This window comes from Serratia sp. 14-2641, from assembly GCF_001692375.1.
Classification (GTDB): Bacteria; Pseudomonadota; Gammaproteobacteria; order Enterobacterales; family Enterobacteriaceae; genus Chania; species Chania fonticola_C.
Map to the genome: position 1 here is coordinate 1 of NZ_LXKR01000022.1, position 57,671 is coordinate 57,671.

General features: G+C 54.7%; 50 protein-coding genes and 1 pseudogene (1 of these 51 running past the window's edge). 20 read left to right on the forward strand and 31 right to left on the reverse strand.

Going from position 1 to position 57,671, the window contains the following annotated elements:
- Positions 1-274: 274 nt before the first annotated feature.
- Positions 275-1,300 (reverse strand): LLM class flavin-dependent oxidoreductase, encoded by a 1,026-nt coding sequence (locus tag A6U95_RS09370; protein WP_024529065.1) that lies wholly within the window; start codon positions 1,298-1,300, stop codon positions 275-277.
- Between the two features lie 226 nt (positions 1,301-1,526).
- Here A6U95_RS09370 and A6U95_RS09375 point away from each other — a divergent pair, with 226 nt between their 5' ends.
- From A6U95_RS09375 to A6U95_RS09385, 3 genes are read left to right on the forward strand one after another with little or no spacing between them, the layout of a single operon-like run.
- On the forward strand, positions 1,527-2,498 hold the full coding sequence (locus tag A6U95_RS09375) for an efflux RND transporter periplasmic adaptor subunit (RefSeq protein ID WP_065684270.1): 972 nt from the start codon (positions 1,527-1,529) through the stop codon (positions 2,496-2,498).
- Entirely contained in the window at positions 2,480-3,634 is a 1,155-nt protein-coding gene (locus tag A6U95_RS09380; protein ID WP_065684271.1) for an ABC transporter permease, read from the forward strand. Before A6U95_RS09375 ends, A6U95_RS09380 begins: the two co-directional genes overlap by 19 nt.
- On the forward strand, positions 3,631-4,773 hold the full coding sequence (locus tag A6U95_RS09385) for an ABC transporter permease (RefSeq protein ID WP_065684272.1): 1,143 nt from the start codon (positions 3,631-3,633) through the stop codon (positions 4,771-4,773). The genes A6U95_RS09380 and A6U95_RS09385 overlap by 4 nt, the downstream gene beginning before the upstream one ends.
- 35 nt (positions 4,774-4,808) lie before the next feature.
- Here the strand turns inward: A6U95_RS09385 and A6U95_RS09390 are convergent, their stop codons facing one another.
- Positions 4,809-5,687, reverse strand: coding sequence for a U32 family peptidase (locus A6U95_RS09390; RefSeq protein WP_065684273.1), 879 nt, complete (start codon positions 5,685-5,687; stop codon positions 4,809-4,811).
- A gap of 8 nt (positions 5,688-5,695) precedes the next feature.
- On the reverse strand, positions 5,696-6,691 hold the full coding sequence (locus A6U95_RS09395; RefSeq protein WP_065684274.1) for a peptidase U32 family protein: 996 nt from the start codon (positions 6,689-6,691) through the stop codon (positions 5,696-5,698).
- 288 nt (positions 6,692-6,979) lie between these two features.
- Here A6U95_RS09395 and A6U95_RS09400 point away from each other — a divergent pair, with 288 nt between their 5' ends.
- Complete coding sequence (locus A6U95_RS09400; protein ID WP_065684275.1) at positions 6,980-7,501, forward strand: SCP2 domain-containing protein; 522 nt, start codon at positions 6,980-6,982, stop codon at positions 7,499-7,501.
- Positions 7,495-7,998 (forward strand): N-acetyltransferase, encoded by a 504-nt coding sequence (locus A6U95_RS09405; protein WP_024483382.1) that lies wholly within the window; start codon positions 7,495-7,497, stop codon positions 7,996-7,998. Before A6U95_RS09400 ends, A6U95_RS09405 begins: the two co-directional genes overlap by 7 nt.
- Here the strand turns inward: A6U95_RS09405 and A6U95_RS09410 are convergent.
- The gene (locus tag A6U95_RS09410) at positions 7,985-8,281 is read right to left on the reverse strand and encodes a GIY-YIG nuclease family protein (protein WP_024529059.1); all 297 of its coding nucleotides are present in this window, start codon (positions 8,279-8,281) and stop codon (positions 7,985-7,987) included. The two genes, A6U95_RS09405 and A6U95_RS09410, sit on opposite strands and share 14 nt — an antisense overlap.
- A 26-nt stretch (positions 8,282-8,307) precedes the next feature.
- A complete protein-coding gene (locus A6U95_RS09415) occupies positions 8,308-9,327 on the reverse strand; it encodes a LacI family DNA-binding transcriptional regulator (RefSeq protein WP_065684276.1) in 1,020 nt (339 codons plus the stop codon).
- 198 nt (positions 9,328-9,525) lie between these two features.
- On the opposite strand from A6U95_RS09415, the gene ascF reads away from it, so the two are divergent.
- Both ascF and A6U95_RS09425 read left to right on the forward strand, forming a co-directional pair.
- Positions 9,526-10,965 carry a PTS cellobiose/arbutin/salicin transporter subunit IIBC gene (gene ascF, locus A6U95_RS09420; protein WP_065684277.1) on the forward strand — a complete coding sequence of 480 codons (1,440 nt, stop codon included), beginning with the start codon at positions 9,526-9,528 and terminating at the stop codon, positions 10,963-10,965.
- Positions 10,966-11,002: 37 nt separating this feature from the next.
- The gene (locus A6U95_RS09425; protein WP_065684278.1) at positions 11,003-12,433 is read left to right on the forward strand and encodes a 6-phospho-beta-glucosidase; all 1,431 of its coding nucleotides are present in this window, start codon (positions 11,003-11,005) and stop codon (positions 12,431-12,433) included.
- A 75-nt stretch (positions 12,434-12,508) separates the two neighbouring features.
- Here A6U95_RS09425 and potE read toward each other — a convergent pair whose 3' ends face one another.
- The 3 genes from potE to speFL all read right to left on the reverse strand — a co-directional run bounded on the left by potE (position 12,509) and on the right by speFL (position 16,613).
- A complete protein-coding gene (gene potE, locus A6U95_RS09430; protein WP_021807501.1) occupies positions 12,509-13,825 on the reverse strand; it encodes a putrescine-ornithine antiporter in 1,317 nt (438 codons plus the stop codon).
- Positions 13,826-14,057: 232 nt separating this feature from the next.
- Entirely contained in the window at positions 14,058-16,220 is a 2,163-nt protein-coding gene (gene speF / locus A6U95_RS09435) for an ornithine decarboxylase SpeF (protein ID WP_065684353.1), read from the reverse strand.
- Positions 16,221-16,508: 288 nt separating this feature from the next.
- Entirely contained in the window at positions 16,509-16,613 is a 105-nt protein-coding gene (speFL, locus tag A6U95_RS30635) for a leader peptide SpeFL (protein ID WP_112363015.1), read from the reverse strand.
- Positions 16,614-17,042: 429 nt separating this feature from the next.
- Here speFL and A6U95_RS09440 point away from each other — a divergent pair, with 429 nt between their 5' ends.
- The 3 genes from A6U95_RS09440 to A6U95_RS09450 all read left to right on the forward strand — a co-directional run bounded on the left by A6U95_RS09440 (position 17,043) and on the right by A6U95_RS09450 (position 19,261).
- Positions 17,043-17,474, forward strand: coding sequence for a YhbP family protein (locus tag A6U95_RS09440; RefSeq protein WP_024529039.1), 432 nt, complete (start codon positions 17,043-17,045; stop codon positions 17,472-17,474).
- Between the two features lie 30 nt (positions 17,475-17,504).
- On the forward strand, positions 17,505-18,560 hold the full coding sequence (locus tag A6U95_RS09445; RefSeq protein ID WP_065684279.1) for a DUF1176 domain-containing protein: 1,056 nt from the start codon (positions 17,505-17,507) through the stop codon (positions 18,558-18,560).
- A 65-nt stretch (positions 18,561-18,625) separates the two neighbouring features.
- Positions 18,626-19,261 (forward strand): NAD(P)H-binding protein, encoded by a 636-nt coding sequence (locus A6U95_RS09450; RefSeq protein WP_065684280.1) that lies wholly within the window; start codon positions 18,626-18,628, stop codon positions 19,259-19,261.
- On the opposite strand, the gene phnP is transcribed toward A6U95_RS09450, so the two are convergent.
- From phnP to phnF, 10 genes are read right to left on the reverse strand one after another with little or no spacing between them, the layout of a single operon-like run.
- The gene (gene phnP / locus A6U95_RS09455; RefSeq protein ID WP_065684281.1) at positions 19,256-20,005 is read right to left on the reverse strand and encodes a phosphonate metabolism protein PhnP; all 750 of its coding nucleotides are present in this window, start codon (positions 20,003-20,005) and stop codon (positions 19,256-19,258) included. The two genes, A6U95_RS09450 and phnP, sit on opposite strands and share 6 nt — an antisense overlap.
- Positions 20,006-20,048: 43 nt before the next feature.
- Positions 20,049-20,609, reverse strand: a complete 561-nt coding sequence (phnN, locus tag A6U95_RS09460) for a ribose 1,5-bisphosphokinase (protein WP_024529446.1) — start codon at positions 20,607-20,609, stop codon at positions 20,049-20,051.
- The gene (gene phnM / locus A6U95_RS09465) at positions 20,609-21,745 is read right to left on the reverse strand and encodes an alpha-D-ribose 1-methylphosphonate 5-triphosphate diphosphatase (protein ID WP_065684282.1); all 1,137 of its coding nucleotides are present in this window, start codon (positions 21,743-21,745) and stop codon (positions 20,609-20,611) included. Before phnM ends, phnN begins: the two co-directional genes overlap by 1 nt.
- Positions 21,742-22,446, reverse strand: a complete 705-nt coding sequence (gene phnL, locus A6U95_RS09470; protein ID WP_065684283.1) for a phosphonate C-P lyase system protein PhnL — start codon at positions 22,444-22,446, stop codon at positions 21,742-21,744. Before phnL ends, phnM begins: the two co-directional genes overlap by 4 nt.
- Positions 22,447-22,459: 13 nt before the next feature.
- Positions 22,460-23,248 carry a phosphonate C-P lyase system protein PhnK gene (gene phnK / locus A6U95_RS09475; RefSeq protein WP_065684284.1) on the reverse strand — a complete coding sequence of 263 codons (789 nt, stop codon included), beginning with the start codon at positions 23,246-23,248 and terminating at the stop codon, positions 22,460-22,462.
- A complete protein-coding gene (locus tag A6U95_RS09480) occupies positions 23,248-24,099 on the reverse strand; it encodes an alpha-D-ribose 1-methylphosphonate 5-phosphate C-P-lyase PhnJ (RefSeq protein ID WP_065684285.1) in 852 nt (283 codons plus the stop codon). The genes phnK and A6U95_RS09480 overlap by 1 nt, the downstream gene beginning before the upstream one ends.
- Positions 24,092-25,177, reverse strand: a complete 1,086-nt coding sequence (locus A6U95_RS09485; protein WP_065684286.1) for a carbon-phosphorus lyase complex subunit PhnI — start codon at positions 25,175-25,177, stop codon at positions 24,092-24,094. Before A6U95_RS09485 ends, A6U95_RS09480 begins: the two co-directional genes overlap by 8 nt.
- Positions 25,177-25,758, reverse strand: a complete 582-nt coding sequence (gene phnH, locus A6U95_RS09490) for a phosphonate C-P lyase system protein PhnH (protein ID WP_065684287.1) — start codon at positions 25,756-25,758, stop codon at positions 25,177-25,179. Before phnH ends, A6U95_RS09485 begins: the two co-directional genes overlap by 1 nt.
- A gap of 3 nt (positions 25,759-25,761) precedes the next feature.
- A complete protein-coding gene (gene phnG, locus A6U95_RS09495; protein ID WP_065684288.1) occupies positions 25,762-26,205 on the reverse strand; it encodes a phosphonate C-P lyase system protein PhnG in 444 nt (147 codons plus the stop codon).
- Positions 26,206-26,934 (reverse strand): phosphonate metabolism transcriptional regulator PhnF, encoded by a 729-nt coding sequence (gene phnF, locus A6U95_RS09500; protein WP_059199562.1) that lies wholly within the window; start codon positions 26,932-26,934, stop codon positions 26,206-26,208.
- A gap of 565 nt (positions 26,935-27,499) precedes the next feature.
- Between phnF and A6U95_RS29680 the strand changes: the two genes are divergently transcribed.
- Entirely contained in the window at positions 27,500-27,976 is a 477-nt protein-coding gene (locus A6U95_RS29680) for an Hcp family type VI secretion system effector (RefSeq protein WP_074423331.1), read from the forward strand.
- A 255-nt stretch (positions 27,977-28,231) separates the two neighbouring features.
- Here the strand turns inward: A6U95_RS29680 and A6U95_RS09510 are convergent, their stop codons facing one another.
- Positions 28,232-28,939, reverse strand: coding sequence for a hypothetical protein (locus A6U95_RS09510; RefSeq protein ID WP_065684290.1), 708 nt, complete (start codon positions 28,937-28,939; stop codon positions 28,232-28,234).
- Positions 28,940-29,277: 338 nt separating this feature from the next.
- Here A6U95_RS09510 and A6U95_RS31440 point away from each other — a divergent pair.
- Positions 29,278-29,586 (forward strand): annotated as a pseudogene (locus A6U95_RS31440) (hypothetical protein); the annotation flags it as partial.
- On the opposite strand, the gene nrdG reads toward A6U95_RS31440, so the two are convergent.
- From nrdG to A6U95_RS09525, 3 genes are all read right to left on the reverse strand, one after another.
- Positions 29,587-30,051 (reverse strand): anaerobic ribonucleoside-triphosphate reductase-activating protein, encoded by a 465-nt coding sequence (gene nrdG, locus A6U95_RS09515; protein ID WP_065684291.1) that lies wholly within the window; start codon positions 30,049-30,051, stop codon positions 29,587-29,589.
- Positions 30,052-30,379: 328 nt separating this feature from the next.
- Positions 30,380-32,518 (reverse strand): anaerobic ribonucleoside-triphosphate reductase, encoded by a 2,139-nt coding sequence (gene nrdD, locus A6U95_RS09520; RefSeq protein WP_065684292.1) that lies wholly within the window; start codon positions 32,516-32,518, stop codon positions 30,380-30,382.
- 302 nt (positions 32,519-32,820) lie between these two features.
- Positions 32,821-33,717, reverse strand: a complete 897-nt coding sequence (locus tag A6U95_RS09525; protein WP_065684293.1) for a LysR family transcriptional regulator — start codon at positions 33,715-33,717, stop codon at positions 32,821-32,823.
- Positions 33,718-33,821: 104 nt separating this feature from the next.
- On the opposite strand from A6U95_RS09525, the gene A6U95_RS09530 reads away from it, so the two are divergent.
- Positions 33,822-34,346 carry an NAD(P)H-dependent oxidoreductase gene (locus A6U95_RS09530; protein WP_065684294.1) on the forward strand — a complete coding sequence of 175 codons (525 nt, stop codon included), beginning with the start codon at positions 33,822-33,824 and terminating at the stop codon, positions 34,344-34,346.
- A 126-nt stretch (positions 34,347-34,472) separates the two neighbouring features.
- On the opposite strand, the gene A6U95_RS09535 is transcribed toward A6U95_RS09530, so the two are convergent.
- From A6U95_RS09535 to treR, 4 genes are all read right to left on the reverse strand, one after another.
- Positions 34,473-36,506: a glycoside hydrolase family 3 N-terminal domain-containing protein gene (locus A6U95_RS09535; RefSeq protein ID WP_065684295.1), complete on the reverse strand. Its 2,034-nt coding sequence runs from the start codon at positions 36,504-36,506 to the stop codon at positions 34,473-34,475.
- A gap of 499 nt (positions 36,507-37,005) precedes the next feature.
- Complete coding sequence (treC, locus tag A6U95_RS09540) at positions 37,006-38,670, reverse strand: alpha,alpha-phosphotrehalase (RefSeq protein WP_065684296.1); 1,665 nt, start codon at positions 38,668-38,670, stop codon at positions 37,006-37,008.
- Between the two features lie 18 nt (positions 38,671-38,688).
- Complete coding sequence (gene treB / locus A6U95_RS09545) at positions 38,689-40,104, reverse strand: PTS trehalose transporter subunit IIBC (RefSeq protein ID WP_059199570.1); 1,416 nt, start codon at positions 40,102-40,104, stop codon at positions 38,689-38,691.
- A gap of 190 nt (positions 40,105-40,294) precedes the next feature.
- A complete protein-coding gene (gene treR, locus A6U95_RS09550; RefSeq protein ID WP_065684297.1) occupies positions 40,295-41,242 on the reverse strand; it encodes a trehalose operon repressor TreR in 948 nt (315 codons plus the stop codon).
- Between the two features lie 411 nt (positions 41,243-41,653).
- On the opposite strand from treR, the gene mgtA reads away from it, so the two are divergent.
- Both mgtA and A6U95_RS09560 read left to right on the forward strand, forming a co-directional pair.
- Entirely contained in the window at positions 41,654-44,362 is a 2,709-nt protein-coding gene (gene mgtA, locus A6U95_RS09555; protein WP_065684298.1) for a magnesium-translocating P-type ATPase, read from the forward strand.
- Between the two features lie 156 nt (positions 44,363-44,518).
- On the forward strand, positions 44,519-46,912 hold the full coding sequence (locus A6U95_RS09560) for a family 20 glycosylhydrolase (protein ID WP_065684299.1): 2,394 nt from the start codon (positions 44,519-44,521) through the stop codon (positions 46,910-46,912).
- Positions 46,913-46,931: 19 nt separating this feature from the next.
- Here A6U95_RS09560 and A6U95_RS09565 read toward each other — a convergent pair whose 3' ends face one another.
- A complete protein-coding gene (locus A6U95_RS09565) occupies positions 46,932-47,861 on the reverse strand; it encodes a LysR family transcriptional regulator (protein ID WP_065684300.1) in 930 nt (309 codons plus the stop codon).
- A 215-nt stretch (positions 47,862-48,076) separates the two neighbouring features.
- Here A6U95_RS09565 and A6U95_RS09570 point away from each other — a divergent pair, with 215 nt between their 5' ends.
- The 3 genes from A6U95_RS09570 (at position 48,077) to A6U95_RS09580 (ending at position 52,209) form a co-directional block, all read left to right on the forward strand.
- Positions 48,077-49,324 carry a dicarboxylate/amino acid:cation symporter gene (locus tag A6U95_RS09570; protein ID WP_065684301.1) on the forward strand — a complete coding sequence of 416 codons (1,248 nt, stop codon included), beginning with the start codon at positions 48,077-48,079 and terminating at the stop codon, positions 49,322-49,324.
- A gap of 54 nt (positions 49,325-49,378) precedes the next feature.
- Positions 49,379-50,566 carry a cystathionine beta-lyase gene (gene metC / locus A6U95_RS09575; protein ID WP_065684302.1) on the forward strand — a complete coding sequence of 396 codons (1,188 nt, stop codon included), beginning with the start codon at positions 49,379-49,381 and terminating at the stop codon, positions 50,564-50,566.
- Positions 50,567-51,000: 434 nt separating this feature from the next.
- Positions 51,001-52,209, forward strand: a complete 1,209-nt coding sequence (locus A6U95_RS09580; protein ID WP_065684303.1) for a hypothetical protein — start codon at positions 51,001-51,003, stop codon at positions 52,207-52,209.
- A gap of 57 nt (positions 52,210-52,266) precedes the next feature.
- On the opposite strand, the gene ridA is transcribed toward A6U95_RS09580, so the two are convergent.
- The 4 genes from ridA to A6U95_RS09600 all read right to left on the reverse strand — a co-directional run bounded on the left by ridA (position 52,267) and on the right by A6U95_RS09600 (position 55,759).
- Positions 52,267-52,653: a 2-iminobutanoate/2-iminopropanoate deaminase gene (gene ridA, locus A6U95_RS09585; protein WP_021179099.1), complete on the reverse strand. Its 387-nt coding sequence runs from the start codon at positions 52,651-52,653 to the stop codon at positions 52,267-52,269.
- Positions 52,654-52,800: 147 nt separating this feature from the next.
- Positions 52,801-53,265, reverse strand: coding sequence for an aspartate carbamoyltransferase regulatory subunit (pyrI, locus tag A6U95_RS09590; protein ID WP_021807800.1), 465 nt, complete (start codon positions 53,263-53,265; stop codon positions 52,801-52,803).
- 12 nt (positions 53,266-53,277) lie between these two features.
- Positions 53,278-54,213, reverse strand: a complete 936-nt coding sequence (gene pyrB / locus A6U95_RS09595) for an aspartate carbamoyltransferase (RefSeq protein ID WP_024483414.1) — start codon at positions 54,211-54,213, stop codon at positions 53,278-53,280.
- A gap of 304 nt (positions 54,214-54,517) precedes the next feature.
- On the reverse strand, positions 54,518-55,759 hold the full coding sequence (locus A6U95_RS09600; protein WP_065684304.1) for an amino acid deaminase: 1,242 nt from the start codon (positions 55,757-55,759) through the stop codon (positions 54,518-54,520).
- Between the two features lie 193 nt (positions 55,760-55,952).
- Between A6U95_RS09600 and A6U95_RS09605 the strand changes: the two genes are divergently transcribed.
- Both A6U95_RS09605 and A6U95_RS09610 read left to right on the forward strand, forming a co-directional pair.
- The gene (locus tag A6U95_RS09605; RefSeq protein ID WP_065684305.1) at positions 55,953-56,816 is read left to right on the forward strand and encodes a MurR/RpiR family transcriptional regulator; all 864 of its coding nucleotides are present in this window, start codon (positions 55,953-55,955) and stop codon (positions 56,814-56,816) included.
- Positions 56,817-56,855: 39 nt separating this feature from the next.
- Positions 56,856-57,671, forward strand: the 5' portion of a protein-coding gene (locus A6U95_RS09610; protein WP_065684306.1) for a D-aminoacylase. 624 nt of this gene lie beyond the right edge of the window; the window shows 816 of its 1,440 coding nt (coding positions 1-816); it begins with the start codon at positions 56,856-56,858; its stop codon lies off the right edge, out of view.

Below are 57,671 nucleotides of genomic sequence, written 5' to 3' on the forward strand. Positions count from 1 at the left end.
GATCGACCTGAGAAATAGGTCGATCATCATGGGTAAAGGATGTTAAAAAGTGTTCACCATGTCCTTGAACACCTGTCTACCATGTCCCCGGTCTGTACATCCCGAAGGGAGAGGGAGCTGATAGCCCCTGCTCGTTTGGCAGTAAAGAGATAATCCCAGCAAACCCGATCGCTTTCTCATCCAAGGTGAATCACACTAATTTCAAACATACTCGATCGGTTCCCTCTCCCTGTGGGAGAGGGTTAGGGTGAGGGGCGTCACCAATATGTAACCCCTATCCCTTCACTAAATCGCCTTTCACCCCGGCAACAATCTCAAACGACCGTAAACGCGCCTGATGATCGAAAATCTGGCCGTTAACCATGATCTCATCCGCAGCCGTCTCGCGCAGCAGGCTTTGCAGGCCATGGCGGATGGTGCTTTCGCTACCGACGATCGACATGCGCAGAGCCTGATCCACGCCATACTGCTCGCCTGCGGTCCACAGCGCGTGGATATTATCGACCGGCGGCGGCAGTGGGCCAGGCGAGCCACGGCGCAGGTTGATAAACTGCTGCTGCATGGAGGTAAACAGGAAGCGGGCGTTTTGGTCGCTGTCTGCGGCGACCACGTTGACACACACCATCGCGTGTGGCTGCTGGCACTGCTCAGACGGCGTAAAGTTCTCACGGTACACATTCAGTGCCTGGAACAGCATATCTGGCGCAAAGTGCGAGGCGAAGGCAAACGGCAGGCCGAGCTGTGCCGCCAATTGTGCGCTGTACAGGCTGGAGCCCAACAGCCAGATTGGCACATGTAGCCCTTGGCCCGGTACGGCCTGCACTGCTTGCCCCGGTTGTACCTCGCCAAAGTAATGTTGCAGTTCCTGTACGTCACGCGGGAAGTTGTCTACCTCGCCAGAGAGGTGGCGACGCAGCGCCATCATGGTACGTTGGTCGGTACCCGGTGCTCGGCCAAGCCCCAGATCGATACGCCCAGGATAGAGTGACTCCAAAGTGCCGAACTGTTCGGCGATCACCAGCGGCGCATGGTTTGGCAGCATCACGCCGCCTGAACCGAGGCGAATGCTCTGGGTGCCGGAGGCTAAATAACCGAGTAATACCGACGTCGCCGCACTGCCGATGCCGGTCATATTGTGGTGTTCCGCTAGCCAGTAGCGCTGATAGCCCCACTTTTCGGCATGTTGCGCCAAATCCAGCGAGCAGTGAAACGCATCGCGCGCCTTGGCTCCCTGAGGGATCGGGGATAAATCCAGTACCGAAAGCGGCACCCGTGTGTGTTCAGTCATTTCATCGTCCATTGTGCTGATATCCGTGTTTTTTAACCGGATATCGGGTTGATCGCTTAAAGGGCGATTGCAGGGATCTGCAACTAAAAAAGCAATTATGCTTTTTGTGTTAAAAGCATAATCGAAAATACGGTTATAAAAGGGGATATATGTGCTCGCAATATCCTTATGAGAATAATGGTTTTTTTAGGGCTATGATGGCTTTTGTTTGCACGCTGATGTTCAAGGGGCTGTAGTAATGAAGAAAAAGACGTTGTTTACCCTGCTGCTGATGGGGATAGCTATCGCCATGGCGGTGCTATTCCGCGCGCATAATCAGGATTTGTTGTTGCAGGGTGAAGTGGATGCCCCCGAAGTGATCGTCGCTTCCAAAGCCAAGGGCCGGGTGATTGAGCGCCTGGTAGAGCGTGGAGACGATGTGAAAACTGGGCAACTGCTGCTGCGGCTGGAGAGTCCGGAACTGATGGCCCAGCTACGTTCGGCACAGGCTTCGCGGGATGAAGCCCAAGCGCAGTTGGACGAATCGCTGCATGGCACCCGTGAAGAAAGTATCCGTAACCTGCGCGCCAACCTGGCGCAGGCCGAGGCACAATACCAGAATGCCCAACACGATTACGACCGTAACCTGAGCGTCGCCAGCAAAGGCTACGTATCCAAATCTGAGTTGGACAGTTCACGCCGTGCGCGTGATACCGCCTATCAACAGGTGCAGGCTGCCAAAGCCAATTTGGATGAAGGCATCAATGGCGATCGCATCGAACTGCGGCAGAAATATGAAGCTGCCCTGCGGGCGACCGAACAAAATCTGCTAGAAATTCAGGCCCAGACCGACGATCTCCTGGTTAAAGCTCCGGTTGATGGCGAAGTGGGGCCGATCCCGGCTGAAGTCGGTGAGCTGCTCAACGCCTCTAGCCCGTTGATGACGCTGATCCGCGTACCGGATGCCTATTTCGTGTTTAACCTGCGGGAAGATATTCTGGCTCACGTCCGCAAGGGGGATAAGGTCCAACTGCGGGTCCCCGCGTTGAAAGACCAAACGATCGAGGCCGAAGTGCGCTATATCGCCCCGTTGGGGGATTACGCCACCAAGCGTGCCACGCGCGCCACCGGTGACTTTGATCTGAAAACCTTTGAAGTTCGTTTGTATCCGTCGCAGCCGATAGATGGCCTGCGCCCAGGGATGAGCACCTTATGGCAATGGAAAGAGTAAGGGCAGGTTGGCGCTGCTTCAGCCACGCGTTCAGCAACGAGTGCCGCATCGCTTTTCGCCGGCCGGTGGTCCACTGGCTGGGGTGGATCTTCCCGTTGATCCTGTTTGGCCTGATCAGCAGTAACTTCTCGGAAGGGACCTTGCTCGATCTGCCGGTTTCGGTGGTGGATAACGATCACAGCCCGCTATCCAAAAACCTGATCCGCAAGCTGGATGCGGGTTCTCATGCCCATGTGCAAGCCTATGACGGGGGGCTTGATGAGTCGTTGCGCCGTCTGCGTAGCGCACAGGATTATGCTTTGCTGTCTATCCCGGCCGATTTTGAGGCGGACGCGCTGGCGGGCAATCAGCCGAGCGTGGTGCTGTATTACAACGCGCTGTTTTACGGTGCTGGGCTGTATTCTACTCAGGATTTCAGCGGCCTGATGGCCGAGGCCAACGGCAATTACCGCTCGATCATTGCCGGGGCCATGGGCAAGTCGCTGCCGCCGCTGGCGGATGTCACCCTCAATTACGGCAGCCTGTTCAATGCTAGCGGCAGCTATATCTATTATCAGCAGTTTGCCGCCACCATTCATATGCTGCAGCTGTTTGTAGTTACCTGCATGATTTACGTGATGGCACGCAGTAAATCTTTGCTGAAAGCCAAACCCTTTAGTCTGGCACTGTTGGGGAAACTGGCTCCCTATACTCTGTGCTTTACTACCTTGCTGATGGTAGAGATTGCCGCGCTGGTGGGCATTTTTGACGCTCGCGTCAGCGGCAACCCGCTGTTTATGCTGATGATTGGCTTCTTCTACGTGATGGCGGCACAAAGCATCGGCCTGTTGCTGTATACCTTTACCGGCAGTGCCATTACCGCCTATACCCTGATTGGCATGTTGGTGAGCATTGCACTGACTTTCTCTGGCATGGCAGTGCCCGAACTTTCCATGCCGCTACCGGCGCGCATTATTTCCAATATCGAGCCTCTTACCCACGCGCTGTACGCCATGTTCGACGTCTTCCTGCGGCAGGTGCCCGCCAGTGCCATCCTCAGCGTATGTGCGCTGTTAGTGGTCTACCCGTTGGTGACCGCACTGTTGGTGCGTAATCGGCTGCTGAAGCGGCTGGCAAAAGAGGAGACGGTGGGATGAAAAGCTATTGGCTCACTTTCCGCAAAGTATTGACGAGCATGTTGGAACGGCCGATGTGGCTGATGCTGATCCTGTCGCTGTGCATCATGAGTATGGTTTATGCCAATCGCACCGTGTGGGATCTCCCTGTAGGGGTGATCGATCAGGATCACAGCGCCGCCAGCCGCCAGCTTATCCGCCAGTTGGATGCGACCCCGAAGATCGCCATCCAAACCTACGACAGCCTGGATGAGGCGAAACGCGATCTGGGTTGGCGCAAACTGTTTGCGGTGATCATCATGCCGGTGGATCTGGAGAAGAAGATCCTCAACGGCAAAAACATTGAGATCCCGGTGTTCGGTGATGCCACCAACCGGCTGGCAAACGGCCAGATCCAGCAGGACGTGGTGGCGGCCTACCAGCAGTTGCTCGGCCAGTACAACACCTCACTGTTGATGCGCAGTGGTTTCAGTGAACGGCAGGCTCAGGTGATCATGATGCCTATCCAGAGCCAAACGCTGGACGTATTCAACCCCGGCATCAGCTTTGCGGCGATTATCTTCCCGGGTTTGTTGGTGATGTTATTGCAGCACTCGCTGCTGATTGCCTGCGTGCGCGTCAGCATTGTGTTGAAAGGAACGCCAGGCGGCAAGCCGTCGCTTCCTGTTTATCTGGGGGGGCTATCGGCCCTGTTGCCGATCTGGCTGTTCTTGTCGATTGTGTTATTTGTGCTGTGGCCCTGGGTCTTGGGCTATCGACAGACTGCGACGATCCCGGAGATCTTGCTGCTGACTTTCCCGTTCCTGCTTGCGGTGCTTGGGCTAGGCAAGCTGGTGACCGAATGCTTGCGCAGCGTGGAGATGATCTACCTGACGCTGTCGTTTATCACCACCCCGGTGTTTTATCTTTCTGGCACCATCTGGCCGCTGCAAGCGATGCCGCAGTGGGTCAGGGCGATTTCCTCGATGATCCCCTCAACCTGGGCGACCAAAGCCATTGCTGGCGTGAATCAGATGGGGCTATCGTTGCGTGATGTCGGCGGGGACGTTGCCATGCTGCTGTTATTGGGGGCGATTTATACGCTGATTGGTATTGGCGTTGGAGCCGTGCGTAACCGCGTGGGGCTGCGTAATCTATTTCGTAAACGTCGGACTTCCTGATAATCATGGGGCCAGAATGCTGGCCCCCATAGTGATTACTGCACCAGTTCCAACCCGGCTACGCGCCGCCAGTAGCCGTTGCATTCGGCATGGTCGGTTAACGTCAGTGGCTGCTTTCCTTGCTCATTAGCCCGGAAGCTGTCGAGCACCGCCAGTGTTTCGATGCCCTGTGGCGACAGACGTACAATATCCACCACCCCCTGCATACTGGTCAGTTCATTGCCTAGGTTGTAGCAGTAGCCACTCATGGTCTGGATACCGTTGAGCACAAACACCTGTTGGTTCTCTTGAGAATTGACGATGCGCCCCTGCGGATATTTGATGCAGCAGGTTTCGCATTCATCCTTGCCCCGGTTTTCTGAGCGGGCAGTAAAACAGCGCGCCGAATAGGCCAGTGGTAAATGGCCGTAACTCAACACTTCCACTTCAAATCCTTGGCGGAACCCCAGTTCATCACATTGCTGCAGTAAATTGACCAGCCAGTCCCGTGAAAGCTCTACCGGCATGCACCAGCGCATCATGCCCTGCTTGTGTAGCAGGCGCAGAGTGTAGGCGTTGTAGCAGTTGAGGGCATGCCCGGCGACAAACGGCAAACCGCGATCGGCAGCCATATTCACCGTACCAAGGTCGTTGGCTTCGATCAGGAATTCGCCGTTCTCCACATAACGCTTCAGCTCATTCAGCTCTGAAGGTGCCTGTAGCAAAGCCAAAGTGGAAATTACCACCTGCTTGCCAGATTTGGCGATCTCCTGTGCCAGCGCCAGCCAGTCACCTACTTTCATCTCACGCCGTTTGGTGCAGACGCTTTCGCCAAGATAGATGATATCGGCACTGCTGCTCATCGCCTGCTGATAAAAGGACTCTATCTCGCTGTTTGGCCAGTAGTAGAGCACCGGGCCTAATGCATATTTCATGGTTTCTCCTACTGCCATTTGCGGTGGTACGCGCCAAGCGTGGTCTGGGTACCTTCGGACATTGCGCCGAGCGTTTCCATCCAGGCGGCGTCGGCTTGATAGCCAGCCGGGTTGGCCATACAGCGATCTATGGCCTGGCGCCAGACACGCGCAACCTGGCTGACATAGGCAGGGCTGCGTTGGCGGCCTTCAATCTTCACCGAGGCAATATTGGCAGCCAGTAGCTCTGGCAGCAGCTCCAGCGTATTCAGGCTGGTGGGTTCTTCCAGCGGGTGATAGAGCACGTTATCCACCAGATAGCGGCCTTTGCACAGCGTTGGGTAACCGGCGTTTTCGCCGTCCTGATAGCGATCGATCAGCACATCATTCAGGCGAGATTCCATCCCCTGTGGCGTTTGTTGCCAGCGTACAAAGCGGGCAGGTGAGCAGGCGCCCACGGTGTTAGGCGATTCCCCGGTCAGATAAGAGGAGAGATAACACCGCCCTTCGGCCATGATGCACAGGCTGCCAAAGGCGAACACTTCCAGCGGTACCGGGCTAGTGCGTGACAATTGCTTCACTTGATGCATCGACAGTACGCGCGGCAGCACTACTCGCGCAACGTCGAAGTGGCGTTGATAAAAACGGATGGCTTCTTCATTGGTCGCAGAGGCTTGCACCGAAACATGGCGCTCCACCTGTGGATAACGTTCCGCTGCGTACTCCAGCATTGCCAAATCTGCCAGGATCAGCGCGTCGGCACCCAACTGGGCGGCCATATCTACGGCACGCTGCCAGCGGGCGTAGCCATTGGGGTGAGCAAAGGTGTTGATGGCGATATGCAGCTTGCGGCCATGCCGGTGCACATAGTCGGCCGCTTCCTGCAGCTTCTTCTCGGTAAAGTTCAGCCCGGCAAAGTGGCGCGCATTGGTATCGTCTTTCAGGCCGATGTAAACGGCATCTGCGCCATTATCTACCGCGGCTTTCAAGGCCGGCAGGTTGCCAGCGGGGCAAAGCAGCTCCATAGATCTATCCTGATTACAGCCATACACCTGGCCAGGTATATGCTGTGATAAACGTTGCCGGGCCATTGATTCGCCTGGCAATGATGTAAATGGGGAGACAATTTTAGTGAACCCGAGGTTAACAAGCTTTGATTTGAGGCAGCTTCTGGCGTATTGATATTCAAGCGGTAACTTGAAATCTGTAGGGCAAGATGAGCGTTAATTGCACCATTTGTTGATATAGACCGGTTACGCGTAGCCGCAATGTGGCAAAATAACCTCAGACTGAGTAGAAAGGAGTGAATAACAGTGTTGGAAAAACTACGAGCACGTATTGTGCGTCAAGGGCCGTCGCTGTTGCGCGTACCGTTAAAATTCACGCCGTTTGTTCTGCAGCGTCAGGTTTTGCAACAGGTGCTGAGCTGGCAGTTCCGTCAGGCGCTGGCTGAGGGAGATTTAGAATTTCTCGAATCGCGCTGGCTGAAGATTGAAGTGCGCGATCTGGCACTGCAATGGTTTATGACGGTAGAAAACGATAGGCTGGTGGTGAGCCAACAGGCTGAGGCGGACGTCAGCTTCAGCGGCGAAGCCAACGATCTGATCTTGATTGCGGCACGTAAGCAAGATCCCGACACGCTGTTTTTCCAGCGTCGGTTGCAGATTGAAGGAGATACCGAATTGGGCCTGTATGTAAAAAATCTGATGGACGCTATCGATCTGGATGCGATGCCTACGCCGTTACGCGTCGGGCTGCTGCGGTTAGCGGACTTTGTGGAAGCAGGTTTGCAGGAGGACACGGCGCAAACTTCCCGTGTGCCGCAGCCATGCTGATCCGCGTTGAAATTCCGGTGGATGCCGCAGGTATTGATGCGCTGCTGCGTAACGCCTTTGGCCGTGATGACGAAGCCGAACTGGTGCAACAACTGCGTGAAGACGGGTTGTTGACACTGGGCATTGTTGCTACCGACGAAGAGGGTGGCGTGGTCGGTTATGCCGCTTTCAGCCCGGTTGACGTTGCGGGCGAAGATCGCCAATGGGTTGGTCTCGCGCCGTTGGCAGTAGAGGAAAGCCTGCGTCGCCAAGGGCTGGCCGAAAAGCTGGTTTACGAAGGGCTGGATGCGCTGAATGAGTTTGGCTATGCCGCCGTGGTGGTGCTGGGCGAACCGGCTTACTACGGGCGTTTCGGCTTTAAAACGGCTGCCCAGTTCGATCTGCATTGCCGCTGGCCAGGAACGGAAGCCGCATTCCAGGTTTATCCGTTGGCGGAAGATGCACTGAGCGGTGTGAATGGGCTGGTGGAGTATTCCGCGCCCTTTAGTCGCTTTTAACTACCGGCAGTAGGTATTCCAATGAGAGGGGCGGATTAACTATCAGCTCCTCTTTTTGCTTTTTGCTCAACTGCTTCACCCGATACTCCAGACGCAACGCCATTGAGCGATCCCCCACCTGACAGTGAAAAACCAGTTCCAGCTCCCCTTTGCCACGTAGGGCTTTGGCCCCTTTACCGGCCTGATGCTGCGCCGCTCGCCGGGCGACGTCTGTCGTGATCCCGGTGTACAACATCCCGCTTGGCATTCGCAGCATATAGAGATGCCAGGTTGTTTCAGTCATAACGGCCTGCGTAATAGTTCAAATAGTTACCTATGCCAAAAAGGACCTGGACCCACCGAATCCCTAACCAGCAGCTCCGAAGTAAAAACGTTGTCCTTCGACAGATAGCCGCCGTCGAGCATAGCGATGAGCCGGTCGATCACTTCGCTCATCATATCGCTCACCGGGTCTTTAACGCTGGATAACGCCGGGGAGAGATACGGAGCCGTTGGGATATTATCGAAGCCGATAACCGAGACCTCATTGGGGACGGCAATACCCGCCTCGTTCAATTTCTTGATGGCACCAATGGCCATATCATCATTGCTGGCCAGTACTGCACTAAACGTGATTTTATCCTTGAGCAAGGACTCCATCGCTGCCGCACCGCTGACTGGCGTCCACTTTCCCTTGATAATGAGGTTATCATTCAGCTCAATATCGTGTTGATTTAACGCTTCTTTATAGCCAGATAGTCGCTCAATCGCCGTTGGCGAATCCAGTGAGCCGGTAATAAAGGCGATATTCCGGTGGCCCTGCTCAATCAGGTATTTTGTTGCCTTAAAGCTGGCCCCTTTGTGGTCGCAGCAGATGCAGTGGCTGTGATGTTTTCTCAGCCTACGGTTAACCACCATGATGGGTTGTTTGTGCTGCTCAATGATGTCGTCCATCGCTTCGATGGTTAAGAAACGCGGGTAGATGATGATGGCGTCGCAGCGTAAATCGAGCAGGAATTGGATCGCCTCTTGCTCTTCTGCGGCACTGTGTTTGCCGTCCACCAGGATCAACTGGCGACCGTTGTCCTCCAGCTTTTGCGCCGCCTGGGAAAGTATCTCGCTGAAATAACTGCCGTTATAGAGGGTGTTGGTGACCACCAGGCCAATGCACTGGGATTTATTGGTGGCCAGATTTCTCGCCAGTAGATTGGGACGATAACCCGCCTCTTCGATGGCCTTAAACACCTGATCTTTGGTGGCTTCGCTGACGTACCCTTTGCCGGAAAGAACGCGTGAAACAGTGGCTTTTGAGACGCCTGCTTTTGTTGCCACTTCCTGCATGGTAGACATAGGGTTTTCCCGGCTTTTAACTATTATCCCCATTCTACACATTCCACTGCGTTAGAGCAGGCCATTCGCAGCACCGCAAACCCACTCATGTCGATCTCTGTCACAGAACAGACAATAAATAAATATATCGATTGATCTGCAATCTTAATATCAACACTCTTATGTGAAACCGGTTACCTATCTATGAGAGTTGTCCTCATGTCTAAGAATTATGCGGCGGTATCAAGATCGATAGTGGATGCAGTTGGGGGAGCGAGTAACGTCGCGGCGGTGACTCATTGCATGACGCGTTTACGCTTTGTGCTCAACGACGACACCCTCGTCGATGCCGCCAGGCTGAAGGCAATTGGTGGCGTACTGGGTGTGGTAAGAAGCGAAAATCAGTGTCAGGTGATCATTGGCAACACCGTTTCACAGGCCTATGCCGAAGTATTGAAACTGTTGCCCGAAGGGGCGGTAGCCCAGCCACCGGCGCCGAAAAAGAGCAAAATCACTCTCAAACGTATCGGTGCGGGGATCCTGGACGCGCTGATTGGCACCATGTCACCGCTGATCCCGGCCATTATCGGCGGCTCGATGGTGAAACTGCTCGCCATGATCCTCGATATGACCGGCGTGTTCGGCAAAGGCTCCTCGACGCTGATTATCCTCAACGTTATTGGCGACGGGGCGTTCTTCTTCCTGCCGGTGATGGTTGCCGCTTCCGCAGCGGTAAAATTCAAAACCAATATGTCGCTGGCGATCGCAATTGCCGGGGTATTGGTTCATCCCGCATTTATCGATCTGATGGCGAAAGCCGCGCAGGGCCAACAGGTTGAATTTATGGGCATACCGGTCACGGCGGTGAAATACACCTACACGGTGATCCCGGCGTTGTTCATGACCTGGTTGCTCTCCTACATTGAAAGGTGGGTTGATCGCATCACGCCAGCCGTGACGAAAAACTTCCTCAAACCGATGCTGATCGTGCTGATCTCTGCGCCGATTGCCATCTTGTTGATTGGCCCGCTGGGCATCTGGATTGGTAGCGGCATTTCCGCGCTGGTGTACACCATTCACAGCTACTTGGGGTGGCTATCTGTAGCGATTATGGGTGGGCTTTGGCCGCTGCTGGTCATGACCGGGATGCACCGCGTATTTACGCCAACCATCATTCAGACCATCGCGGAAACCGGCAAAGAAGGCATGGTGATGCCCTCTGAAATCGGTGCCAACCTCTCGCTGGGCGGTTCATCGCTGGCGGTTGCCTGGCGGACCAAAAACCCGGAGCTGCGTCAGACGGCGCTGGCCGCTGCGGCATCGGCAATTGTTGCCGGGATTTCAGAACCCGCGCTTTACGGGGTGGCAATACGCTTGAAGCGTCCGCTTATCGCAGCGCTGATCAGTGGCTTTGTCTGCGGCGGCGTGGCCGGAATTGCCGGATTGGCGAGCCACTCGATGGCCTCTCCGGGCCTGTTTACCAGCGTGCAGTTCTTTGATCCGGCCAACCCAATGACCATTGTCTGGGTGTTTGGCGTGATGATTTTGGCGGTGGTGCTTTCCTTCATCCTTACGCTGTTGCTGGGCTTTGAAGATATCCCGGTTACCGAAGATGCGGAAAGTGAAAAAGCTAAATCAGCGCCCGCGTTATCCGTATAACCTGTTGTAAAAATGCATATTTGAGAAGAGGTATCTTATGCCAGCATCTGTTTTCCCCGCAGACTTTTTATGGGGTGGTGCACTAGCGGCTAACCAGGCCGAAGGCGCTTATCTTGTGGGCGGCAAAGGGCTGACCACGGTTGATATGATCCCTCATGGCAAAGATCGGCTGGCGGTAAAACTGGGCCAGGAAAAGCGCTTTGAGCTGCGGGAAGACGAGTTCTACCCTAGTCATGTCGGCATTGATTTTTATCATCGCTATAAAGATGACATTGCCCTGATGGCAGAGATGGGGTTCAGCGTATTCCGTACTTCGATCGCCTGGAGCCGTCTTTTCCCTAACGGGGACGAAACGGTGCCGAATGAGGAAGGGATTGCTTTCTACCGCGACGTTTTCACCGAGTGCAAAAAGCACGGCATCGAACCGCTGGTCACGCTGTGCCACTTTGATGTGCCGATGCATCTGGTGCGGGAATACGGTTCGTGGCGCAACAGGAAAATGGTGGAGTTCTTCACGCACTACGCCCGTACCTGTTTTGAGGCCTTTGATGGGCTGGTGAAATACTGGCTGACATTTAATGAAATCAATATTCTGCTACACAGCCCGTTCTCCGGCGCGGGTCTGGTGTTCGAGCCAGGCGATAATCAGGAACAGGTGAAATATCAGGCTGCGCATCATGAACTGTTGGCCAGTGCGTTAGCGACCAAAATCGCCCATGAGGTTAACCCGCACAATCAGGTTGGCTGCATGCTGGCGGGGGGCAATTTCTACCCTTGGTCCTGTAAACCCGAAGACGTCTGGGCTGCGCTGGAGAAAGATCGCGAGAACCTGTTCTTCATCGACGTTCAGGCTCGCGGCGCTTACCCGTCATACACCAAGCGCCTGTTTAAGGAAAAGGGTATCACTATAGCAATGGAGCCAGGCGACAGTGAGATCCTCAAAAACAGCGTTGATTTTGTCTCCTTCAGCTATTACGCCTCCCGCTGTGCCTCGGCTGAGATGAACGAGCACAACAGCAGCGCGGCCAATATCGTCAAATCGCTGAAAAACCCGCATATCCAGGCCAGTGAATGGGGCTGGGGTATCGATCCGCTGGGCCTGCGCATCACCATGAATATGATGTATGACCGTTACCAGAAACCGCTGTTCCTGGTGGAGAACGGCCTGGGAGCGAAGGACGAAATCAACCCGCAGGGCGAGATCGACGACGAATACCGCATCAGCTATTTGCGTGAGCATATCAAAGCCATGGCGGACGCTATCGAGGATGGTATTCCGGTGATGGGTTACACCTCCTGGGGCTGCATCGATCTGGTTTCTGCCTCTACCGGGGAAATGAGTAAGCGCTATGGCTTTGTCTATGTGGACCGCGATGACCAAGGCAATGGCACCTTGGCCAGAACCAGAAAGAAATCGTTTTACTGGTATAAGAAGGTGATCGCCAGCAATGGGGCGGATTTGAGTTAGCAAAATGGGCATCGAAGTGCCCATTTAGACATAAACTTTATGGGCGCTGCATGCAGCGCCCTCTGTTATCAACTCTCACACCTTCTTCTCAGTCATCTCAAAGCGAGGTGAAACCAACCCGTACAAAGTCCAACCGAAGAATGTAGCAATTGCGCCCCACATCATTGCCTCTTCACCGGAACTGTAAAGCGCATAGAAGCTATACAGCGCCCCAATCACGGCAATCACGTTGGCAATACGCGCCTTGTTCTCCGGCACTTTGGCTACTTTCTGGATAATAATCAGCGCGGCCATCGACAGGATATACGGAATAATATTGGTCACTACGGCCAGGTTAACCAGCACGTTAAACTGCTTATTCAGTGACGGGCTGATGGTCATCAGCGACATCACGCTCTGAATAATCACGATGGTCAGCATGCCTTTCACTGGCGCATCTGATTTACTGACTTTAGAGAAGATTTTCGGGAAGAAGCCGCTGTCGGCAGAGGATTTGAATACCTGGGCGATAGTGAACTGCCAGCCCAGCAGCGAGCCCACGCAGGACATGATCATCAACGCCATGATGATTTTACCGACCGTTGGGTTGAACATATGTGAGAACGCCAGGCCAAACGGCGCGGTGGAGTTAGCCAGTTCCATATTTGGCACGATACCGGCGATCACGTTGGTGGAAACAATGTAGATCACTGCGGCACCCAGTGTGCCACCGAGTACGGCGATAGGTACGTTGCGTTCCGGGTTTTCTACCACGTCGGTATTGGCACAGGCAGATTCAAGACCGAGGAAAGCCCACAGAGTCATCGAGATAGAAGACCCGATGGCTTCAAAGGTTGGCACCGCATGCGGGTTCCAGGCGGCGAGATAAGCGGTGCCACTGAACCAATACCAACCGATAATCGAGATACCGACCACCGGAATAATTACCCCCCAGACGGTGATCCCGCTGATCTGCCCGGTGATGCGTGCGCCACCGAAGTTGGCAACCGTAGCCAGCCACAGCACTGCGATAGTGGCAATACAGATGCCCAAGGGTGTCAGGGCAACCCCAAACAGCTCGGTGCCATAACCCACGGCAGAAATGGCGATGGCGATATTGGCGATCAGCAGCGAAACGCCATAGGTGTAGTTGGCCATAAAGTTGCCAGATTTACCGAAAGCGTACTCGGCATAGCCGCCCATCCCGCCGGATTTACGGCTGAACATGCCGCATTTGGCAAACGCATAGGCCAAGGCCATCGAGCCTACGGCGGTCACCAACCAGGAAACGATGGAGATTGTCCCCACTTCGGCCAGCTTGGTTGGCAGCATAATTATGCCGGACCCCATCATATTGACCGCTGTCAGGATCGTTAATTGCACAACCCCCATCTTATTATTGGATTTGCTCATGATTATTCTCGCTCTTATATCCCTCAAATTATACCCGTCGTCTTTCAAGCTGCAGCGTTGTTACCTGCGCTATCTCACCCCAGTCACTTACAAAAACGTAAGCTCCTGGGGATGAGATAGCTTGTTGCCTAGCTGCAACTTGAAATCCATAGGGTATGGATTATTTTTGAAATTCGAGGAATAGCTAAATATGTCTGGCGGCATGGAAATATGCCGCCTCTGGTAAAGTTAATTACGCTTTCATGACATAACCGTAAGCCCGGTTCCAGCCATCTTCATCCTGCTGGATATACACGCCTTGTAATTCAGGGGCGAATCCAGGTAATAAATTAATCCCTTCTTCCAGTGCCAGGAAATAGCGTTGAGCAGAGCCTCCCCAGATTTCGCCCGGGACTACGCACAGCACGCCCGGTGGGTAAGGTAATGCCCCTTCAGCGGCAATGCGGCCTTCGGCTTTAGCGAGAGAAACCAGTTCTACCTTGCCACGTACGAATTCGGTATTGGCGGTTTGTGGATCCATGGCGACGCGTGGGAAATGGCTCTTACGGAACATTTCCTTCTGCAATTCTTTCACATTGTAGCTGACGTAGAGATCGTGCATCTCTTGGCACAGCTGGCGCAGGGTGTAGTTCTGGTAACGTTTTTCGTTGTTCTTGTACACGGTTGGCAGGACTTCACTCAGCAAGGAGTCTTGTTCAACGTGTTTTTCGAAGCGGGCAATCAGCGCCACCAGATGCTGCATTTTGGCGATATCTTCCGCCGGGGTGAGCAGGAACAGAATGGAGTTCAGGTCGCATTTTTCCGGCACAATACCGTTTTCGCGCAGGTAGTTAGCCAGAATGGTGGCTGGGATACCAAAGCTGCTGTACTCGCCGCTGGCGGTATCGATGCCCGGCGTGGTCAACAGCAGTTTGCAGGGATCCACAAAGTATTGTGATTCTTCATAACCTTCGAAGGCATGCCATTTTTCGCCAGGGACAAAGTTGAAGAAGCGCAGATCGTTGGCCATGGCTTCAGTGCTGTAGGATTGCCAAGGTTTACCGTCGATTTGCTCCGGTACGAAAGGTTTGATCATGGTGCAAGTGTCCAACAGCATTTTGCGCGACTCAATGCCGATGCGCACACACTCTTTCCATAGGCGTTGGCCACTCTTGCCTTCGTGCATTTTGGCGTTCACATCCAGTGCGGCAAACAGTGGGTAGAACGGGCTGGTGGACGCGTGCAGCATAAAGGCGTTATTGAAACGCTTATGGTTGCAATAACGTTCTTGCCCTTTGATGTGCTTGTCTTTTTTATGGATCTGCGAAGTTTGTGAGAAACCGGCCTGCTGTTTGTGTACCGATTGAGTAACGATGATCCCCGGATCGTTTTCGTTCAGCTCTAGCAGCAGTGGCGAGCAGTCTTTCATCATTGGGATGAACTGCTCATAGCCGACCCAGGCAGAGTCAAACAGGATGTAATCACACAGGTGGCCAATCTTGTCGACGACCTGGCGGGCGTTATAGATTGTGCCGTCGTAGGTGCCCAGTTGGATAATCGCGAGGCGGAATGGGCGAGCGTCGTTAGCGCGTTCCGGTGCAGTTTCACGGATTTGCTGGCGCAGATAGTCTTCTTCAAAGCAGTGAGCATCGATGCCGCCGATAAAGCCGAACGGGTTACGTGCCGTTTCCAGATATACCGGCGTTGCCCCGGCCTGGATCAGCGCGCCATGGTGGTTGGACTTATGGTTGTTACGGTCGAACAGCACCAGATCGCCACGGCTCAGTAGAGCGTTGGTCACTACTTTGTTGGAAGCTGAAGTCCCGTTCAGCACGAAATAGGTTTTATCGGCGTTGAACACCTTGGCGGCGTGTTTTTGCGCATCGCAAGGCGCGCCTTCGTGGATTAGCAGATCGCCCAGCTTAACGTCGGCGTTGCACATATCGGAGCGGAACAGCGTTTCGCCATAGAAATCAAAGAACTGGCGGCCAGCGGGGTGCTTGCGGAAGAACTCACCGCCCTGATGGCCTGGGCAGGCGAAGGTGGCGTTACCCATTTCTACATATTGGGTCAGGGTATTAAAGAACGGTGGTAGCAGCTCGCTTTCATATTTTACCGCTGCGGCTTCCAGCTGCTTGCCGTAGAACTGGGTGTTCTTACCACAGAGTTCAAAAACGCCGTTCAGCGCCGGTAATACGGCGTTATCCAGCTCTTCTTCACAGCAGACGGCAACAAAGATCGGAATGTTTAAACCGGTTTCTTCCAGCTGTGCCACCAAGCCTTGCTGTACGTCTTCCACGGAAAGCACGATGGCGGCTACGTCATTAAAGTCGCTGTGGTGCACATCGCTAATTTCACGTGTGGTTTCAAAACAAGAGAGAGTTTTTTGGTTCGCTGCAATTTTTAGTTTGTTCATTTTCATCATTCTTCAGGCGAAAATATCCCGCTGGCAAATAAGGTCTTTGCCAGGAAGTATTTTCGTTAAAATAAAGGTATGCGTGAGCGTAATCATGTTCATCGAACATAATTAGGTTACGAGTTTATTTTGACGAAATATTTTTTGGGTTCTTAAATGAGGTTGCAATTATGCCGGATCCACTCTGTTTTGAACAAAAACATAGCGATACCGTCGCCGTCAGGCGCAGGGAATGATCGTTGGCATAGGTCTGGCTGCAAGACGCAATAAGAACGCAGAGGAGGGAGTTTATCTGAAGTTAAAAAAGGCAAAGCTAAAGCAGCTGCGGTGAGCCATCATCATAATATGTGTAGTTCGTCGGATGTGAGCCATCTTTCTGTTGTTGTTTTCCATTTTCCATCTACCTATGGGTTTCGGACTTGGCGCTATTTTATCCCCTAAATGCGGAAATAAAGTGATGCAGATCACGTTAATCATGCGATTTATACTTAACTATTCAATTTCTATGCATCGAAGTGAATAGCTATGAATTCTGTAGCGAAGGAATATGTGAAGCAATTGCTACAAATGGAGCCAGCGGACTGGATAAATTTGGCTTAGGCTAACTCAACCCCTGAAAACCGCCTTTAATATAAACAGGTAATAGCAGGAATAGGGCTAGGATGTTTTTTATTTGTTATTACTGCGTTCAGGTTTATCTTGCATAAAGATGCATGGATTGCTAATGAATATGCTAGTTTTATGTTGGGCATAATTTGTCGCTAATTGTGACTGCCTTCAAATCTGCGGGTAAGATGGCGGAGTTGAAAAGGAGAACTTACGTTGAATCAGAGCGAAGATCGGCTGCACATTATCCGTTTTCTCAGTAAGCAGCATGTGCTCACGCTGTGTGCCGGTGATGGCACGGCGATGTGGTGCGCCAACTGCTTTTACGTATTCGATGCCGAGCGCATGGCGCTATGGCTGATGACCGAGCCGCATACCCGCCACGGCGAACTGATGCAAAGGAACAACCGGGTGGTTGGCACTATTGCCCCCCAGCCCAAGACCATTGCGTTGATCAAAGGGGTACAATATGCGGGGGAAATCACTCTGTTGGCGGGGGACGAGGCTGAACTTGCCCGAACGCGCTACTGCAAACGCTTCCCGGTGGCCAAGGTGATGAAAGCGCCTATTTGGCAGATCGCGTTGCAGGAAGTGAAGATGACCGATAACACCCTGGGCTTTGGCAAAAAACTGCACTGGGCGCGTTGACAAACCAGCTGAATATTAAGGATCGATAGCATGAAAAACACCGAGATAGCCGCATTAGCGCTACTGGCGGCATTGGTTTCCCCGGCGATGGCGCAAGACAGCGGCGTTTCCTTTGGCCATAAGAACTGGGAACTTGCCTGTGACAACACCAATACCTGTCGAGCTGCGGGCTACGCTAATGAAGATGAGCCAAGCGATTCGAACGGTTCGGTACTGCTCACGCGCATTGCAGGCCCTGGCACCGTCCCAACGGGGGAAGTGACCTTGGCGGATTACGAAGGGGGTGACTCAGCCCCGGTGGCAAAGCTGACGTTGTGGATCAACGGCAAGGCGGCGGGTGCGCTCAAACCGACCAAGGATGGAAACTGGAACCTGTCAGCAAGCCAGACTCTGGCACTGATCGGCGCAATCAAAGGCAGCGGCTCGGTTGAATTTAAAGGCGGCCCCGCACCTTTCGTGCTGTCAGGCGATGGGGCTTCGGCCACCTTATTGAAGATGGATGATGTGCAGGGGCGTATCGGCACGCCCGGTGCCCTGACTAAAAAAGGCGATAAGCCGGAAAGCAGCGTGCCAGCCGCTATTCCTGCCCCGGTGATCCAGGCAGTGAAGGTGCCCAAGGCGGAAGAACGCCCGCTTACGGCACCCGAGATCGCCGCGCTGACCCCCAAACTGCTGGCGACGCTGAAACCGGATGATTGCGACCGCATGCAGTCCCCACAGGATAATGATGGCGCAAGCGAGGATGTCATCACGCTGACCCCGCTCGGCAATGGTCATGCCCTGATAACCGCCGTGTGTTGGCGGGCGGCCTATAACGAAGGTTACGGCTATTGGGTGATCGACAGTGCCCTGAAGCAGGCCCCGGTATTGGTGACCAATTCCGGCTCTGGCTATGATGAAGGGATAATCTCAATGGGGCAAAAGGGGCGTGGATTGGGCGATTGCTGGGCCACCGCCCGTTGGGTATGGGATGGCACGGCGTTTCGTCAAAGCAACGAGGCCACAACCGGCCTGTGTCGTTTAATCCATGCGGGCGGAACCTGGGATTTACCGACGTACGTCGCCGAAGTGAAAGCGGCGCAGTAAAGGAACTAGAGAGTCTCCACGGGCAGTTCTGTGCCTTGGGCATACAGAGGTGAGGGGGAAAATATATGGCACGGGTACTGATCACAGGCGCCAGCGGGCTGGTGGGGAGTGAACTGCTGCGTCTGCTGTTGGCAGATAGGCAGGTCACTTCGGTAATTGCTCCTACGCGTAAGGCGCTGCCGCCACACGCCAAATTACATAACCCGGTCGGCAGCGATCTGCATGAGTTGTTGACGCAACTGACACAGCCGGTGGATGCGGTATTCTGCTGCCTGGGTACCACGCGCAGTCAGGCTGGTAGCGCAGAGGCATTCCGCCACGTCGACTATCAGTTAGTGGTTGAAACGGCCCTTACCGGGCAGCGCCTTGGTGCGCAGCATTGCCTGGTGGTGAGCGCTATTGGGGCTAATCCAGGCTCTGTATTCTTGTATAACCGCACCAAAGGGCAGATGGAGCAGGCGTTGCGTGAGCAGAACTGGCCACGCCTGACGTTGGTACGCCCTTCAATGTTGTTCGGTTCTCGTGCTGAGCCGCGTTTGCTGGAGCGACTCAGTCAACCGTTGTTTGGTCTATTGCCTGGTAAATGGAAGGGCGTTGCCGCCAAAGACGTGGCGCAAACGTTGCTGACACAGGCCTTCAGCCCAGGCAGCGGGGTCAAGATTTTAGAATCCGACCAGTTGCACTGCTCGCACCGTTTATAGCTCAACGCAGAGATTATCGAATGCCAGCTCCATGCCGGGCGGCAGTTCGTTGGCCATCAACCATAAATCGAGGTGATGGCTGATGTGCGTCAGCAGCGTACGCCGTGGTTGCAAGCGTTGCTGGATCTCCTGCGCGCGGGGCAGATCGTTGTGATTACGCGGTGTCTGTGGCTGCGGCGGCAGGCTGCAATCCAACACCAGTAAATCGAGAGTGACCTGTTGCAGGTAGCGTGTGGTTTCTGGCGGCAGGCCGACGGTGTCGGTCAGATAGGCCAGGGCTTTGTCAGCGGCCTGGATCAGATAACCATGGGTGAGTTTGGAATGGATCAACGGCAGCGGCGTGACGTGCAGCCCGCCTAGTTCCACCGTTTCAAAGGGGCATAGTGGGGGTTGGAACGCCAGAATACCGGGGTGTTTGAACAGGTCGTCACAGCCTTGTTCATCGGCTGGGCCGTAGACCGGGATCGCATTTCCGCACCCCCAGCGCAAAGGAAATAACCCCTGAACGTGATCCATGTGGTAATGTGTCAGTAAAAAACGTTGAATTTCCCCCGCCGCAAAACGCCTTTCCAACGAGCTCAATCCCGCGTCCAACAACGTCGTTTCCCCTTGAAATTTGATCATCGCACTGCACGGTCGCCGCCGAAATGCCGGTTCACGCCGCGCCCGTTGGCACACCAGGCATTCGCAGCCAAAGGCTGGCACCTGTTGTGCCCCGCCGGTACCAAGAAAGGTCAGTTGCATGTTGGTTTCCTCTTGTTGGTGTGCTCAAACTTGACTGCTCACCTCATGACAGCGTGTCCTGTGGTTGTTTTTCGGTTAAGGCCAGCAGGGCGTCGAGGGTATGTCCGAGATCGCCATTGTTATCCAGCAGGTGGCAGCCAATCGGTAGGGTCTGCTGATAGTCAGCCGCCCGCGCCAGCCGTTGCTCGATCTGTATCGCGTTTTCCCGCCCGCGCTGTTCCAGCCTTTTACGCAACACCGGTGGGGATACCTGTAAGCAGACCGGCAGCAGTTGGGCACCGTAGCGTTGTAGCGCCTGTGGCAGATGAGCGCGGGATCCGTTGACCACCACGTCGATCCCTTGCAATAACCACAGATCGACCTCGATACCAAAGGCGTAATGATGTTCGTGCGCCTGCCAGTCCAGGGCGAATAATCCTTTGGCGCGGCGGCGCAGAAACTCCTGTTCGCTCAGGGCGATATGGTTCTCGCAGCCAGCATTGGCCGGGCGGGTGATGTAACGGTGCGCCACCAGCGGCCCGGCACCGGTGGCTGCCCGTAACCGTTCGAGCAGGCTGTCCTTGCCTGCTCCGGACGGGCCCATCAGGTAGATGAGATAGGCCATCAGAACACCTGCTTGCCCTGGCGCCAGACGTTTTGCACGTAGATATGCTCGCCGTGCGGCCTGGCTAATACCAGATCGGCGCGCAACCCCTCGGCGATCAGGCCACGATCCTTCAAGCCCAACGCCCGTGCAGGGTTGCGGGTGATCAGTTGTACCGCCTGCGGCAGGCTGAACGCGTTGCGATCGTCGTTTGCCAGACGAAACGCCGCATCCAACAGGCTGGCAGGGTAATAATCGGAAGAGAGGATATCCAGCACGCCAAGGGCCGCTAGATGATGTGCCGCAACGTTGCCGGAGTGTGAGCCCCCGCGCACGATATTCGGCGCGCCCATCAGCACCTGCAAACCTTGCTGATGTGAGGCCCGGGCTGCCGCTTCGGTGGTCGGGAATTCGGCAATCACACTGCCCAGCGCACTGGATTCGCTGACGTGTTCGGCGGTGGCGTCGTCGTGGCTGGCCAGGGCGATATTGCGTGCCCGGCAGTGGGCGGCGATCGCCTCGCGGTTCGGTGTTGCCCAGCGTTCGGACAGACCCATCTGCTCCACCTCAAACTCGCTCATCTGCTGGTCATTGAGGTGATATTTTCCCTGGTAGTATTCACGGTATTTCTCACGGGAAGCGAACTGTCGCTGGCCTGGTGAATGGTCCATCAGCGACACCAAGGACACGCCCGGTTTATCCATCAGCTGTTCGAACAGCGGCAGGGTGCTGCTATGGGGCAGCTCGCAGCGCAGGTGGAGCCGGTGTTCGGCCCGGTTCACTCCGGCTCGCTGGCTGTAGATCACCGCGTCGATCATTTTTTGCAGGTTTTCCAGCCGGTGCCCACCGTCGCGCACGTCACCGATCGCCACCGCATCCAGCACCGTGGTGATGCCGTTGGCGACCATCAGCGCGTCGTGGCTGCTCATGGCCGAATGCGCTGGCCAGTCCACGTTGGGGCGCGGAGTGAAAAACTTGTCCAGATTGTCGGTATGCAGTTCAATCAACCCAGGCAGCAACCAGCCGCCTTCGCCATCCAGCGCCTGCGGTAGCTGGCTTGGGGTATCGGCAAAGCTGCGGATCACGCCATCGGTCATTTCCAGTGAACCTGCAACGATCTGGTGTTCCAGCACCAGCTTGACGTTATTGATAATCATGGCGTCTCCAGAACCTGTGGGGCCTGCATGGTATGTAAACGGTCTGCCACCTGCTGACGGGTGCCTTCGTCGTGGAAAATACCGACGATGGCTGCGCCACGCTGTTTGGCCTGTTCGATCAGGTTCACCACCGCCGCGCTGTTGCGACTGTCGAGGGAGGCGGTAGGCTCGTCAAGCAGCAGGATGGGGTAATCCTTGATAAAGCCACGGGCGATATTCACCCGCTGTTGCTCACCACCGGAGAAGGTCGAAGGGGCCAATTGCCAGAGGCGCTGTGGCACGTTGAGCTGGCTGAGTAGGGCTTCGGCGCGTTCACGGCATTCGCTACGCTCAACGCCGGATTCCAGCAGCGGCTGCATCACCACTTCCAGCGCGCTGATGCGGGGTATCACCCGTAGAAACTGGCTGACCCATCCTATGGTGTGGCGGCGCACCGCCAGGATCTGACGAGCCTCGGCCTGAACCAGCTCCAGCCAGTCGTTTTGGTGATGGATCCAGATTTTGCCGCTGTCTGGCAGATAGTTGGCATACAGCGAGCGCAGCAGGGTGGATTTCCCGCTGCCGGAGTGGCCATGCAGCACCACGCATTCGCCGCTGCTGACGGTCAGGTTGGCATCCTGCAAAACCGGCAGGCGGGTGCCGTGCTGTTGGTGCAGGACAAAGGTTTTACTCAGGTGTTCAACCCGGATTTTAATTGTCATTATCTCACCTACGTTACGACAGAACCGAAGAGACTAGCAGTTGGGTGTACGGATGGTGCGGGTCGTCCAGTACCCGATCGGTCAGACCGCTTTCCACCACTTCACCTTCCTTCATCACCAGCAAACGGTGGGCCAGCAGACGTGCAACCCCCAGATCGTGAGTGACGATCACCGCCGCCAGCTGCATTTCCACCACCAGATTGCGCAGCAGATCCAACAGGCGCGCCTGCACGGAAACGTCCAGCCCGCCGGTCGGCTCATCCATAAACACCAGCTTGGGATGGGTCACCAGATTGCGGGCGATCTGCAAGCGCTGCTGCATACCGCCGGAGAAGGTGGTGGGCAGATCATCCAGACGAGAAACCGGGATCTCCACGTCTTCCAGCCATTGTCTGGCCTGCTGGCGAATATCACCGTAATGGCGCTGGCCGATCGCCATCAGGCGCTCACCGATGTTGCCACCAGCAGACACCTGTGGCCGCAGACCATCGAGCGGATGCTGATGGACCACTCCCCAGTCGGTGCGCAGCAGGCGGCGGCGATCGCTTTCTGCCATCGCGTACAGATCCTGCTGTTGTCCCGGTTGTGGGCGGTAAAGGATCTGCCCCTGTTGCGGGGCCAGCCGGGCGGAGATCGACTTGAGCAGCGTGGTTTTACCCGAGCCGGATTCGCCGACGATGCCCAGCACTTCACCGGGATAAATATCGAATGACACGTTGCTGAAACCCTTGCCCGGCGCGTAAAGGTGGGTGAGGTTGTCGACCGTCAGCAACGGCGTGGCACTCAATGGAGCGGAAGTCATCAGTGCGATACCTCTTGGTTGAGTTGTTGCTGGCAGAAATCGGTGTCTGAGCAGACGAACATTCGGCTGCCCTGGTCGTCGAGTACCACCTCATCCAGATAGCTGTGGCGTGAACCGCATAGAGCGCAAGGTTCTACCCACTGCTGCACGCTGAACGGATGGTCGTCAAAGTCCAGGCTTTCCACCTTGGTAAACGGCGGCAGGGCGTAAATGCGTTTTTCACGCCCGGCCCCGAACAACTGCAATGCGGGCATCATGTGCATCTTCGGGTTATCGAATTTTGGGATCGGCGAAGGGTCCATCACATAGCGATCGTTAACCTTCACCGGATAGGCATAGGTGGTGGCAATATGGCCGTAGCGGGCGATATCTTCATACAGCTTCACCTGCATCACGCCGTACTCTTCCAGCGCGTGCATCTTGCGCGTCTCGGTCTCACGCGGTTCGATAAAGCGCAGTGGCTCGGGGATGGGCACCTGATAAATCAGGATTTGATCCGCCTGTAAGGGTGTTTCCGGAATACGGTGGCGGGTCTGGATCAGCGTGGCTTCTGGCGTGCGCTCGGTGGTAGCAACCCCGGCTACGCGCTGGAAGAAACGGCGGATAGAGACCGCGTTGGTGGTGTCGTCGGCACCCTGGTCGATAACCTTCAGCACGTCGGCACGGCCAATGATGCTGGCGGTGATCTGGATGCCACCGGTGCCCCAACCATAAGGCATCGGCATCTCACGGCCACCAAACGGCACCTGATAACCGGGGATCGCCACTGCCTTGAGGATGGCGCGGCGGATCATGCGCTTGGTTTGTTCATCCAGATAACCGAGGTTATAGCCGGTCAATACTTCACTCATGGCGGTTCTCCTGAAGAGCGGCAAATTCCTGCTGCAGGCGTTTGAGCAGCTCCAGTTCAGCCTGGAAATCGACGTAGTGCGGCAGCTTGAGGTGGGAGACAAAACCGGCGGCCTCCACGTTATCGGCATGCGCCAGCACAAACTCTTCGTCCTGCGCCGGGCCTGCCACGGCTTCGCCGTACTCGGCGGTTTGCAGGGCGCGATCCACCAGCGCCATCGCCATGGCTTTACGTTCCGAGCGGCCAAACACCAGCCCATAGCCACGGGTGAAGTGCGGTGGGCGGTCCTGCGGGTCGACAAAACCGTTCACCATCTCGCACTCAGTCAGCAGGATCTCGCCGATATCGACGGCGAAACCCAACTCTTCCGGCACGATCTCCACGGTAACGTAACCGCTGCGGATCTCTCCAGCAAACGGATGGTTACGGCCATAGCCGCGCTGGGTGGAGTAGCTCAATGCCAACAGAAAGCCCTCATCGCCACGCACCAGTTGCTGTAAGCGCGCCGAGCGGGAGCAGGGATAGACCGGCGGGTTGCGGGTAATATCGTCCGGGGTGCTGCCGTCATCTTCTTCTGCCCGCGCCAACCGTTGCTGATTAAGCAGGTCGAACACGTGGGCACAGCGCTCTGGTAGCGGCTCATCGGCCTGTGATGCCGGAGGTGTTTTACCGTTGGCCAACAGCGCAAAATCCAGCAGGCGGTGGGTATAGTCGTAGGTCGGGCCGAGCACCTGGCCGCCAGGCAAGTCTTTGTAAACCGCTGATATGCGCCGCTCAAGCCGCATGTTCTCGCTAGCCAGCGGTTCGCTGACGGCCAGGCGCGGCAGGGTGGTACGATAGGCGCGCAGTAGGAAAATAGCCTCTACCAGATCGCCGCTGGCCTGTTTGATGGCCAGTGCAGCCAGTTGGCGATCGTAAATACCGCCCTCCGTCATTACCCGGTCAACCGCCAGGCCAAGCTGTTCACCGATTTGCTCTACACTGAGCGCTGGGACAGTTTCGTCACCCCGGCGCAGATTTTCCTGTAATTGATGGGCAGCCTCGATGGCCTTTTCGCCCCCTTTCACCGCAACGTACATCAGCACTCCTCCACGCGGGTGGTTCTTGGCAGCGCCATCAGGCGCTCACCGCAGGTCAAGATAATGTCCAGGCTCAGCGGGAAGCGCTGAGGCCGTTCGAGTAGATAAGCCCGTAGTGCAGCTGGCAACGGCGGGGAAATTTCCCGTTGTTTTTCAATGCCGGGGCCGGAAAGGCGCAGTGTGTGGCTGCCTGCCAATGCGTCAATTTGCACTACCAACGTGGCACCGAACTCCGGTGAGACTTCACTGCCGTGGGGTAAAGCGCTCAGCTCGGCAGGCCGTAACTGGTCATCCCATACCGCCAGATGGATATCTTCCTGCCGGGTAGCCAGCGGAGCACCGGTATGAAAACGGATGTTAGTTAGCACTTGCTCACTTTTAAGCTCGGCACAGAGCTGAAGTGGGGTTTCCTGATCCGCCAGCGTCAGTATCACGGCGGTGCTGGCGGCGTTCAGCGCACCCCATGTCGGGCAGCCAGGCAGTTCAACAATCACGCCAGGTTCACTCAACGCCTTTAAAATCAAACGGAAAGCAGACTGGGATTGCTCAATCGGCTGGTCAAAGCCGGCTAATAACGTCATGGTTTAATCCCCTCGCACCAGCGTAAAGAAGTCTACCCGGCTGGCAGCTACGGCACGGGCGCGCAGTTGGCGCTGCTCCTGTTGCAGTGCGGCCAGGGGCTCGATCAGTTGAAGCTGTAGCAATTCATGGTTGGCGGGTTGTTGTAGCAAGGCGTCGATCAGCGCACAGAGTTCGGCATGTTCTTTGTCACGCCCGGTTACGTAGCTGTAGCCTTGGGCACCGTTTTCCAACTGCACCACGGCGCGGGTTATGGTCATATCGCCCAACACAAAGCGGCGGCCGGTCGCTCCCATCCGTCCTAGCAGCTGTGTCAGGCCAATCTCAGGGGCGCGCAGGCGCTGGTAGCTTGGGTTGAGGTTCAGCGCCTGCCAGTGGCTGCGCAACTGGGCGGGTTGGCTATGTGCCAGGACCGACATCCAGCGTTGTCTCTGCTGTAAGGATTGCATTCAGTGCTCCATCGTCAGTTCGATCATGTCGGCGCGCGCTAGGCTGACGGAGTATTCCGCCACCAAATCGCTGCCGATACAGGTATTTAGGGTGCGTACGCATAGCAAGGGGGCATGGGTGGCGATCTCCAGCAGGCGGCTCTCTTTGGCCTGGGCACGTCGTGCGCTGATGCGGGTTTGGCGGCGGGTCAGCGGCTGGTGGATCTGCTGTTGGATAAACTCATGCAGCGAGCCGCTGTGGAACTGTTGCAGTGCGGGCCACCAGTCCAGATCGGGCAGATAGTGGTCGATCACGCTGAGAGGAACGCCGTTCACCCGGCGCAGGGTGCGTAAGTGGATAATAGTTTCCCCCTCTTCACGGTTGAGCGCGCTGGCGATATGCCCATTGCACGGGCGTAAAACAGCAAGTAAGCGCTCACTGGTGGGATGGCTGCCCTGCTCGAACAGGTTCTGGCTGAAGCGGGTGTTGGCGTGCAGCGGATAGTTATACGGGCGTAGCAGCACCAGAATGCCGATGCCGTGGCGGCGCTGCAGCCAACCGCGTTCTACCAGCTCGTCTACGGCGCGGCGCAGCGTGTGGCGATTGACCTCAAAACGCTCGGCAAGCTGTTGTTCTGATGGCAGATAATCTCCACAGCGATATTGGCTGCACAGTTCCTGCTCCAACTGGGCGGCGATCTGTTGATATCGGGTGGGATAACTGGTCGGATGTCTAGATAAGTGCGTCATAGCTAATACCTCGGCACTTCGGTTGGGGGAGAAAGCGAAAAAGCGGCGATAGCATTCATGATCGGCACTCGGTAACAAAGTTGGGCTAATGTTGCCGGGGGCAGATGACAATCAGGTGACGTGCAGGTGGCGAACTGATGAACTATTTGGGACAGGGAGATGATGTCTTAGATTGATGTAAAGAGTGGGGGTTGGCTCGCTGGGTTGAGTGAAAAAACACCAAGAAGGCTTATTTTGTTGTCACAAACGTGCTAACTCGGGAACGCATTTTTTGAATTTCTTTATTCACTCAATCTATTGGCCGCGGAACAAGTTGATGGTGAGATTGAACTTGCCGTTGAGTTGCTGCTAGAAAACCCAGAAATGGGGAGGGCCACAAGCTTAGCAAGCTTTGTTAGCGACCAATTATTCAATAATAAAAATATATGATTAAAAAAAATTCATTCATGGAATCCATTTGTAAATCTATAAGTATACTGTTGGGCTTTCTAGTATTATACACGGAGTGGATTATTACTATGGAACTTCGATTTTTTAAAGTCGCTTAATTTAAATGGAGATTTAAATGGCCACAACTATTTATGCAGATATTCAAGGTGAAAAGCAAGGGCATATTTCCGCAGGCTGTTCATCAGTACCCTCCATTGGAAATAGAAGTCAAAAAGGGCATGAAGACCAAGCTTTTATCTATTCTTTTGATCATGACCTTACAAGAGAGCAAAACGTCTGTCATCATCCAATTGTAATAAACAAGCCTATTGACAAGTCATCGCCTCTTTTGGGAGTTGCATTAGATGGAAATGAAAGGCTTCAAATTATAATTTATATGCACCGAATAGATTCAACTGGAAGGATTGAAAAATTTTATACTATAAAGCTTAAGGATGCATATATTGTTAGCATTAGTCAGCACTGTCCAAACTCACTATTACAGAGTGATGTTCAGCCTTATGAAATCATATCCATAGCATATAAAAGTATTGACTGGACTCATGTAGCGGGCACGTCAGGATACAGCATATGGGATGAGCGCGTATTCTAGTTATTGAAGGCCGTTTAAAACGGCCTTTTTATGTATACTTATCTGGAATATACTTCCAAGATAAATAGAAGACCACAATAATTGATATTATTAATAATCTCCCACTATATTCTGGTATAAATGCCAAATACAGCAAATACAATAAAACAACGACAGCAGTTGGAAGGAAATTAAAAAATACAGTAAATATAATTAGTTTGACGTATTTTAAAACGAAATTAATCATGATTTTTATTATTTCTAATATTTCGATGATCATAAGTCAATTACCCCTTCTAAAATTTCAATTTTTTCTTCAAGCGTGGCGTTATGTTTACCTTTAAGCTTCATTATTAACGCTGTTATAATTGGATCTACATATATATATAGCATCTCAATTCTATTATTATATAGTATATTATAATAGCGAGGTTCAAGCGTTCTTAGTTTTCTTGCGGCCATAGCAGCTCTTTGAACTTGCCCATAAAATGCAACACCCGTTAAAGCCCATGGCCCTTTCTTATATGTTTGTTTCCTGATTGAGGCTAAAATCTCAGGCGATCCAGATAAAGATTTACCTATTGTATAAGCAATGGCTTTCTTAGTTAGCACTCCAGAAGTAAACGCAGCAAATAATCTACTTGTTCCTCTTGTTCTTGATTTAGCTTCTCTTTGGGTTCTATCCTCATCATCTAAAACAAATTCAATATATAAAATCAGCATATGCAGAAGAATATCTCTCTTTCCAAATAACTCCAAAATACCATAAAAATAACGTTCGTCTTCTATTTTAATTTCTTGACAAACATCTTCATATTTATCAATGAAACATGATGTTCGCCAGGAAAGCCTTTCAAATCCATCATATATTGCCTCGGTTGTATCAATTGCTTTCTCATAGACACCCTCAACACCTTTATCAAGGGATAATGCCATTTTTCTTTCAGCCTGCATGTGTTGTCTAAGAAAATAACTATAGTCCATTAAATAAGCTCCTTTTATTTATACGACATTTGGTACTAAAGAACATTATATCTCTAATGCATTCGTCAAAGCTAGCCCTATGAAAAAATGAGCTTATAGTTTGATATGCATGCGTAATATCTAAGTTTCATTCACATGATGTATTTTTTAGTTTGAATTTATTAATTATTTATATGTCATTGGCAAACCAAAATTTCAGTCCTCTAAATTGAGGCTCTTTGTCTGCCTAAAATGTCGCCTTGTATGGTTTACTTGCTCACATCCTTTGTTGATCATTTTGTTCCAGGCCATCCCCCAAAAATTAACATCTGGTTTCGCTCGCAACTGACCAGCGCACAATATGTCGTGTATCGGGCTGGCCGTCTTCCTCTTCCCTTCCCCGTTCTGTGCAGCTGGGCGCAGGATTACCGAAATATCTACTAACTCCAGAGGTAGCCGTATTGCTGAGCTACTTTGACGATCTAACTCGGCGCATGTACTTTGATACTCTATGGAACACCGGCGCAAGATTGAATGCAGCACTTGCACTAAGACCAAGGGGTTTTGAGCTGGAGCCATCGCGAAAATACCCGCAGCCGGTTGTGGCTATTAGGACACTGAAACAGCATCACATCGAAGCCAGTCGTAAATCCGGACGGACATCAACATTAACGCAGCTTATGCACCACTTGATTAGCGCTACCGCGCCAGATCAGCGCCGGGTCTTTTAAATCCTGCACAAACTTGCCGTCTATCAACACGTTAATCCGATCGACGATCTGCATCTGCTCGCTATTCAGTTCATCCAGCTTATAGCCTGTCCACAGCCAGATATCTTTGCCGGGGCATTCGGCGTGTACTCGCTTGACCAACTGCAATACGGCGGCGACGTTGGCCGGGTGCAGCGGATCGCCACCGGACAGCGACAACCCTTGGCGTGGAATACGCGTGTCGTTGAGATCGGAAATGATTTGGTCTTCCATCTGCTGGGTAAACGGCAGGCCGGAGTTCAACCGCCAGGTGCTTTTGTTATAACAACCGGGGCATTGGTGCACGCAGCCTGCGACAAACAGCGTGCAGCGGGTGCCGGGGCCGTTGACCACGTCGATAGGATAATACTGGTGAAAATTCATAGTATTGCGTTCTTTTATATTGCCCCTCACCCCAACCCTCTCCCACGGGGAGAGGGCGCTGGCCCGGTATTCTGCTCAGGTGCAGAAGTTACTCTGCAACATTGTTACCAAGGGCGAGTGCAGTAATTAAGTTGTGGCACATTCAGTCCCCTCTCCCTGTGGGAGAAGGAGCAGGTACGGTGCGGCAGTCAGGTATGGAAGTCACCTGTGACGTATTTGGCCCCATCCTCTCACTTGTTACCAATGGCGAGTGCAGTAATCAAGTTGTGGCACATTCGGTCCCCTCTCCCTGTGGGAGAGGGTTAGGGTGAGGGGTCATTCGCTATAGTTAGCCGATCTGCCCATTGCCCAGGTGTTTCACCCGGCGTTTCACCTCTTCCTGCTTACCGGCGTTGAATGGCCGGGCATCCGGGCTGCCCAGATAACCACACACGCGGCGGGTCACCGACACTTTTGCCGAATCATGGTTGCCACATTTCGGGCAGGTGAAGCCCTTGCTGGTGCAGGAGAACTCACCGGTGTAGCCACACTCGTAGCATTCATCGATCGGCGTGTTGGTGCCGTAATAAGGCACGCGGGTGTAGCTGTAATCCCACACGTCTTCCAGCGCCTTCAGGTTGTGCTGCAGGTTTGGGTATTCGCCGTAACAGATGAAACCGCCGTTGGCCAAAGGTGGATACGGTGCCTCGAAGTCCAGCTTGTCGTACGGGTTAACCTTTTTCTCCACGTCGAGGTGGAAACTGTTGGTGTAATAACCCTTGTCTGTCACCCCAGCGACGACGCCAAACTCGCTGGTATCCAGGCGGCAGAAGCGATCGCACAGGTTCTCACTTGGTGTGCTGTATAGGCTGAAGCCGTAGCCGGTTTCTTCTTTCCAGCTTTCGGTGGCGTTTTTCAGGCGCTCAACGATGGCGATAGCTTTGGCGCGCAGTTTCTCGTCGTCGTACACGTGTTTTTCTGCGCCAAACAGTGCGTTGATGGTTTCATGCACGCCGATGTAGCCCAGCGAAATCGAGGCGCGGCCGTTCTTGAAGATCTCCGCGATATTGTCGTCGGCCTTCAACCTTACGCCGCAGGCTCCTTCCATATACAGGATCGGTGCCACGCGGGCCTTGATGCCTTCCAGGCGGGCAATGCGGGTCATCAGGGCTTTCTTGGCCAGCAGTAGACGCTCATCCAGCAACTGCCAGAAGCGCTCTTCGTTACCCTGAGCTTCCAGAGCAATACGCGGCAGGTTCAGGCTGATCACGCCGATATTGTTGCGGCCATCGTGGATCTGCTCGCCGTTCTCTTCATAGGTGCCAAGGAAGCTGCGGCAACCCATCGGCGTTTTAAACGAACCGGTGACCTTGACCACCTGATCGTAATTGAGAATGTCCGGATACATGCGTTTGCTGGCACATTCCAACGCCAGCTGTTTGATGTCGTAGTTGGCGTCACCAAATTTGTGATTCAGGCCGTCGCGGATAGCGAAGACCAGTTTCGGGAACACGGCGGTTTTACGGTTTTTACCCAGCCCGGCGATACGATTTTTCAGGATCGACTGCTGGATCATGCGCGATTCCCAACTGGTGCCCAGGCCGAAACCGAAGGTGACAAACGGCGTCTGGCCGTTGGCGGTGTGCAGGGTATTGACTTCGTATTCCAGAGACTGGAAGGCGTCGTAGCACTCTTTCTCGGTGCGGGTCATCGCATAGCCAGCCACGTCCGGGATCTGCCACTGCTGCGCTACCTGCTGATGCTTGCGGAAGCTCTCGGTAACGAAGGGGGCCAGGATCTCATCGATGCGGTTGATGGTGGTGCCGCCATAAATATGGCTGGCGACCTGGGCGATGATCTGCGCGGTCACGGCGGTGGCGGTGGAAATTGACTTCGGCGGCTCGATCTCGGCGTTACCCATCTTGAAGCCGTTGGTCAGCATGCCTTTCAGATCGATCAGCATACAGTTGAACATCGGGAAGAACGGTGAGTAGTCGAGATCGTGATAGTGGATTTCGCCGCGCTCATGCGCCAACACCACGTCGCGCGGCAGGATATGCTGTTTGGCGTAGTGCTTGGCAACGATACCGGCCAGCAGATCGCGCTGGGTAGGGATCACCTTGCTGTCTTTATTGGCGTTCTCATTGAGCAGCGCGACGTTGCTTTGTTCCACCAGACCACGAATTTCCTGATTCAACCGCCCGCGCAGCTCACGCGAGACGTCACGATCGTGGCGATATTCGATGTAGGTACGTGCCAGTTGCTTATACGGGCCAGACATCAGCTGGTTTTCTACCGCCTGCTGGATTTCGTGGATGTCGACACGCGGTCGGTTTTCCATCTGTTGAGCGACCACGCGGGCGACGGTAGCACAGTAGTCGGCATCGACAACTTCAGCGGCCAAAGCGGCCCGCTCGATGGCCTGCTTGATCAGCATCTCGTCAAAAGATACCTGGCAACCGTCCCGTTTAATCACTACTGGTTTCACGTTGTAACTCCTGTCCCCATGGGGGAGCGTCGGCTTATCCACAGGGCAAAACCGCAGGGCGCAAGGGCTGCGGAGGGTGTGGATGATATTGTGGATAACTACTACATATAGGTGATTGAATCTCTATGGGCACTATATATGGGTGTGGTGCCGATTTTTTTGACGTGGGTCAAAGAATGGGGGGAGCAGTTTGAACCCTGTACAGTTACCCGTTACAGGAATATTTGTAACCCTTGCTATCAGCGGCTTGAATGGAAAATGCCGATTATCCGAAAGATTGTTAAAGCGTGATTGCGATCGCATCAAGCAGAAGGGCGACGAAAATGCGCCAGTAAAAAATCGACCCAGACGCGCACCCGTGGCGGCAGATCTGCCGAGGCATAGTAGAGCCAGATTTGCGTGGGTTTTGGCCAGTGATCTTGCAGCACTGGTAGCAAGGTTCCCTGGGCAAAATGCGGTTCCACATACCAGCGCGACAGGCAAACTATGCCCAGCCCGGCCAGCGCGGAATCTAGCAACATCTCCGGGCTGTTGGCAGTCAGGCGGCCATGCAGATCCAGTGTTTTGTGTGCCAGTGGCCATTTTACATTACGCCCGGTGGCCGGATTGCGGTGCAGCAGGCAGCTATGTTGCAGCAGATCTTCCGGCACCTGCGGTGTGCCATGTTGGGCAAGGTAACCGGGGGCGGCAACCAATAGCATCTGCATCGGGTAGAGCGGGCGTGCCACCAGCCGGCTATCGGGATCGACCTGGCTGCCGATGCCCACATCAAAGCCTTCACCGACCAGGTTCACCACCCGGGCATCCAGCGACAGATCCAGATCGATCATCGGGTAGCGTTGTAAAAACTCAGGGATCAGCGGCATCAGTACCTGGCGGCCAAAGCCAGGGATCATGCTGACGCGTACGCTACCGGCAGGAGGGAGTTGTGCGCCCCCGGCCAGCTCCAGCGTGGTGATCAGCGCTTGCCATAGCGGTGCCACCTGTTCCAGCAGGGCTTTGCCTTCGTCAGTCAGCACCACGCTGTGGGTGTTGCGTTGGAACAGCCGCAGCGCCAGCTTCTCTTCCAGCACGCGGATATTCTTGCTGATCGCTGCCGGGGTCACGCCCAGCTGGCGTGCAGCAGCGGAGAAGTTTTGTGTCTGAGCGGCGCTGAGAAACGCCGGTAACAGGCGGTGCACGTCAATCGGCAGCGACATAGTGGTTGATACTTTAGGTTGAAGTTAATGTGACTGTTTACAGACTACACCGGAAACGGAGTAAATGAAAAAATGGCTTACTTTCGATAAACAAGGATTTCCCCATGTCGCGTATTTTAGTGTTGGCCGCTCACCGTTTCCCTGACGACTCCCGTATCAATAAAGCGCTGATCGAGGCGCTGCGTCCTTTACCTAACGTCACCGTGCATGAACTGATGCGCGTTTACCCTGACTACCAGATTGATGTGGCCCGCGAGCAGGAACTGTTGCAGGCGCACGATGTGGTGGTGATGCTGTTTCCGTTCTATTGGTACAGCTCACCGGCGATCCTCAGCGAATGGCAGGATGCGGTATTAACCCACGGTTTCGCCTATGGCAGCGAAGGTACCCAACTGCAGGGTAAGCCTTTGCAACTGGTGGTCAGCACCGGGGGCAACGCGCAGGCCTATTCACCGGCAGGGTATAACCGCTATCCGGTGGCTGACCTGCTGCGGCCGTTTAACGCCGTCGCTAACCTGACTGGCATGGATTACCTGCCGCCACACCTGGTGCAGGGCGTATTTGATATGAGCGATGAAGTGTTGGCTCAGGAAGTGACGAAGGTAGTGAAACTGGTACAGAGTTTTTAAGTTCGGGGACATCGTGAACACTTAACACCGAAGTTTGCTGCTCGGTGGTAAGTGTGGCCCCCGCTTGATGACTAGCTCGGGCTACTCCCTCTCCCTTTGGGAGAGGGTTGAGGGTGAGGGGCCGTATTACAGAATACCCGCGCCGATTGGGAACAGCGGATCGACAGAATCGTGCGGCACGTCCTCTTTCTGGTCCAGTACCGCCTGCCAGCTGGATGGCAGCTCAAACGGTAATTTACCCTGTGCCTTGCTCTTGCCGGTGATCACATCCAGCACCGCCTCATCGGATGCGCCGAAGTTGGCCAGCAATACGTCGGTTTTATCCACGATGTTGGTCAGGATCGCCGGGCGATCGAGGTAAACGGAAATCACCGTTGGAATGTTGAGCGCCTTCACCTGTTTGATCAACTGATAGTCTTCACTGCCGCTGTAAGTGCCAGCTTTCTGATCCAGCACCACGGTATCGGCATCGTCAAAGCCCAGTTGGCCGAAGTTGACCGAAACGCCAAACGGGTAGTGCGGATCGTTCTGATGCGGTGTATCTACTCGCAGGATGGCGATGTCTGCCTCCTCCGGCGTAGCGACGACTTCCAACCCATAGCGTGCCGCCACGGTAGCGTTGACGTTATGCAGGAACACCTTCTTGCCGCTCAGCGCCAATGGCAACAGGGAGTTATTATTCTGCAACAGGATCTGCGCACGGCGCTGTGCATCATCCCCTTTCTGCTGGAACTCCGCGTTGCCGACAATGTTCACCGCTTTGGCTTCGTCCACGTAAGGTTTCTCAAACAGCCCCAGCTCAAACTTCTGCTGCAAAATACGTGTGACGGAAGCGTCGATGGTGGCGATCGGCAGCTGTTGTTGGTTGATGGCTTCTATCAGATCGCTGGGATCGCTGGTACCACCGAACTGATCGATCCCGGCTTCCACCGCTTTCACTACACGTTCCTGGCGGGTGAGGTTCTCAACGCCCCACGACATGCCGATCCCGGCAGCCCAAGGCGAGACTCCGGCGGCGATGTCGGCATCGCTGATACCGGTGGCGCATTTACCTTCGCAGCTTTCCAGGATGCCCCAGTCACTCAGCACTACGCCGGTGAAGCCAAAGCGGCCACGCAGCATCTCGGTCAACACCTGCTTATTAAAGCCAAAACCCACTTCTTCAATCAGCTGATCCTTGTACCACAGGTTGATCGGTTGGCCGTAATAGGGCATCACCGAGGCCACATTGGCGGCAAATGCCCCTTCGAACGGTACCAGGTGGTATTCCAGATTCTCACCTGGGTAAACCTGCTCTTTGCCAAAGATGTTGTGTGGATCCAACCCGCCAAGCTGTGGACCGCCACCGGCAAAGTGTTTTACCACGGTGATGACGCTGTCTTGGGTCAAGCCTTTATCACCATGCTGGAAGCCTTCGATATAAGCTTGCACCTGGCGTTTGGCGAGCTGGTTATCCTCACCAAAGGTACCGTTGATACGGCCCCAGCGCGGTTCGGTGGCAAGGTCGGCCTGCGGTGATAACGCCATATGGATGCCAACGGCCCGGTACTCCTGACGGGCAATATCACCAAAGGTTTTGGACAGTGCCGTATCATCGATTGCTGCCAGGCCGAGCGGTTCCGGCCATTGTGAGAAACTGCCTGCCGCGACGCTGGTGGCATTAGGATCGTTAACGAAGTGGTTGCGCGGGTCGGTACTGATGGTCACCGGAATACCGAGGCGAGACTTCTCGGCCATTTCCTGCAGCGCATTGTTATCGGCGGAAATATGCTGTGGATCGCCTGCCATACGGGTAATGAAGGTGTTGACGAAGCGTTGGTTAACATCTTCTTCGGCGGCGCTGATATCGACGCGGCCAGCACCATCGAGGCCAATGGTACCATGCATCATGGCACCGGCTTTTTCTTCCACGTTCATGCGGGCGGTCAGGTCGCGGGCGCGGGTGGTGCTATCAAGACGCCAGTCTTCATAAGGGTCTAGCTGGCCGTTTTTATTCAGATCTTTAAATTTCAGCCCGTCGACGGTAAGCGTGGGAATATTTCTGCTCTCCAGCTCCGCCTGATTGCTCGGAGTAATCTTGGTGTCATTATTGTCACAGCCGGTCAATCCGGCGGCGAATAAACCACTGACTATAAATATCGACTTCCTTTTGATGGTCATAAAAATGCTCCATTTCACGAGAGGTAAAAAGGCCGATGGAAAAAATCAGTCTGGTGGTTTATTTGAAAATAGTTATATTTATTATGTGTTTATTATTTTAAGCTAATTTTTTCCTATTATTACATGTTTTTTTTACAGCGTGAAATAAATCTATTTACGATTTGGGATATCCTTCACATTTTGATTTGGATGCAGATCTTTTTACGCCTGAAATAGCGTAATGATGATTTAGGAAGAAATTTAGGGAAGTTAAGTGAAAGCAAGAATAATTGTACAGGTGACTTATTTATTCGGGGAATAATAAAGGTCAGTTACTTGGTGTTAAATATATGATTCAACAGCAGGGCGTCGCGGTGTGATCCGCTGCTTGTTGGCCCCTGCCTGGCGCTGAGTAACAGAGAAAGTGTTCCCAGCGCCAATTTCATTGTTCGATACATGCAAAATCATTGTTTTTAAAACAATTATGCATGGATTTTAGCAAACAACTCCCGGTGACCAATCAGGACTCCAGCAGCCACCAACTCGCTTCGAAAGGCCGCAAAACTCCGGCCCGTGGCTGCTCTACAGCATCCATATAGTTGCTGATCAGTGGGCGCCACAGTTCAGAAAATTCAACGCCTGCGGCATCCCATGCCAACGGTTCGCGGCTCAGGTTCGCAACGACCAGCAACCGTTGCCCATTCCAGCTACGTTGATAACACCACAATGCCGGGTGAGCCGGGGCCAGATCCTGATAGTCACCGTGAGTCAGCAGCGGATACTGCTTGCGCAGGGCGATCAGATGGCGATAAGCGTAAAACACCGAATCCCGATCGGCCAATGCCGCCGTGGCATTAATCTGCGGGTAGTTCTCTGCACAGGCGATCCACGGCGTACCGGTGGTGAAGCCAGCGTGGGTTGTTGCGTCCCACTGCATCGGCGTACGACCATTGTCCCGTGATTTGTTGGCAAGAATAGCCAACAGTTCGTCTTCGTTTCTTCCCTGAGCCTGCAGTTCGGCGTACATATTCAGGCTTTCCACATCGCGATAGCTTTCGATCTGCTGGAAGCCCGGATTGGTCATGCCGATCTCTTCACCCTGATAGATATACGGCGTGCCCTGCATACCGTGTAGCACCATCGCCAGCATCTTGGCAGCGGTGACTCGCAGCTCGCCCTCGTCGCCAAAGCGCGAAACGATGCGCGGCTGGTCGTGATTACACCAGAACAGGGCGTTCCAGGCGCGGTTATGCATGCCTTGCTGCCAGTGGTGGAAAATCTGCTTCAGTTCGACGTAATCCGGCGCGGCCAACGTCCATTTCTGCCCGTTGGCATAGTCCACTTTCAGGTGGTGGAAGTTGAAGGTCATCGACAGCTCGGCACCGCTTTGCGCCGCATACTGCTGGCAATGCTCCAGCGAGGTTGAAGACATCTCGCCCACGGTCATCAGGCCGCGTGGCTGGAACACGTCGCGGCTCATCTCCTGCAAAAACTCATGAATGCGCGGGCCGTCGGTGTAGAAACGGCGGCCATCGCCCTGGCTATCGCTTGGGAAGTCCTGCTGCTTGGACACCAGGTTGATTACGTCAAGGCGCAGCCCATCCACGCCTTTGTCTGCCCAGAACTGGCACACTTTTTTTAGCTCTTCGCGCACCGGTGGGTGTTCCCAGTTCAGGTCGGCCTGCTCGGTAGCAAACAGGTGCAGGTAGTATTGGCCGCTGTCGGCGTGCCATTGCCAGGCGTTGCCGCCAAACTTGGAACGCCAGTTGTTGGGCAGGGCATCACCTTCGCCATCGCGCCAGATGTAGAACTGGCGTAGCGGGCTGGCAGGATCCTGCGCAGCCTTAAACCACGGATGCTCGGTGGAGGTGTGGTTAAACACCATATCCATCACGATACGGATACTGCGCTGGTGGGCCTGCGCCACCAGGTGTTCGAAGTCGGCCATGGTGCCGTAAGCCGGATCGATGGCGCAGTAATCGGCGACGTCGTAGCCATTATCGACCTGAGGCGAGACATAGACCGGCGTTAGCCAGATGGCATCGACGCCCAGCTCTTGCAAATAGTCCAGCCGTTGGGCCACCCCGGCCAGATCGCCATAGCCGTTACCGGTGCTGTCCTGGAAGCTCTTCGGATAGATTTGATAAATAACGCCGTTCTGCCACCAGGGAATTACATTGCTCATAAAAAAATACCTTTCAGTTTAAACCGGTAACTCGCCGCGGCTGGCTTTGCGTTTGTAAACCATCATGGTCAGCAGCAGCGGGATCACTACGGCCACCAGGATAGCTACGGAGTAGATCAGCCAGAACTGCGGTTGGATAGACAGGATGCCCGGCAGGCCGCCCACGCCGATGCCGTTAGCCATCACGCCGGTCAGGCCACAAATCAAGCCTGCGAAGGCGGAGCCGATCATCGCACACAGCATAGGGAAGCGATATTTCAGGTTGATACCGTACATGGCTGGTTCGGTCACGCCGAGATAGGCGGAGATAGCGGCCGGTACGGAAATCTCACGTTCGTTGGCCTTGCGGCTGACGATGATGATGCCCAGCACCGCCGAGGCCTGCGCGATATTGGACAGGGCAATCAGTGGCCAGACTGGGGTGCCGCCCATGCTTTGGATCATCTGCATATCGATCGCCAGCGTGGTCTGATGCACCCCGGTGATCACCAACGGTGCATACAGGAAGCCAAACAGTGCCGCGCCGATCGGGGCGAAACTGCCGGTCATCACCCACTTCACCGCCCAGGCTACGCCATCACCAATCATGCGGCCAAACGGACCGATCAGCGTGTGTGCCAAGAACACGGCCAGCAGCAGAGAAACCACCGGCACCACCACCAGATACAGATAGTCCGGCACGATCTTTTTCAGACGGGTTTCGATCCAGCCCAGCGCCATACCGGCGAGGATCGACGGGATCACCTGTGCCTGATAGCCCACTTTCTCAATGGTGAACCAGCCAAAGTTCCATACTTCCGGCACTTGCTGGCCGAGCAGGTAGGAGTTCATCAACTGCGGGGAGACCAGGGTGATCCCCATCACGATGCCGAGCACCGGGGTACCGCCCATCTTCTTCACCGTTGACCAACAGATGGCCACCGGCAGGAACATAAAGATGGCTTCGCCCAATAGCCACAGGAAGTCGTAAATGGTTTTCCAGGCTGGGTGCATCTGGGCCAGCGTTTGGCCGCCGGACATCGGGATATCGCCGATCACGTTGCGGAAACCCAGGATCAAACCGCCGCTGATCAGTGCTGGCAGCAGTGGGAAGAAGATCTCGGCGAAGTGGGAGATGCCGCGTTCGAACCAGGTCATGTTTTGGCGAGCGGCCAGCTTGGCCTGCTCCTTATCAGCTTCGTTGATGCCGGTGGTGGCAATTAACGCCTGATAGTAATCACCAACTTCGGGGCCAATCACCACCTGGAACTGCCCGGCGTTGGTGAAGCAGCCTTTGACCATGCGCAACTGCTCAATCTCTTTCGGCTTGGCCTTGGCGGGATCGTTAAGAACGAAACGCAGGCGGGTAATGCAGTGGCTGACGGTGGCGATATTCTCGCGGCCACCCACCAGCACGATCAGGCGATCGATGTCCTGCTGCTGAACTTTGCTCATTATGGCACCTTTGTTATCAGTGAGGCTCAGAGGTATTGATGTTTTTAAGCTTAGTCACTTGGCCGTGGTTATTAAATGGGAACGTTCCCAACTTGCGGTAAGGATCACAAAACGAACAACAAAGCTTCAGGTAGCGTCACAACGAATTCTGGTTACGTTACGAAGGGGGCACCGCATGGTGCGCCCGTCGTCAGGCAAGTTTGCAGGGGATAATGATTTGGCGGATGCTCAGTTCACCACTCAACTGGCCCAGCAGTTGAAGGGCCGCTTGCTGCCCAGCAGTGCCATAACCCAATTCAACGGAAAACGTCTCTGGGAACAAAAAGTTGAGCATCGGAGTGTTACCGATGGCGCACACCTGGATTGGCGTAATCTGTTGCTGTTGCAGGTACTTCATCGCACCTAGCGCGATGGTATCAGAGGCACATACCAGCGCGGTGGTTTGTGGTTCAATCACGTTGGCGGCCTGTTGGAAACCGCTCTGATAGCTCAGTTCTCCCAGTGCCACGACCGGCGAGATCTTCTGTTCGCGACAGGTATCCAGATAGGCCTGATGGCGACGCATCCCGGTAGTGGCATCGGACTCTTGTACGCCAAGGTAGCTGATATGGCTATGACCCTGCTTGCGTAAGCGCTGCATCAGCAGTTTCACGGCACCTTCATCGTCATAACAAACCGAGGAGATCCCCGGATATTCGCGGGCGACCACCACCATCTTTTCCTGCCACGGTTTGAGCATGGCACCAGTCAGGCCGGTAAAACCGAACAGGATCACGCCGTCAACGTTACGCTGGCGCAGTACGTTGAGGTGCTCCTCTACCAGCCGGGTCTCAAACTGGCTTTCCATCACGATCGGATCGAAGCCCTGCTGATACAGCAGCGGCAGCATGGTGCGCACGGCCTGATTTTCCGAAGGGGAATCCAGACGGGAAACGATAATGGCGACCACTTTGTCGCTCTGGCCGCGCATGGCACGCGCCGATTTTGATGGGGTAAACCCCTGGCTGCGGATCACCGCCTCCACCCGTTCACGGGTTTGCGGGCTTACGCTGCCTTCGTTATTCATCACGCGTGAGACGGTAGACTTGCCTACCCCGCTCAGGCGGGCGATATCCTTGATTGTCAGCCGGTTTTGCATGGTTTACTTATCGTTTAGGTTATGAGGCTTAAACTTACAACATCCCACTTATGCTCGCTACCATAGCGCATTTTAACGCGCGGATCTTGGTGCGCAGCCCATAGTGTTGCAAAACGGAATGGCCGCCTTTGCCGTTCCCACTTTTTCTTTACCGGAGGTAAATCCCTGAATGGATCCTGATCCGAGCCCCGACACTACTCATTCGGTTCCCCGGTAAAACCTCTCCGCTCTGCGTTGCTGTTTTACCGGTTTAGGTAAGCAGCGGCACTTGTTCGATAGTTCGCCTCTGTTGTGATTGAAAATCAGTGATCTGCTCCGGCGGAGGATTTTTGGCGCGTCCGAAAATCGTGCCAGCGGGCCGATCCGCCGTTCACCCACTGCCGTGAGGCGCTGGGCAATGAGGTGCGAACGATGAAATTTAAACAAATCCCCCGTCGGCTGCTGGGTCTGCTCAGCCGTAATTTGCCACGCCGCCTGGTACGGCGTGATGCGCTGTTGGAAAGCGTCAGTGGATCGGCGCAAGAGCTGCCTGCCGGTTTGGCGCAACAACGTCTGGAATGTGCCGCCGCCAGCGCGATGCAGCTGTATGAGCGTTTCAACAGCCACCCGGAAGGCATCACCGAGCAGGAAGCAGAAACCGCACGCGGCCAGTTTGGCAGCAACACCATCGAAAACCAGCTGGCCGAAAGTTGGTGGAAGCATTTGTGGCACTGCTACAGCAACCCCTTCAACCTCCTGTTGACCGTACTGGGGTTGATTTCCTATGCCACCGAAGATCTGATTGCTGCGCTGGTAATTGGCCTGATGGTGCTGATCTCCACGCTGCTGCACTTTATTCAGGAAGCCCGCTCCAACAAGGCGGCGGATGCGCTGAAGGCGATGGTCAGCAACACCGCAACGGTGTACCGCAGTGACGCGCATACCGGTAAAAGCGAGCATAGCGAGCTGCCGATCTCACAGCTGGTGCCTGGCGATATCATCAAGCTATCGGCTGGGGATATGATCCCGGCGGATCTGCGGTTGCTCTCTGCCAAAGATCTGTTTATCAGCCAGGCAGCGCTGACCGGTGAATCGCTGCCGGTAGAAAAAGTGGCGGATCCCCGTGGCCAGGTGAGCGATCCGTTGGAGTGCCAAAACCTGTGTTTCATGGGCACCAACGTCGTCAGCGGTACCGCGCTGGCCATGGTGATCGGCACTGGCAGCGAAACCTACTTCGGCCAGTTGGCGCAGCGGGTGACCAGCCAGGATGAGCAACCCAACGCCTTCCAGGCAGGGATCAGCAAAGTGAGCTGGTTGTTGATCCGCTTCATGTTGGTGATGACGCCGATCGTGCTGCTGATTAACGGCTTCACCAAAGGCGACTGGTGGGAGGCGGCGCTGTTTGCGCTCTCGGTGGCCGTGGGGCTGACGCCGGAAATGTTGCCGATGATCGTCACCTCTACCTTGGCGAAAGGGGCGGTCAAACTGTCGCGCCAGAAGGTGATCGTCAAACGTCTGGACGCGATCCAGAACTTTGGCGCGATGGATATTCTGTGCACTGATAAAACCGGCACGCTGACCCAGGATAAAATTGTGCTGGAGCGCCATACCGACGTGTTTGGTGCCAACAGCGAGCGGGTGCTGCGCTATGCCTGGCTGAACAGCTTCTACCAGACCGGGCTGAAAAATCTGCTGGATGTGGCAGTGCTGACCTGTGCCGACGAAAGCCAACAGCCGGACGCGTTGCAGCATTACCGCAAAGTGGACGAGATCCCGTTCGATTTCGAACGCCGCCGCATGTCAGTGGTGGTAGCGAAAGAGGCGCAGTACCACGAACTGATCTGCAAGGGCGCACTGGAAGAAATGCTGTCGATCTGTAGCCACGTGCGGCAGGAAGATGAGGTGATCCCGCTCAGCGAAGCGCTGCTGGCGCGCATCCGTCGTGTTACCGACGAGCTTAACCAGCAAGGGCTGCGCGTGGTGGCGGTGGCCAACAAGATCCTGCCAGCGACGGATCATGAGTATGGCGTGGCGGATGAGTCGGATCTGATCCTCGAAGGTTATATCGCCTTCCTCGATCCGCCGAAGGAGAGCACCGCACCGGCATTGGCTGCGCTGAAAAAGAATGGCGTGACCGTCAAAATCCTCACCGGTGACAACGAACTGGTCGCCGCCAAGGTGTGTAAGGACGTGGGGCTGGATGCGGAGCATATCCTGCGTGGCAGCGAGATCGAATTGATGGACGACGCCACGCTGGTAGCAGCGGCTGCGCGTACCACGGTGTTTGCCAAGCTGACGCCGCTGCACAAAGAACGCATCGTCCAACTGCTGCGTAAGCAGGGTCACGTGGTGGGCTTTATGGGCGACGGTATCAACGATGCCCCGGCGCTGCGCGCGGCGGATATCGGCATATCGGTGGACTCGGCGGTGGATATCGCCAAGGAAGCGGCGGATATTATCCTGTTGGAAAAAAGCCTGATGGTGCTGGAGCAGGGGGTGATCGAAGGCCGCCGTACTTTTGCCAACATGCTGAAATACATCAAGATGACCGCCAGCTCCAACTTCGGTAACGTCTTCAGCGTGCTGATCGCCAGCGCCTTTTTACCTTTCCTACCGATGTTACCGCTGCATCTGTTGATCCAGAACCTGCTGTACGATATTTCACAGATTGCCATTCCGTTCGACAACGTTGATGACGATCAGATCACCAAGCCACAGCGTTGGAACTCCGGCGATCTGGGGCGCTTTATGGTGTTCTTCGGGCCGATCAGCTCGATCTTCGACGTGCTGACCTTTGCCCTGATGTGGTACGTGTTCCAGGCTAATACGCCGGAAATGCAGACGCTGTTCCAGTCTGGCTGGTTTGTGGAAGGGCTGCTGTCGCAGACGCTGATCGTCCATATGATCCGTACGCGTAAAATTCCGTTTATTCAGAGTCGCCCATCTTGGCCGCTGTGTGTGATGACGTTGGCGGTGATCGCCGTCGGTATCGGCCTGACCTTCTCGCCGCTGGCTGGCTTCCTGCAGTTGCAGGCGTTGCCGCTGAGCTACTTCCCTTGGCTGGTGCTGATCCTGGCGGGCTACATGGTACTGACCCAGTGTGTGAAAGGCTGGTTTGTCCGCCGGTATGGCTGGCAGTAAATTTGCTGATGGTGAGGTGAGGAGGGAAATCTCCTCACCGCCAAATCAATCTGTGATCCATCGCACCGTTTTGCCCCTGCGGTTGGACATCTCTCCCCAGCTCAGTCTTTATCTACTTCCTTGGCTAGATTGATTTTTTCCTCTGAGGAATTTCCGATGCATAAACCCTTCAGTTATACGCTACTGGCTTCTTCGCTGTTATTTTCCCTGAATGCGCTGGCTCAACCGGCTGGCGGTCTGCCGCTGATGCCCTGGCCGCAGCAGGTTGAGTTAGCTCAGCCGCAAGGCAAGCTGGTGCTGGATTACCGCTTATCGTTCAACGTTCAGGGGGAAGACTTGAGCGAAGCGCAGGCTCGCTGGCGCGATCGCCTGGAACGCCAAACCGGTTGGACGTTGGCCCCACAGGACGAGAAAAACCAAGCGGCAACGATCAACATCATCATCAAACATCAGGTTGCAGCCCAGCCGCTACCGGACAGCGATGAAAGCTACCAGCTCAAGGTCACGCCGCAGGGTGCCACGCTGACGGCCAACACACGCTTCGGTGCATTACGCGGTATGGAAACACTGCTGCAACTGGTGCAGACCGATGGCGAAAACACCTTTATGCCGTTGGTGAATATTACCGACGTTCCGCGTTTTCCTTGGCGAGGCGTGCTGCTGGATTCGGCGCGCCATTTCCTGCCGGTGGAGGATATTCTGCGGCAGCTTGATGGGATGGCGGCGGCCAAACTCAACGTATTCCACTGGCATCTGACCGACGATCAGGGCTGGCGATTTGCTTCCGAGCACTATCCAAAGCTACAGCAACTGGCCAGTGACGGTCATTTCTACACCCGTGAACAGATGAAGCAGGTCGTTGCCTACGCCGCGGCGCGGGGCATCCGCGTGGTGCCAGAAATCGATCTGCCGGGTCATGCTTCTACCATTGCCGTGGCGTATCCAGAACTGCTTAGTGCGCCGGGGCCGTATCAAATGGAACGCCATTGGGGGGTCCACAAGCCGACGCTCGATCCTTCGAACGACAAGGTTTATCAGTTTGTCGACGGCATCATTGGCGAACTGGTGGCGATCTTCCCCGATCCTTATCTGCATATCGGTGGCGATGAGGTGGATGCCACCCAGTGGAAAGCGTCAAAAACTATCCAGGCGTTTATGCAGCAGAACCAGCTAGCGGATGCCCATGCGCTGCAGGCCTTCTTCAACCAGAAGCTGGAAAAAATCCTTGAACAACATCAGCGCCGTATGGTGGGTTGGGATGAGATTTACCATCCTACCTTGCCGCGTACCATCGTGATCCAATCCTGGCGTGGGCCAGATTCTTTGGGGGCCAGTGCACAGGACGGCTACCAAGGCATTCTTTCCACCGGTTTCTATCTCGATCAGCCGCACAGCACCGCCTATCACTATCGCAATGAAATTTTGCCGCAACCACTGGGGGTAGATACCAACGTGCAGGCGGGGGATCAGGCGCAGAGCTGGCAATTCAGCATGCCGCGTTTCAAGGGGAGCCCGGTAGAAGGCACCTTCACGCTGATCGAAGGCAAGCAGGGATGGCGTGGTTTTATCGATTTCAAAGACAAATCGCGGCGTGCAGTGCGGGACATCGAATGGCGCACTCCAGAACAGGTAACCTTCCGCATTGATACCTGGATGGGCGACACGCGCCCGGTGTTCACCTTGCAACAGGATCAACTGAGCGGTTACACGTTGGTGGGCAACGTGCGCTATCCAACCAGCGGCAGTAAATTGGCTGCGATCCCGCCGGGTGTGATGCCAGTGGTACCGGATGAACAGCATCAGGCCAATATTCTGGGGGGCGAAGCCGCCTTCTGGGCGGAAAACATTCGCGCACCGGTGCTCGATCTCAAGCTGTGGCCAAGAACCTTTGCCGTGGCGGAGCGTATGTGGTCGGCCAAGGATGTGACCAACGAGGACAATATGTACCAACGCCTGGCTGCGATAGATGCCTGGTCGGTGGTGTCTGTTGGCCTGCAACAGCACGCTGAAACGGCGCGTGAGTTTACCCGTTTGGCTAACAGCGTAGATATCACCCCATTGCAGATCTTGGCCGAAGCGGTGGAGCCGGGGCAGTATTACACCCGTCAGCACCTCAAGTTCAAGGCAGGTAATTACCATCAATTTGAGCCACTTAACCGCTTTGCTGATGCCATTCCCCCGGAAAGTGCGGCGGTACGCGATCTCGATCAGCAAGTGGCGTTGCTGCTCAAAGACAAGAACCATCGGGCGGCGGCGGAGGCGATCCGTGAACGGCTACAACGCTGGCAACGTAACGGTGCACCAGTGAAGCAGGTGATAGCCGGTAACGTGGTGATGAAGGATTTGGCTCCGGTGGCGCAGGATGTCAGCGCGTTGGCGGATTTGGGCTTGATGCTGCTGGAACGCTATCAGCAAGGGAAGCCCTTGAATAAAGCCGAGGCAGAACAGGCCCAGCAACAGCTGGACGCGGCAGCACAGATCCGGGATGAAGTCGTGATTGCGGCGGTGTACCCGCTGGAAATGCTGTTGCGCGCGGTGGCGGTGCGCTAACCGGGCAGGGATGGCGCGGTTAAGACTGCGCCAACCAACTATCCCAGATGGGCACCGGCTGTAGTTGCTCCAGCAGGAAATCGATAAATGCACGCACCTTGGGGTTGCTGTAGCGGCTGGGAAAATACAGGGCATACAGGCCGTGGGTCGGGTGAGTCAGTTTATCGTCCAGCGCCAGCGGAACCAGGGCACCTTGCTCAATCAAATCGCCCAACAGATAAGTGGGCAGATAGGCAATGCCTTGGTTTTCCAGCACCGATTTCAACAGTACCAGGCTGCTGTTGGCCTGGATCGGGGTACGTGTCTTCAAGTGGTGGGCGACGCCCTGTTCATCAAGGGTTTTCCATACCGGGGTCAAGCCAGGATAAATCAGGCACTGATGATGGGTTAAATCCTGAATGGAATGCGGCGTACCGTAATTCTCGAGATATTTCGGGCTGGCGCAATAGGCCCAATTAACCGTGGCTAATTTACGCATTGCATAATTAATAGGCGGCTCCGAAGAAATGCGCAATGCGATATCAAAGTTAGTTTCATTAAGGTTAACAAAGTTGTCGTTAAGGTTAATATATAAATCAACATCGGGGCAACGCTCACGAAAATGATTCGCCAACGTTGCCAAATGGGAATAACCAAAAGCCATAGAGCAGGTTATCCGTAATTCACCATTGGGGTGATTATAGTAACCGGCGGTGGTGTTGAGCGATTCATTAAAGTCCAGCAATAGTTGCGTTGCACGATTGTATAAGTATTGGCCAGGTTCGGTGAGCGTAAAGCTGCGCGTGGTTCTCTTGATTAAGGTGGTGCCCAACTGACCTTCTAGCTGTGACAAGCTCTTGCTGACCGCCGAGGGTGAGACGTTCAGGTGTGCGGCAGCCTCCGACAGCCCACCACATTCTACAATTTTGACCAGAACTTCCAGTTGCTTTAACGACGCTAGGCTGCTCATTTTTTCCTTTAATTCACGAGTGATTTCATTAAACGGTACGAATGCGCTATTACATCGCTGCGAACAAGATGCCATTATTAATAGCAGAATACGCGGTACCGTACCGGATCACAACTAAACACCAAGGGGTGACCTGTCTCACACAAGTCACATATTACTGTAGAGAAAAATTAAAAAGTGACTTAAGTCACATGAATAAAAATAAGGAATTGAATATGTGGAAACGTTTAGAACCCTACAAATCATCATTTATTCTGCTATTTGCCTTAACGCTCGGGGGGATAGTTGGTATTTACGCGCCCGATATTGCGTTGAAATTACAGGCAATCGGTAAGATATTCCTTAACCTGCTGTTTATGATTATCGTGCCGTTGGTCAGTGTCAGCGTCATGTCCTCGATCGCCAGCATGACCGACCTGAAAAAGCTCGGGCGCATCATGGGGGTGATTTTCGCCGTTTCCATTGTGATGGCGTTGATACCTGCGGCCGGTATCGTCGGTTTGGCCACGCTGTTCAACCCCGCGCAGGGGGTCACCATCGAACTGGCGGAGAAGTTTAATGCCGGTGGTGGAGGTATGGACTTTGTCAGCATGGTGACCACCAACGACTTCGTCGGGCTACTGTCGAAATCCAACATCCTGGCGCTGATTATCATGTCCGTGATTGCCGGCATCGCTATCGGCCAGTCGGGTGAGCAGGGCAAGCGAGTGTCCAACTCGCTCAACGATCTCAACACCATCATCATGAAGATTGTGTCGATCATCATGAAGGGGGCACCCGTCGGGCTGGGCTGCTATTTTGCTTCCACCATGGCCAGCCAAGACTCACAGTTGCTGGTCACCTTTGCCAGAGCCATCGGTCTGTTCTTTGCTGCAACGCTTTTGTACTACGTTTTTGGCTCCATTTTTTACTCGTGGATTGGCGGCGGCATGCCTGCGATACGTGCCTTCTGGCGTAACGCCATCGAGCCTTCGGCCACCGCTCTGGGCACCTGTTCCTCTTTGGGCACCTTGCCAGCCAATATCCGCGCTGCCAAAGCGATGGGGATCAATCCGGAAATCGTGGACATCTCCCTGCCACTGCTGGTAAACCTGAATAAGGGCGGCGTGGCGATGATTGCGGCCCTGAAGATCGTGTTTATTTTCGCGGTGCTGGGGCTGGATTTCACGATAGAGACATTCTTCCTGACGATGCTGATTTCCGTGCTGTCGGCGATTATCGTGGGTGGCGTCCCCGGCGGGGCTTTCCTGGGTGAGATTTTCATTGTCACCACGCTGGGGCTGCCGTTAGAAACCATCCCGATGCTGGTGGTTCTGGGCACCATAACCGACGCCCCGGCCACGCTGATCAACGTCATACACGATCTCAATGCCGCACAAATTGTTGAGCGCTTTGCGGGCAAAAAGCCGCAGCCGGTCTCTGAAAACGCAGGTATTACGGATATAGCAGAAAAAATCGCGTAAGGGTTGCTGCATAGCCCTACGCACCTGATTAACGATAAAAGCAGGCAAATTGTTATGACATCTAAAAAAATAGAAACCGCCCTGGTCACCGCTGGCCGTAAGCCTCGATTCACCCAAGGATCGGTCAACCCGGTGATCCAACGCGCCTCTTCCTTAACCTTCGATACGGTGAAGGCCAAAAAGTTTGCTACCGCCAACCGTGCCAAAGGGGAGTTATTCTACGGGCGTCGCGGCACCCTGACGCATTTCTCATTCCAGGACGCGATGGCCGAGCTGGAAGGCGGGGTAGGCTGCTCGCTTTACCCTTGTGGGGCGGCAGCTGTCACCAATGCTATCCTGGCGTTTGTTGCCAGTGGCGACCATATCCTGATGACCGGAGCCGCCTATGAGCCGACGCAGGATTTCTGCAACAAGATCCTGAGCAAGCTGGGCGTGGCAACCACCTATTATGACCCGCTGATCGGTGCTGGGATCGCCGAGCTGATCCAGCCCAATACCAAAGTGCTGTTCCTTGAATCTCCAAGCTCTATCACCATGGAAGTCCAGGACGTACCGGCAATGGTGAAGGCGGCCCGGGCGGTGAACCCAGATATCGTCATCATGATTGATAACACCTGGGCGGCGGGCATTCTGTTCAAGGCGCTGGATTATGACGTGGATATCTCTATTCAGGCCGGAACCAAATATATCATCGGCCATTCAGACGCGATGCTGGGTACCGCCGTGTCGAACGCCCGTTGCTGGGACCAACTGCGAGAGAACTCCTACCTGATGGGGCAAATGGCCGACGCGGATACCGCCTATAACGGCAGCCGTGGCCTGAGAACGCTGGGTGTGCGCCTCAAGCAGCACGAGATCAGCAGCATCGCCATTGCCGAATGGCTGGCAGCACGGCCAGAGGTGGAGCGGGTCAACCACCCGGCACTGTCTTCTTGCAAAGGGCATGAGTTCTTTCAGAGAGATTTCAGCGGTAGCTGCGGGTTATTCTCTTTTGTGCTGAAAGCCCGGTTGACGAACGAGCAGGTTGCCCACTATCTGGACCATTTTGAACACTTCAGCATGGCCTATTCGTGGGGGGGATTTGAATCGCTGATCCTGGCCAACCAGCCGGAAGAACTGAACGAAATTCGTCCGGCAGCCAAGGTGGACTTTACCGGCACGTTAGTGCGCGTTCATATTGGTTTTGAGAATATTGACGACCTGATCGCCGATTTGGAAGCGGGATTTGCGCGTCTGAAGTGACCCCTCACCCTAACCCTCTCCCACAGGGAGAGGGGACCGACCGAGTGTTTTTGAAATTGTAGTGACTAACCTTGGCTCTGGGCGCTATAACCTCTTTACTTCCAAAAGAGCAGAGGCTATTAGCTCCCTCTACTTGGGGAAATGCAGAGGGGACTGTACATGCCACAGATTGACTATGATCGGTTTACATGTCACAGACTAACTCCCGCGCCTGATAATAGCACTGAACTGGCTCCCTCTCCTTGGGGAGAGGGTTGGGGTGAGGGGGCATACACCTTGACTAAACCAGAACATTTCAATCACCTTTCCCAATCCAATCCCAACAGTGATTAGCGGCATTTAAACCGGCCAGGAATTTCTATTGAGAGCGGAAAGTCCCAGGTGTAGGCTAGCGTCATTTATCATCAATATGGTTTCAATGACAAGGATCCGTCATGTTGCAGAAAATCGTGCTGCTGTGCCTCGGGTTAGCCGCCAGCGCACTGGCGCAGGCAGATTGCACCCCGCAATCGCTTGAACGCCTCAATCAAGCCACCAGAAGCGCACTCACAGAGCTACAGGCCGTCAAGGATGATGCGGAAGAGGGCGGTGATACCGCTGTTTCCGCCGTTGCCCGCGAACAACTCCATAAGTACAAGGATGCCTTGGTGAAGGGGATCGATGGCCATCTCAGTTGCAGCTCCACAGACAGCGATGACGCCTCACTTCAGCAAGCGCTGTTACCCATGGTCGCTTTGCCAGTACAAGCGCCGGAATCGAACTTCTATGGCTCAGAGCCAGGTTTTGAAGTCACCCGCCAGCCTGAATTCCCCGATATCATCTTGATCCGCAGTGGGTTTGCTATTCCCTGTGGCGACGACAACGTGCTGCTTGCCTATCAGCGGCATGAGGGGAAATGGAGCCGCATTCTGCGCTGGCAAAGCGATGACTATCAGAAGATTTCGGGTGCTTTTGGCGACAACTTTACCTACCACCTGATCCCTTCCCCACAGTCAATCGCAACACCCAGAATGGTAGTGGCACAGGGTACACCCTGGTGCACGTCTCGGTGGAGCGTGTTTCAACTCAATTTGATTGAATTGGCAACGCAGAATGCGCAGCAGCATACGCTATTTCATACTCAGGAAGGTTATATCCGCTTTACGGACGACGACACGCCAGCACTACGTCTTAAAACCACCCCGCAGGGGTTTGAAGTGCGGGCAGAGGTAGGCATGTTGGATTCGGACGTGATGACGCGCCAAGGAATCTTCCGCTATCGCATCAAAGGCGAGCGGGTAGAGCGCATTCAACCGGCGGCCATGAACGGGCGCGATTTTGTGGATGAATGGTTACAGGTTGACGACGAGACGGCAAACCGCTGGAGTATGCCACAGGCTGCCAGCGCACTGGCAGAACAGCACCAGTTGTTGAGAAACCGCTCTGGAAATTACGGGGCAGTGCGCCAGTGCAAGGGTAAACCAGAACGTTATCAGGTCGAGATGCTGTTTAGTGCGCGTGATGCATCCCGCTCAAAACCTGCGGCTGCGGAACAGCAGACCTATTTTATGATTCAACCGATTGTCGGTGGTTTTATGATGGAATCCGTTTCCACGCAGGCCGATCCTGAATGCGCTAGCCGGGATATTATGGCTGGTCAGTAACCGCGAAGTAAAACGGCCAGCAAAGGCTGGCCGCATTCGATCGCACCGGGTTGCCGATTAACGGCGAACGGCGATGGCTTCGATCTCGATTTTCACGTCTTTTGGCAAACGTGCCACTTCAACGCAAGAACGCGCTGGGAACGAGGCGTTGTGCTCGGTGAAGAATGCTTCGTAGGCCGCGTTAACGGTAGCGAAATCGTTGAGATCTTTGACGAAAACGGTGGTTTTAACGATGTCGCCCACTTTCAGGCCTGCGGCTTCCACGATCGCCTTCACGTTTGCCAATGACTGGCGAGCCTGAGCGGCAACGTCATCGGGTACGGCACCGGTTTTTGGATCGACCGGGATCTGGCCGGAGGTGATGATCATGCTGCCCAGGTCAACGCCCTGCACGTAAGGACCAATGGCGGCTGGCGCGAGTTCAGTGCTGATATTACGTGACATTTTTTCTCCTGATATCCTGTTGTTGTTCAAACGGCGAGTCGGCCCGCCGTAAACTCACATGGACGCAGCATGCAGCGCCCTACGACGCACCATTATAAAGGGTACCCGCCAGATTAACAGCGGCATACCCTGGTAAAACGGAGGATTTTAGTCGGTCTGTAGAACCACCTGATGATCGAACTCTTTCTCGCAGTAACGGCACTTGAGGTGCACTTCCCCTGCATGGGATTTGACGCTGAAACTGGAGGCCACCGGTTCGCTGCGGCTGATGCAGTTGCTGTTCGGGCAGGTCAGCACGCCGTCGATATGATCCGGCAGGCTGAGCGTCAGCTTGCGCACTACTTCATAGTTATCGATACGGTTGACCGTAGCCTTGGGCGCGTACATCGCCAACTGGTTGGCCTGCTGCTCGGTCAGGAAGGTGTTCTCGATCTTGATCAAATCCTTGCGGCCCAGCTCTTTGGAGGGCAGGTTCAGGCCGATGGTGATGCGCTGGTCGGTGGCGGTCAGTTTGAACAGCGAGAGCAGCTTAAAGCCGATTTGCGCCGGAATATGGTCGATCACCGTGCCGCACTTGATCGCTTCAACCTGGAGTTTGTTATCGTGAGTCATGACGGTTCCCCCTTAAAGAGCCAAATCTGCGTTTAAAACCAGTGCCAACAGCGCCTGACGGGCGTAAATACCGTTGCCTGCCTGTTGGAAATAGTGGGCATACGGTGTCTTGTCCACCTCAATGGCAATCTCATCAATGCGCGGCAGCGGATGCAGCACCTTCATGTTGTCCCGAGCACCGGCCAAGTCAGAAGCTCGCAGGATGAACTGCGCCTTCACGTTGGCGTATTCGGACGGGTCCAGGCGCTCTTTCTGCACGCGGGTCATATACAGAATATCCAGTTCCGGCACCACTTCTTCAATGCTGTTGTGGCGGCTGTAGGAGATGCCTTTTTCGTCCAGCATCTTCAGGATATAGCTAGGCATTGCCAAAGCGTCTGGCGCGATGAAGAAGAAGTGGTTTCCTTCATATTTTGCCAGCGCCTGGGTGAGTGAGTGCACGGTGCGGCCATATTTCAGGTCACCGACCATGGCGATATTGATATTGCTCAGGCGGCCCTGGGTTTCCTGGATGGTGAACAGATCCAGCAGCGTTTGGGTCGGGTGCTGGTTCGAGCCGTCACCGGCGTTCAACACCGGGATACCGCCAGAGAATTCAGCGGCCAGTCGGGAAGCCCCTTCCTGCGGATGACGCATCACGATGGCATCAACGTAGGTGCTGATCACCGAGATGGTATCGGCCAGCGTTTCGCCCTTTTTGCCGAGGGAGGTGTTGCTGCTGTCGGAGAAGCCGACCACCGAAGCCCCCAGGCGCTGGATCGCGGTCTCAAACGACAGGCGGGTACGCGTAGACGCTTCAAAGAAGCAGCTGGCGATCACCAGGTGTTTGAGCAGCTCCGGCTGCGGGTTAGCTTTCAGGCTGGCGGCGGTGCTGAGCACCAGCTCCAGATCTTCACGGCTGAGATCGTTAATAGAGATGATGTTCTTGCGATACAGCGGATTGGCCATGTTCACTCTCCTCGACTCGGGCCCTTGGCGCGGGGCTTTTCAATGTAATAGCAATGCTTTGGACAAAAAAAAGCCCCTCAACGAGGGGCTTTAAATGATGGTTCATGCAACAGGGGAAATAACGGCAGTTGCCCGCCGATTGGCTGGCGGTTTTGTCGAGTGTGGCGAACAAAACAAAGGTCGTTTTTCATGCTTTCTCCTGGCAAATTGTCGCGCATTATACTCGCGCTTTTTTTCTCTGCAAGGGTAAAAACACCACTTTTTGCGATTTCGCAATCGATTGGCTTGGTGATTACCGCCGCGATCAGAACGCGGTGTCCAACTGTTCGATCACGTTGTACTGGTCGTCGATCAAAAACAGCGTTTTCCATTTATCAAACGTCAGGCACGGATGCGAGGTGGCAAATACCAGAATATCCCCCACCTGAACGTTGCTATCTGCTGGGCAGGTCAGCATGGCGTGTTGGTCCATGATGCCGATAGTGGTTAAGCCCGTGGTGCCGCCTTCCTGCGGCAGACCATTGCGATAATGGGCGACCGGCTGTGGCAGACCGGCATCGAAGGCCGCATCACGCTTGCCAAAGTTTACGATGAGACGGCCCGGTTCCGGCACGGACTGCACCAGCGCCACCAGCTCCAAGGCAGAGGTTAACTCACCGGCCAAATCGCAGGCATAGCTATCGCGCGCCAGCACGGCGTTTTGCGCTTCCTGATAGATACCTTGGTCGTGGGTGATGTAGCAGCCAGGCCTGATCACCACCCGGCAGTTGTCCGGCAGGCTTTCGCTGCCCCAGATGTTGCACACTACGTCGTACCAGGAGGAGCCAGCTCCGGTCAGGATCATCTCTTCCTCGCCAAAACGTTGCTGCTGGTGTAATTCACGCAACAAACCGGCGGCTTCACGCAGGAACAGTTCGATCTTCTGTTGGGCATCAGCACCGTGCATCACTCCCTCATACAACTCGATGCCTCTCAGGCATAAGCCCGGCAGCGTAGAGATCTCCTGCGCCAACTGTTGCGCCTGTGCCACGCTGCGGCAACCGCAACGCCCGCCGGGTACGCCCAGCTCCAGCAGAATATCCAGCGTTTGCCCACGGCCACGGAAAAACTCGTCCAGAGCCAGGGCGTTGCTGAGGCTGTCCACGCAGCAATAAAACGTGGTGGCCGAATGCTGTTCCTTGAGTTCGCTGATTAACTGCATGTTGGCTTTGCCCACCAACTGATTGGCCATCAGCACCCGTGGCAAACCGGCTTCCATTGCCACTTTGGCCTGCCAGGCCGATCCGACGCCAATCGCCCAGGCACCGTGCGCCAGCTGGCGTTGGAAAATCCAGGGTGTCATGGTGGTTTTACCGTGAGGGGCCAGGGAAACGCCGCGCGCATCGGCATAGTTTTGCATCCAGGCCATGTTGTTTTCCAGGCTAGAACGTTTGATGGCGCAGGCCGGTAGGCAGACGTCTTCATGCAGCAGGTTGGCGGTACCGTCCGCAGCCTGGAACATCATGGCCGCTTTGTGGCTGATTGCAGCATTATTTTGGTATTTCATAACATTATCCTTGGCTGTTCTATCTTGTTTTAGATGTTGGTATCTATATTTAACTATATGATTTAAATATAGTATAAAAATTTATTTAGCTATTTTGGGTACAAAGTATCAGTTTTAGATCTGCTTTTTGTGTAGTCTTCCACTGTTTTAGCAGCTTGTAAATGGCAGAATTTAACCACTATGAGGTTGGGTCATGAGTATTGAGATCGACATCATCTCGCGCATTACCGAACGATTTATCGAATTGAGCGGCACGGAAAAGCGCATTGCCCAGTTCATTCTGGACGACGTCGCGGCGGTAACGGCTCTGCCGATTGCCGAGTTCGCCCGGCAGGCAGAGGTCAGCCAGGCTTCGATCACCCGCTTTGCCAAGGCCGTAGGCTGCAAAGACGTGCGTGACCTGAAGGTGAAGCTGGCCCAGTCACTGGCGGTGGGGCAGCGCTTTATTCACGAAGAACCGGATCTGGAAGGTATCCAGGGCATTTATGAAACCATCATCAATGTGCTGAACATCAACCGCCGGGCCATTGATGAATCGGCGTTGGCCAAAGCTGTCGACTGGTTAAGCGGCGCACGCCAAATCCTGGCGATTGGCATGGGCGGTGGCTCCACCATATGCGCGGCTGAAGTGCAACACCGTCTGTTCCGCCTGGGGCTGCCGGTGATTGCTCAGAGCGATGGGTTGTTGGTGCGCATGATGGCCGCTGCGGTCAGCAAGAACGACGTGGTGATCGCGTTGTCGCTGGGGGGTTATACCCAGGAAGTGGTGGAGAGTGCGGCGATCGCCCGGCAATATGGTGCCAAAGTGGTCGCGATTACCCCGCCGGACACGCCGCTGGCCATGCAGGCCGATGTGCTGCTCGGCCTGGTGGTGCGTGAGAATGATTACATTTATAAACCCAGCACCTCGCGCTATGCCATGTTGGCAATGGTGGACGTGCTGGCCACCGAGTTGGCAATGGCGAATAAACGCCAATCCAGGGATCGGCTGCGGCGCATCAAACTGGCGCTAGACAGCCATCGCGGGGGGGCTAATCGGCAACCGTTAGGTGACTAGATGATGTCACCCCTGCGACAACCAGAAGGGCTAAGACGCATGCAGTATCAGTATTTGTTCAAGAATGTCACCGTGGTAGACGGCAGTGGCGGCCCGCAATATCGGGCCGACGTGGCGGTGCAGGGCGATCGCATCGCAGCCATTGCACCCGCGATTAACGCCGAGGCCCAGGTCGTGATCGACGGCACTGGCCGCGTATTGTCGCCAGGGTTTATCGATGTCCACACCCACGATGATACCAACGTGATCCGCATGCCGGAGATGTTGCCCAAAATCTCGCAGGGGGTCACCACGGTGATTGTCGGTAACTGCGGCATCAGTGCGGCGGGGGCGATGATTAACGATCGGGTGCCAGACCCGATGAACCTGCTGGGTGAAAAGGCCCACTTTGTCTACCCGACCGTAGCAGCCTATCGGCAGAAAGTGACCGAGGTTTGCCCTGCGGTAAACGTGGCGACGCTGGTGGGTCACACCATGTTGCGTAATAACCAGATGAGCGATTTGTATCAAGCTGCCAGCCCGCAGGAGATCGACGGCATGCGTGCACAGCTGCGCGTAGCGTTGCAGCAGGGGGCGTTGGGTTTAAGCACCGGTTTGGCCTATGCCACGGCCTTTGCCGCCCCTACCGAAGAGGTGATGGCGCTGGCGGAAGAACTGGCGGCAGAGCAGGGGATCTATACCACCCACCTGCGTTCCGAGTTTGAACCCATTTTAGAAGCGATGGATGAAGCCTTCCGCATCGGCCGCCACGGTAAAGTACCGGTGGTGATTTCCCACCACAAATGCGCCGGTGCCAGCAATTGGGGCCGCACCAAAGAAACGCTGAAGCTGTTTGACCAGGTGCGCCAGAGCCAG

Bases quoted from the DNA above. Each gene is read 5' to 3' on its own strand.
- A6U95_RS09370 (WP_024529065.1), bottom strand. From the start codon at position 1,300: ATGGACGATGAAATGACTGAACACACACGGGTGCCGCTTTCGGTACTG.
- A6U95_RS09375 (WP_065684270.1), top strand. From the start codon at position 1,527: ATGAAGAAAAAGACGTTGTTTACCCTGCTGCTGATGGGGATAGCTATC.
- A6U95_RS09380 (WP_065684271.1), top strand. From the start codon at position 2,480: ATGGCAATGGAAAGAGTAAGGGCAGGTTGGCGCTGCTTCAGCCACGCG.
- A6U95_RS09385 (WP_065684272.1), top strand. From the start codon at position 3,631: ATGAAAAGCTATTGGCTCACTTTCCGCAAAGTATTGACGAGCATGTTG.
- A6U95_RS09390 (WP_065684273.1), bottom strand. From the start codon at position 5,687: ATGAAATATGCATTAGGCCCGGTGCTCTACTACTGGCCAAACAGCGAG.
- A6U95_RS09395 (WP_065684274.1), bottom strand. From the start codon at position 6,691: ATGGAGCTGCTTTGCCCCGCTGGCAACCTGCCGGCCTTGAAAGCCGCG.
- A6U95_RS09405 (WP_024483382.1), top strand. From the start codon at position 7,495: ATGCTGATCCGCGTTGAAATTCCGGTGGATGCCGCAGGTATTGATGCG.
- A6U95_RS09410 (WP_024529059.1), bottom strand. From the start codon at position 8,281: ATGACTGAAACAACCTGGCATCTCTATATGCTGCGAATGCCAAGCGGG.
- A6U95_RS09415 (WP_065684276.1), bottom strand. From the start codon at position 9,327: ATGTCTACCATGCAGGAAGTGGCAACAAAAGCAGGCGTCTCAAAAGCC.
- ascF (WP_065684277.1), top strand. From the start codon at position 9,526: ATGTCTAAGAATTATGCGGCGGTATCAAGATCGATAGTGGATGCAGTT.
- A6U95_RS09425 (WP_065684278.1), top strand. From the start codon at position 11,003: ATGCCAGCATCTGTTTTCCCCGCAGACTTTTTATGGGGTGGTGCACTA.
- potE (WP_021807501.1), bottom strand. From the start codon at position 13,825: ATGAGCAAATCCAATAATAAGATGGGGGTTGTGCAATTAACGATCCTG.
- speF (WP_065684353.1), bottom strand. From the start codon at position 16,220: ATGAACAAACTAAAAATTGCAGCGAACCAAAAAACTCTCTCTTGTTTT.
- speFL (WP_112363015.1), bottom strand. From the start codon at position 16,613: ATGGAAAACAACAACAGAAAGATGGCTCACATCCGACGAACTACACAT.
- A6U95_RS09445 (WP_065684279.1), top strand. From the start codon at position 17,505: ATGAAAAACACCGAGATAGCCGCATTAGCGCTACTGGCGGCATTGGTT.
- A6U95_RS09450 (WP_065684280.1), top strand. From the start codon at position 18,626: ATGGCACGGGTACTGATCACAGGCGCCAGCGGGCTGGTGGGGAGTGAA.
- phnP (WP_065684281.1), bottom strand. From the start codon at position 20,005: ATGCAACTGACCTTTCTTGGTACCGGCGGGGCACAACAGGTGCCAGCC.
- phnN (WP_024529446.1), bottom strand. From the start codon at position 20,609: ATGGCCTATCTCATCTACCTGATGGGCCCGTCCGGAGCAGGCAAGGAC.
- phnM (WP_065684282.1), bottom strand. From the start codon at position 21,745: ATGATTATCAATAACGTCAAGCTGGTGCTGGAACACCAGATCGTTGCA.
- phnL (WP_065684283.1), bottom strand. From the start codon at position 22,446: ATGACAATTAAAATCCGGGTTGAACACCTGAGTAAAACCTTTGTCCTG.
- phnK (WP_065684284.1), bottom strand. From the start codon at position 23,248: ATGACTTCCGCTCCATTGAGTGCCACGCCGTTGCTGACGGTCGACAAC.
- A6U95_RS09480 (WP_065684285.1), bottom strand. From the start codon at position 24,099: ATGAGTGAAGTATTGACCGGCTATAACCTCGGTTATCTGGATGAACAA.
- A6U95_RS09485 (WP_065684286.1), bottom strand. From the start codon at position 25,177: ATGTACGTTGCGGTGAAAGGGGGCGAAAAGGCCATCGAGGCTGCCCAT.
- phnH (WP_065684287.1), bottom strand. From the start codon at position 25,758: ATGACGTTATTAGCCGGCTTTGACCAGCCGATTGAGCAATCCCAGTCT.
- phnG (WP_065684288.1), bottom strand. From the start codon at position 26,205: ATGCAATCCTTACAGCAGAGACAACGCTGGATGTCGGTCCTGGCACAT.
- phnF (WP_059199562.1), bottom strand. From the start codon at position 26,934: ATGACGCACTTATCTAGACATCCGACCAGTTATCCCACCCGATATCAA.
- A6U95_RS29680 (WP_074423331.1), top strand. From the start codon at position 27,500: ATGGCCACAACTATTTATGCAGATATTCAAGGTGAAAAGCAAGGGCAT.
- A6U95_RS09510 (WP_065684290.1), bottom strand. From the start codon at position 28,939: ATGGACTATAGTTATTTTCTTAGACAACACATGCAGGCTGAAAGAAAA.
- nrdG (WP_065684291.1), bottom strand. From the start codon at position 30,051: ATGAATTTTCACCAGTATTATCCTATCGACGTGGTCAACGGCCCCGGC.
- A6U95_RS09525 (WP_065684293.1), bottom strand. From the start codon at position 33,717: ATGTCGCTGCCGATTGACGTGCACCGCCTGTTACCGGCGTTTCTCAGC.
- A6U95_RS09530 (WP_065684294.1), top strand. From the start codon at position 33,822: ATGTCGCGTATTTTAGTGTTGGCCGCTCACCGTTTCCCTGACGACTCC.
- A6U95_RS09535 (WP_065684295.1), bottom strand. From the start codon at position 36,506: ATGACCATCAAAAGGAAGTCGATATTTATAGTCAGTGGTTTATTCGCC.
- treC (WP_065684296.1), bottom strand. From the start codon at position 38,670: ATGAGCAATGTAATTCCCTGGTGGCAGAACGGCGTTATTTATCAAATC.
- treB (WP_059199570.1), bottom strand. From the start codon at position 40,104: ATGAGCAAAGTTCAGCAGCAGGACATCGATCGCCTGATCGTGCTGGTG.
- treR (WP_065684297.1), bottom strand. From the start codon at position 41,242: ATGCAAAACCGGCTGACAATCAAGGATATCGCCCGCCTGAGCGGGGTA.
- mgtA (WP_065684298.1), top strand. From the start codon at position 41,654: ATGAAATTTAAACAAATCCCCCGTCGGCTGCTGGGTCTGCTCAGCCGT.
- A6U95_RS09560 (WP_065684299.1), top strand. From the start codon at position 44,519: ATGCATAAACCCTTCAGTTATACGCTACTGGCTTCTTCGCTGTTATTT.
- A6U95_RS09565 (WP_065684300.1), bottom strand. From the start codon at position 47,861: ATGAGCAGCCTAGCGTCGTTAAAGCAACTGGAAGTTCTGGTCAAAATT.
- A6U95_RS09570 (WP_065684301.1), top strand. From the start codon at position 48,077: ATGTGGAAACGTTTAGAACCCTACAAATCATCATTTATTCTGCTATTT.
- metC (WP_065684302.1), top strand. From the start codon at position 49,379: ATGACATCTAAAAAAATAGAAACCGCCCTGGTCACCGCTGGCCGTAAG.
- A6U95_RS09580 (WP_065684303.1), top strand. From the start codon at position 51,001: ATGTTGCAGAAAATCGTGCTGCTGTGCCTCGGGTTAGCCGCCAGCGCA.
- ridA (WP_021179099.1), bottom strand. From the start codon at position 52,653: ATGTCACGTAATATCAGCACTGAACTCGCGCCAGCCGCCATTGGTCCT.
- pyrI (WP_021807800.1), bottom strand. From the start codon at position 53,265: ATGACTCACGATAACAAACTCCAGGTTGAAGCGATCAAGTGCGGCACG.
- pyrB (WP_024483414.1), bottom strand. From the start codon at position 54,213: ATGGCCAATCCGCTGTATCGCAAGAACATCATCTCTATTAACGATCTC.
- A6U95_RS09600 (WP_065684304.1), bottom strand. From the start codon at position 55,759: ATGAAATACCAAAATAATGCTGCAATCAGCCACAAAGCGGCCATGATG.
- A6U95_RS09605 (WP_065684305.1), top strand. From the start codon at position 55,953: ATGAGTATTGAGATCGACATCATCTCGCGCATTACCGAACGATTTATC.